We start from the raw sequence: 56322 nt of genomic DNA, 5'->3' as shown, positions 1-56322 counted from the left end.
GTCAGGAACACGAAGACGACGGGTGAGACGAACAGCACCGCAAGCACGATGAGCACGGCGTGCTCGGCGATCCAGCCGAGTACGCGCCGGGCGCGCAGCGAGCGCGGACCGCGGATCCGTCGCTGCGGCGGGGCGGAGGGGGCTGGAGCCTGCGGGGTGAGGGTGGCGGAGGTCATTGGGCGCCTTCCGGTGTGAACGCCTTGAAGCGGCGCAGGAGCAGGAGCAGGATGACCGCCGCGACGACGAACAGCAGCACGGCGAGCGCGGAGGCGTAGCCGAGCTGGTACGTACCGAACCCGCGCACGTACAGCCACTGCGTGTAGGTCAGGAGGGAGTTGTCGGGGTAGCCGAGCGTGTTGCCGATGCCCTCGCCGACCACGGCCTTGCCGCTGGCGACCGAGGAGGCGACGGCGGCCTCCGTGAAGTACTGGATCGCGGCGATGACGCCGGTCACCACGGCGAACAGCAGCACGGGCGAGATGCTCGGCAGTGTGACGTACCGCACCTTCTGCAGTCCGCCCGCCCCGTCGAGGGAGGCCGCTTCGTACTGCTCGCGCGGCACGTCGAGCAGGGCGGCCAGCAGGATGATCATGATGTCGCCCATCACCCAGATGCCGAGCAGCACGAGCGACGGCTTCGACCAGGCAGGGTCGTTGAACCACAGCGGACCCGTGATCCCGAACCAGGCGAGCACCTGGTTCACCGGTCCGGTCCCCGGGTTGAACAGGAAGACGAACGCCACGACGCTCGCCACCGGCGGCACCAGGGCGGGCAGGTAGAAGATCGTGCGCCAGATGCCCGAGGCCCGTCGTGCACGCGCCAGGAGCCCGGCGACGATGAGCGCGAACCCGGTCTTCACCGGCACCCAGATCACGACGAACCACAGGGTGTTCAGGGTGGCGGTCCAGACGTTCGGGTCCTGCGTGAACAGGTACTCGTAGTTGCGGAGGCCGATCCACTGCGGCGGCGAGATCAGGTCGAACCGGGTGAAGGAGTAGTAGATGGAGGCGATGAGCGGGTAGACGAAGAAGATCGCCAGCCCGAGCAGCGCGGGGGCGAGCAACGCGAGCGTCACCAGGTTGCGGCGCCGCCGGCCCCGGGAGGACCGCGTGGGACGGGCGGTCGCCCGCCCCACGCGCTGAGCGGTTGTCGTCACGAGCTCACGGACCCGTCGAGAGCGCGAGGGCGTCGTTGATCTGCTTGTCGACCGACTTCAGTCCGGCGTCGATGTCGCCGCCCTGGCTCTGGTACTTGTTCCACCAGTCCTGGAAGGTGTTCTGGTAGCCGGCGCCGAGCGGGCTCGCGGGGGTGGTCATCACATTCTTGTTCGACGCGATGTCGAGGAACGTCTTGAACTGCGGCGAGACCTCCAGTTCGGGGGAGTTCAGCGCGTCCTTGGTGGTCGGAACGTTCTTCAGGCCGTTGGCGAGCTTGACGACCGCACCGGTGTCGGTGGTGAGGTACTTCAGCAGGGCCCAGGCCAGCTCCGGGTGCTGGGACCCTTTGGAGATGCCGATGATGTTGCCGGTGATGTAGCCGCCGCCGTAGAGCTCGGTGTGGTCGTCGGCCGTCGGGAACGGCGCGGTGCCGTAGTCGAGATCCTTCGACTGGTCGTCGATGAACGCCGTCCGGTACTCACCGTCCATGTTCATGGCGACCTGGCCGGTCTGGAACGCGTTGTCGGCCGAGAACTCCTGACCGAGACCGGAGGTGAAGGCGTTGAGCTTGTCCCAGCCGATCTTGTCGACGAACGCCTTCTGCCACGCGATCAGCTCCTTCCAGCCGGGTGACGACGAGATGGCGCTGGTGCCGTCGGCTTTCAGCCACTCGGCGCCCGCGGCCGGCCCGTAGTGAGCGGCCGAGTTCTCGTACCAGCCCATGGTCGGGTTGAAGCCGAGGGTCTTGATCGAGCCGTCCGGGTTGAAGGTGGTGAGCTTGTCGGCCATCGACTCCAGCTCGCTGAGCGTCTTCGGCGGCTCGGTGAAGCCGGCGGCCTGCAGCAGCTTCTTGTTGTAATACAGACCGTAGACATCGGCGAGCATCGGCATCGCGCAGCGGTTGCCCTTGAACTCGGTGTACGACTTCACGGTGTCGCTGAACTGGCTCATGTCGACCTTGTCGCGCTCGATCACCTTGTTGAGCGACCGGAACGCGCCGTTCGAGCAGAAGTTGCCGACGATGTCGGTCGAGTAGGAGAGACCGACGTCGACTTTGCTGCCGGTGGCGATGGCCTTCTGCAGTTTCTCGTCGTCTTGGCCGGAGTGCACGTCGACGGTGATCTTGGGGTACTTCTTCTCGAAGTCGTCGACGACCGACTGGATGACCTTGGCCTCCCGGTCGGAGAAGAAGTGCCAGAACGAGACGGTGCCCGACAAGTCGGTCGGCGTGCTGTCCTGGAACGACGTTCCGGCCGAGCCGCCGGAGCAGCCGGCCAGGGTGAGCGCTGCCGCCGCGGCGACCGCGGCTGCTGCGATGAGCTGACGATGTTTCACAGGTGGTTCCTCACTGATCCTTCTCGTGATGCCGGGTGGACGGTGTGGTGCGGAGGTGTCGGCTGCGCCTTATCCGGCGATGCGCGACACTTCGTCGAAGAGCGCCTCGCGGACCTCGCCGAGGAGGTGCTCGCGCGCGCCGCGGAGGACGGGGTGGGTGGGGACGCCGGTGGCGACGACGGCCCGCTCGCCCCAGTCGGCTCGCAGTTCGCCGGCGACCAGCTCGGCGAGCCGCGGGCCGAATGCGGCGCCGGTGGGGCCGCCGAGCACGACGAGCTCGGGGTCCAGCAGGGCGAGCACGGGCACCACGCCGAACGCGACGCGCTGGGCCAGCTCGGACACGAGCGCCTCGGTCGCGGCTTCCGGCCCGTGGAGGTCGTCGGTCAGACCGCGCGCGGCGGCGAGTCCGGCGACGGCCGGGCCGCCGATGAGGTCCTGCAGGTCGGCTGCATCGGGGTCGAGCCGGGTGGCGGACCGGGGGATGGGGAGGTAGCCGATCTCGCCCGCTCCACCGGAGGCACCGCGGTGGACGGCGCCGGCCTGATCGACGGCGAGGCCGAGACCGTCTCCCATCCACAGCAGGGCGAAGCCGCCCGCGTCGACGCCTGCGCCCTCGCGTCGCTCGGCGACGGCCGCGAGGTTCACGTCGTTGTCGATGTGGACCGCGATCCCGAGGGCATCCTCCAATCGGCGCCGGATGCCGCGCTTGGGCCAACCGGGGAGCGTCTCGATGTAGGTGAGCTCGTCGGTGCGCGGGTCGAGTGCGCCCTGCACGCCGACGCAGACCGCGCGGACGCGTTCGGCGTCGACGTCGGCCGCGGCGCACGCCGCCTCGATCGCGAGCCGGAGGTCGGCCTCCGGGGTGCGGGCGGCCTCCGGAGGGAGCGCGAGCGGCGTCACGGCGATGGGATGCTCATCCCCGGCGGCGTCCACGACGGTCGAGCGCAGGGATACCGCGTCGATGTCGACGGCGACCCCGAGCATCCGGTCGGTGCGCACCGCGTAGCCGGCGGCGTTGGGTCCTCGGCCTGCGGAGACCTCGCCGACGACATGGATGAGACCGGCCGTCTCGAGCCGTGACACCATCTGCGCGGCGGTCGGCTTGGAGAGCCCGGAGAGCTCGCCGATGCGCGTGCGGGTGAGCACACCGTGCTCGAGCAGCAGCGCCAACGCCGTGCGGTCGTTGGTCTCGCGGAGCCACCCCGGGGTGCCCCGGACGGGTCGGTCGGCCATTGTCATCCCCTCGTCGGAACGATGTCGTGGCCAGAATGTATCAGGAAAGTTTCTTTATAGTAAAGAGTCCGAGCGAAATTATTTCGAGGGGCACGGAGGCGGGAGTGCTCAGACGACCGAGCGGGCGTGGTCCACGAGCCGGTCGAACGCCGCATCCAGATCGGGGTCGACGTTCTGCCGGGAGGCGTCGGCCAGATACCACTCGACGATCTCGCCCGCGCCGTGGGCGAACGGCACGCTCGCCTGGTATTCCGGCACGAGCGCCTTGACCTTGGCGTTGTCGAAGTGCATCGAATGGGCTTTGTCGCCCAGGAGGCCCGGTCCGAGGTCGGGGAGGGCGGCGGCGATGGTCTCGCTCGCGACGTGCACGAGCTCCGCCTCGACGCCCAGGGCCTCGGCCAGGTAGCAGTAGATCTGGTCCCAGGTCGGCGCTTCGTCTGACGTGATGTGGAACGAGTCGCCCACGGCCTCCGGGCGGCCGAGCAGCCCGACGAACGCGACGGCGAAATCGGTGTTGTGCGTGATCGTCCATCGGCTGGTGCCGTCTCCGTGCACCACGACGGGGGCGCCGCGGCGCATCCGCTCCAGGTCGGTCCAGTGGCCGCTGGTCGGGATCATCGTTCGGTCGTAGGTGTGCGACGGCCGCACGATCGTGACGGGGAAGCCGCGGTCGCGGTAGGCCTCGACCAGGAGGTCCTCGCAGGCGATCTTGTCGCGCGAGTACTGCCAGAACGGGTTGCGCAGCGGCGTGGACTCGGTCACCGGCATCCGCGCAGGCGGGGTCTGGTACGCCGAAGCCGAGGAGATGAAGACGTACTGCCCGACCCGGCCCTCGAACAGGTCGAAGTCGGTCGCGATGTGCTCCGGGGTGAACGCGAGGAATTCGGCGGCGACATCGAAGCTGCGCTCGCCCAGCACCGCGTGCACGCTCTCCGGGTCGCGGATGTCGGCGTGCAGCACCTCCACACCCTCCGGCAGCGGCCGCAGTTCGCTGTTCCCGCGATTGACGACCGTGACCTCGTGGCCCTTCTCGAGAGCCCGGGCGACGCACGCGGAGCTGATGACCCCCGTGCCGCCGATGAAGAGTGTCCGTGTCGCTGCCATGTCTCTCCTTGCGTCTTCGCCGGCTTCCGCCGGAGCCGATTCCCCCGAGCCCCAGAAGACTCACACTAACGCGGTCGGGGCTGCGAGGTTAAGGCCTGCCGCCGTCGGCGCGTACAGTGCAGGGCGTCCGCACGACCCCTGAGCGAAGGAGCAGCCCGACGTGTCCCTGCGCAGCCTGCCCGCATTGGTGATCGCGTGTGTGATCGCGATCGTCGTCGCCATCGCGGTGACCGCGATCGTCGCCCTGGCGCTGCGCGCTGCGGGGCGACGACGGCAGTGGCCCGCCCTCCTGGTGAAGCGCGCCCGGGTGCCGTTCCGGCTGTTCCTCGCGGTGGTGGTGCTGTGGATCGCCGTTGCCGTGACGCTGCCGCCGCAGGTGACGCCCGGCTGGGCGGAGATCATCCACCACACGTTCCTCATCCTGACGATCGCAGCGGGCACCTGGTTCTGCGCCGCGCTGCTCGTCTTCGTGGAGGACCTCGGGCTGGCGCGCTACCGCCTCGACGTGCCGGACAACCGCTATGCGCGGCGGGTGCACACCCAGGTGCTGGTGCTCCGGCGGCTGACCGTGGTCGCCGCGGTGGTGATCGGGCTCGCCGCGATCCTGCTGACGTTCCCCGTGCTCCAGGCCGCCGGCGCCAGCCTGCTGGCATCCGCCGGGATCATCGGCGTGATCGCCGGTGTGGCGGCGCAGTCGAGCCTGGCGAACCTGTTCGCCGGCATCCAGCTCGCCTTCAGCGACGCGCTCCGCATCGACGACGTCGTGGTCGTCGAGCAGCAGTGGGGGACGATCGAGGAGATCACGCTCACCTATGTCGTGGTCCACATCTGGGACGACCGGCGACTGGTGCTGCCCTCCACCTACTTCACGACGAAGCCCTTCGAGAATTGGACGCGCCGGCACAGCGAACTCCTCGGCTCGGTGGAGTTCGACCTGGACTGGCGGGTGTCGCCGTCGGGGATGCGCGCCGAGCTGAACCGGATCCTGTCGGCGACCGACCTGTGGGACGGCCGCACCGGGGTGCTGCAGGTCACCGACGCGACGCAGGGCTGGGTGCGTGTGCGCGTGCTGGTCACCGGCCGGGACGCCCCGACGCTGTTCGATCTGCGCTGCCACGTGCGCGAGCGCCTGGTGGACTGGATGCAACGCTACTCGCCGGCTTCGCTTCCGCGCCGCCGCGTCGAGATGGTGGAGCCTCCCGAGCAGCAACTGCCGACCTCTCGTGCGCGCAGCGCCACCGAGGCCGAGGGCCGCCTCTTCGGCGGCACCCCCGAAAAGGAGCAGCGAGCCTCCCAATTCACCGACGCCACCCCAATCGTCCCCCCACCCCCACCCTCTCCCCACCCCCCACCCCCCGAATAGGAGATTGCGCGTCGACGCACTCGCAATCTCCTCCCAGGCGCCCAACTGCAGGAGATTGTCGCGCGGGTCTCCTCTCGTGAACAGACGCCCTCCGGGGTCGCTTCTCCACAGATTTCGGGCGAAGCGCGCGCCGACGCCGGCTCCGCACCAGCATCGAGACGTGACCTGGATGAATCAGCTCCGCGCGCTGGGCGGCGCAGCGACGACCCACCAGCTTCGGATGGCCGGCGCCACGCCTCCCGAACTGCGCGACGCCGTTCGGGAGGGCGTCATCCGGCGGCTGCGCCCGGGCGTGTACGTTTCGCCCTTGCTGGGAGGCGCCGCGTTGGATGCCGTGCTCGCCGGGGGCCGGCTCTCGTGCGTGACCGCCAGCGAGAGCTATGGGCTGTGGGCGGGGACGGACCGTCGTACTCATCTCTTGCTTCCTCCGAACGGCCACGCCCCGCCTGCTGAGGTCGTGCGGCACTGGCGGCGATGCGAGCGGCACGACGAGCTCTGGCGGGTGTCGTTGGCGGATTGTCTTCGCTCGGTCGCCCGCTGCGCCGATCACGAGACGGCTGTCGCGGTTTTCGATACGGCTTTGACAGCGGGGGTGGTGACGCGCAGCGGACTCCACGACATCCTCGAGGATCAGCCGCGCGCGGCGCGCTCGCGTGCCGAGTTCGCGCGGGCGGGGTCCGACTCGGGGGTGGAGTCGCTTGTCCGTCAGCGCCTGGAGCACGCTGGTCGGCACGTCGAGCAGCAGGTGCACGTGCCCGGAGTGGGCCGCGTCGACATGCGCGTGGATGGCGAGCTCTACCTCGAGATCGACGGATTCGCGTTCCATTCCGACCGAAACGCCTTCGAGCGGGATCGCCGACGAGACGCGGTGCTGGAAGCACGCGGTGATCGCCGACTGCGCATCACAGCGAGTCAGGTCCTCCGCGAATGGGCGGCCGTCGCGTCGGTGATCGATGCCGCCCTCCCGATCCGACCACCCTCAGCGAACTCACAGCAACGCCGGGACCATCCCGGCCGCTCCCGCTGTTCTCCTTACTGACGGCGCAGCAGCCAGCGCGCCGCACTCAGGAGGAAACGTGACACAGGACTACCGCAAGAGCCAGGACGCCGTCGCTCGGCTCACCCCCGCGCAGTACGCGGTCACCCAGGAGGCGGCCACCGAGCCCGCCTTCCGCAACGAGTTCTGGAACAGCCACGAGGCAGGACTCTACGTCGACATCGTGTCGGGGGAGCCGCTCTTCGCCTCGGTGAACAAGTACGACAGCCGCTCGGGCTGGCCGAGCTTCACCGTGCCGGTGGAGCCTGCGAACATCGTGGAGAAGACCGACCGCACGTACGGGATGATCCGTACCGAGGTGCGCTCCGCCCACGGCGACAGCCATCTCGGTCACCTGTTCGACGACGGGCCCGCCGAGGCAGGCGGCCTGCGCTACTGCATCAACTCCGCCGCCCTCCGCTTCATCCCGCTCGCTGAGCTGGAGGAGCAGGGCTACGGCGACTACACCCGCCTTTTCGAGAACGAGGAGAAGCACTGATGACGACAGAGAAGGCCATTCTGGCCGGAGGATGTTTCTGGGGCATGCAGGACCTCATCCGCAAGCGTCCCGGCGTGGTGAGCACGCGCGTCGGGTACTCCGGCGGCGACGTCCCCAACGCCACCTATCGCAACCACGGCACGCACGCCGAGGCGATCGAGATCGAGTTCGACCCCGAGCGCATCAGCTACCGCGACCTCCTGGAGTTCTTCTTCCAGATCCACGATCCGTCGACGAAGAACCGCCAGGGCAACGACGTCGGCACCAGCTACCGCTCGGCGATCTTCTACGAGAACGACGAGCAGCGCCGCGTGGCAGAGGACACCATCGCCGACGTGGACGCGTCCGGTCTCTGGCCGGGCAAGGTCGTCACCGAGGTGGAGCCGGCCGGCGCGTTCTGGGAGGCCGAGCCCGAGCACCAGGATTACCTGGAGCGCATCCCGTGGGGGTACACCTGCCACTTCGCGCGTCCCGACTGGAAGCTCCCGCGCCGCGAGGCGGCGGCGAGCTGATCTCCCGTCCGATCGAAGGCCCGCGTCTCTTGAGAGGCGCGGGCCTTCTCGCGTCCCGACCGTGGGCCCGCCGCCCGCGAGCGCTCCGCCGATGAGGGCTCAGACCCGATCGAGCAGCACCGCGACCTCCACGTGCCCGGTCTGCGGGAACATGTCGAGCACCCGGCCGGTGCGGATGCGGTAGGACGGCATTCGGGCGAGGTCTTTCGCCAGGCTGGTCGGGTTGCAGCTGGAGTAGACGACGTGAGGCACTGCGGAGTCCTCGAGCCAGCCCGACAGTTCGGCCCCGATCCCGCGCCGCGGCGGGTTGACGATCACCAGCTCGGGCGCGGTCTTCGCAGCGAGGGCGAACGCGGTCGCATCGCCCGCGCGGAACGCCACGTGCGGCAGGCCTGCAGCGGCAGCCGTCGCGCGGGCACTGCGCACTGCTTCGGCGCTGGTCTCGACGCCCACGACGCGCCGTCCCGCCCCGGCGACGTTGAGCGCGAAGCCGCCGACGCCGCAGTACAGATCCCAGACGCTCGACGGCGCAACCTCGTCGACCCATTCGGTGACCTGCCGATACAGGCTCGCGGCGACCGCCGTGTTCGTCTGGAAGAAACTCTGTGGACGCAGGCGCAACGGGATTGCGCCGACCCGCATGACGAGCGACGAGTGCGGTGTCAGCACGATCTCGATGTCTCCCTCGACCACCGCCTTGTGTTCCGGCTGGAGGTTGGCCGTCACGACCACGGCCGTCGGGAGCGCCGCGAGCAGGTCGTCGATCCTCGCGCGGATGCGGTCGACGGCCGCCTCCGTCCGCACCACGAAGCGCACCATGAGCTCGTCGTCAGGGGAGTGGGTGACGAGAACGTACTTGAGTTCCCCACGTCGTTCCGGCACGTTGTACGGCTCGAGGCGCGTGCGGGTGATGAAGTCCGCGAGCACCGGCAGCGCGGCGCGCACGCCCGGCGCGCAGATCCCGCATTCGCGCAGGTCGACGCCGCGGCCCGCCTCGTCGAGAATGCCGATCGTCGGCGCGTCGACGGTTCCGGAGACGACCATCTTCGCCTTGTTGCGATAGCCGGACTCGGCGCTGGCGACCGGCGGCAGCCAGACCGCGTCGCCGTAGGGCGCCAGCAGGTCGCGTGCGTGGCCGTCTTTTCGGGCCAACTGGTCGCCGTACGGGACGCCCATCAGCGTGCACGAGCGGCACACGCCGGCGTCGAAGTACGAACAGTCCATTCCGCGAACGATTGTACGTGGCCCACCTCACGACGATGGTGGCACCATCCCACAGAGAAACACTCAAATCCATATTGCTCTGTGTTGTTTCGTGTTGTATTGTGTTGGAAGTCCAAAGGAGGCGGCAGGTGTATGCAATGGAGCGTCAGGAGCTGATCGAACGGCTCCTCCTCGAAGAGGGCCGGGTCGCCGTGGTCGATCTCGCCGAGCGCTTCGGTGTCACGACCGAGACCGTGCGCCGCGACCTCGACGCCCTCGAACTGGCCGGCGCCCTGCGCCGGGTGCACGGCGGCGCTGTCGCCATCGATCGCGCCAGCACCGCGGAGGCCTCTGTGATCGAGCGCAGCGGGCTGCGCGCCGACACCAAGCTCCGCATCGCAGCCCGGGCACTCGACGCCCTCGGCGACGGCTTCCGCGGCTCCGTCTACCTCGATGCGGGAACGACCACCGGCGCCGTCGCGCAGCTTCTTCCCGCCCGGCTCTCCGCCAGCGGGGGAGACGCGGAGGTCGTGACCCACTCGCTCACCCTCGCACCGGCCCTGGCCGCCGCCGACCGGGTGTCGCTGACCGTCGTCGGCGGCCGCATCCGCGGGGTCACGGCTGCGGCGGTCGGCGCGTCCACCGTCCGCGCGATCCAGTCGCTGCGGCCCGACATCGTCTTCGTCGGCGTCAACGGCGTCTCGGCCGGGTTCGGCCTGAGCACGCCCGATCCGGAGGAGTCCGCGGTCAAGGAGGCCATCGTCCGCGCCGCGCGCCGCGTGGTCGTCGTGGCCGACGCATCCAAGTTCCAGCAGGAGTCCCTGGTCTCGTTCGCCGCGCTCGACGCGGTAGACGTGCTGGTCACCGACCGCTCGCCGGAGGGCGAGCTGGCGGACGCTCTCGCAGCCGCGGGCGTCGAGGTGTGGTCGGCATGATCGTCACCCTGACCGCCAACCCGTCCCTGGACCGGGCCGTGACCCTGAGCGCGTCGCTGCGGCCCGGGGAGGTGCAGTCCGCCGCGTCCTCGCGCGAGGACGCCGGAGGCAAGGGAATCAACGTGGCACGCGTCGTCACTGCAGCAGGCGGCGGCGCCCTCGCCGTCCTCCCGCTGGCCGACGACGACCCGTTCGGCGTGGTGCTGCGCTCGACGGCCCTGCCCATCCGTCCGGTCGCCATCCACGGCCACGCCCGCGCGAACCTCACCATCACCGACCCGGCCGGGGTCACCACCAAGCTCAACCTGCCCGGCGTCGCCCTGGACGCCGCGGATGCCCGGGTGCTGGTGGAGGCCGTGGTTGACGCGTGCGCGGGGGCCGATTGGCTCGTCCTGGCCGGTTCGCTCCCTCCGGGCGTCGGCGACGACTTCTACGTGACCGTCATCCGCGCGGTGCGCGGCCGCTGGGGCGACGCGGCCCCGAAGGTCGCGGTCGACACCTCGGGCGAGGCCCTGCGGGCTGCCGTCTTCGAGGCGAGTCCCGAGTTGATCAAGCCCAATGAGGACGAACTCGCCGAGCTGACCGGCGCGATGCTCGACACCGACGACCTGCCTGCGGCGGTGCTGACGCTGGCCGAGGGACTCGTCCCCGACCGGGTCGGTGCCGCACTGGTGACGCTCGGCGCCCGCGGCTCCGTGCTCGTGACCCCCGAAGGCGGCTTCGTCGCCGCCGCCCCCCGCATCCGCGTGCAGAGCACGGTCGGCGCCGGAGACAGCGCGCTCGCCGGTTACCTGCTCGCCGAGCTCGCGGGTGCGACCCCGCCCGAGCGGCTGGTGCACGCGATCCGCTACGGCTCCGCCGCCGCAGCCCTGCCCGGCACGCAGGCGCCCCGACCTGCCGACCTGTTCTCCGGCGACCTGCCCGTCGCCGCGCTCCACCCCTGATCTCCCGCACCGACACACTGGAGGAAACCGTGTCATCGAAGACAATCACTCCCGAACTCGTGAGCCTCGACCTGGGGCCCGTCGACGACAAGAGCGACGTCATCCGCGAACTCGCCGCCCGCGTCGTCGCCGAAGGCCGAGCCACCGACGCCGAGGCGCTCTACGCCGACGCGTGGGCGCGCGAGCAGAAGGACGAGACCGGGCTGCCCGGCGGGATCGCGATCCCGCACGCGAAGAGCCCGTCGGTCACGATCCCGACGCTCGCGTTCGCCCGGCTCGAGCCGGGCGTCGACTTCGGCGCATCCGACGGCCCAGCCGACCTGGTGTTCCTGATCGCGGCGCCGGCCGATGCGGCGGAGGCCCACCTCGCCGTGCTGTCGAAGCTCGCGAGGAGCCTGATGACCGACGACTTCACCGCCGGTCTCCGGGCTGCGACGACACCCGAGGACGTCGTCGCGCTCGTCGACGACGCGATCGGGGAGGGCGACGGCCCGCACGGCGCTGCAGCCCCGGCTCCGGTCGAACCGGCTCCCGCCGCCGCTGCGGCCGACGGGTTCCTCATCGACGGGCGTCCCGCCCGCATCGTCGCCGTCACCTCGTGCGCGACCGGAATCGCCCACACGTTCATGGCGGCCGACGCGCTCACCGCCGCCGGTCCGAAGAACGGTGTCGAGCTGGTCGTCGAGCCTCAGGGTTCGAGCGGCTACCAGGCGCTGCCGCAGAGCGTGATCGATGCTGCGGACGCCGTGATCTTCGCGAACGACGTGGACGTGCGCGAGGAGGCGCGCTTCGCGGGCAAGCCCGTGGTGCGCTCCACCGTCAAGCGCGGCATCGAGCAACCCGACCAGCTCATCGCCGAGGCGGTCGCCGTCGCGGCCGACCCCCGGGGGGCCCGCGTGAGCGCGTCCGGTGCGTCCGCAGCGACCGCGTCCGCCGTGTCGCTCTCGTGGGGCGCCAACCTCAAGCGCATCCTGCTGACCGGCGTCAGCTACATGATCCCGTTCGTCGCCGGGGGCGGCCTGCTGATCGCGATCAGCTTCCTCCCGTTCCTGGGCGGCTACGGCATCGCCCTCGCGCACGGCGATTCGGGCATGAACAACGCCGTCTACACGCTGACCCACTACGCGATCTGGAATCTGCCGCCCGACGGGCTCGGCTACTACCTGGGCGCCATCGCCTTCCAGATCGGGAGTCTGAGCCTCGGCTTCCTGGTGCCGGCACTGGCCGGGTATATCGCCTTCGCCATCGCCGACCGTCCCGGTATCGCCCCCGGCTTCGTCGCCGGCGCGATCGCGGTCTTCATGAACGCCGGCTTCCTCGGCGGCCTGATCGGCGGCCTGCTCGCCGGCTACGCGGCGTGGCTCATCGGGCGGCCCGCGGTGCCGCGCTGGCTGCGCGGCCTGATGCCCGTCGTGATCATCCCGCTCGGAGCGTCGATCATCGCGTCGGGCCTGATGCTGCTGATCCTCGGCGCACCGATCGCGTGGCTGATGACCCAGCTGACGAACTTCCTGAACGGCCTCTCGGGTGCCGGCGCCATCTTCCTCGGGATCATCCTCGGCCTGATGATGTGCTTCGACCTGGGCGGGCCCGTCAACAAGGTGGCGTACGCGTTCGCGGTCGCGGGTCTTGCCCAGCAGACCGACGCGAGCTTCCACATCATGGCTGCGGTCATGGTCGCCGGCATGGTGCCGCCGCTCGGGATGGCACTCGCCTCCACGGTGCTCTACCGTCGTGGCTTCACGCAGGTCGAGCGTGAGAACGGTGCGGCCGCCTGGCTGCTGGGCGCCTCGTTCATCTCCGAGGGAGCGATTCCGTTCGCGGCGGCCGACCCGCTGCGCGTCATTCCCGCGAACCTGGTGGGCGGCGCCGTCGCCGGCGGGCTGGCGATGGCGTTCGAGGTGAGCTCGCGGGCCCCGCACGGCGGCATCTTCGTCTTCTTCGCCATCGACCCGGTCTGGGGCTTCCTCGTCGCTCTCGCCGCAGGAACGCTCGTCACGGCCCTGCTGGTCGTCGGTCTGAAGCGGTTCGCGGCTCCCCGCGTCGCGGCGCCCGAGACCGAAGAGGCCGGGCAGCCCGTCCCGGCGACCGTCGCCGCGTGAAGTCCACGACCCAGGAACAGGAGACCCCCATGACCGAACGAACCGCCACCGTCGCCAGCAGCTCCGGCCTCCACGCCCGCCCCGCGAAGCTCTTCGTGCAGGCCGTGCAGGAGAAGGGTGTGCCCGTGACCATCGCCGTCGGCGACGGCCCTCAGCTCAACGCCGGCAGCATCCTGTCGCTCATGGGTCTGGCGGCCGGCAAGGGGACCGTCGTGACGTTGCGTTCGGAGGCCCCGGACGCCGAGACTGCGCTCGACGAGCTGGTCGCACTGCTCGAGACGGACCTCGACGCACAGTAGCCGCGCGGCCGACACGCGAGAAGCCCCGTCCGAGTGGACGGGGCTTCTCGTGTCTGGTGCTCCAGGTGGAGTCGGAGTGCCCCCAGTAGGATTTGAACCTACGGCCTTCTGCTCCGGAGGCAGACGCTCTATCCCCTGAGCTATGGGGGCCAGGAGTGCCCGTCCAGGCTAGCAGCTTTTCGGGCGGCGACCGTTCAGCGCGACGCGGCTGCGGGCCGCGAGTCAGCTCGCCGGAAGGTTGCCCAGGACGCTCTGCATCAGCGGGGCGGGGTCGCCCGGCTCGGTGAACGTGGTCGACTCCGCGACGATCCAGTAGGGGCCGCGGAAGATCTGGACTTGACCGGAGGCTCCGGCCTTGAAGTATCCCTCGACCTGCGGCGGGGTTCCGTATGTGGGCACGGGCTGCGCGGCGGTGATGGCCTCGTTCTTCAGGTTCTCCAGCTGGTCGGCAGGGGGCTGGGCCACCGCGATCTGCACGATGTCGCCACTGGTCTCGTTCTGCCAGCCGCAGGCGACGCCCTTCCAGTCCACGATCTTGCGCTCGAGACTGCTGGACGCGGTGGTGTAGTTCGGGGCCTTCGTGAAGTTGGGGTTGTAGGCGTAGATCTGGTCGGGGGTGAGCAGCTGGTCGCAGGTGAGGGTGACCGGCGTGGGGGGCATCGTCGGTGTCGGCGTGGGCGTCGGGGTCGCGATCGGCTTGCTCGTGCTCCCGCCCCCGGCGGATGCCGACGATGTGGGGGCCGGCTTCGCCGTGGGAGTGCACCCCGCGAGCGTGACGGCGGCGGCCGCGAGTGCGAGTGCGGCGAGGGTCCTGACGGTGTGCTGCTGCATGCTGGTTCGGCGTCTTCCGTGTCGCGGGCGGGCGTGTCGCATCGCACCCTATCAAGCGACGAGACGGGTTCACTGCAAGTCACGGATAGAATCGTTAGCCATGACTCCCGCTGATCTCTCCGCCTCCCTGCTCGCCATCGTGACGACCGTGGTGGACCGGCGACGCGAGGGTCGTGACGACCTCCCGGAGCTCGCCATCACGGTCGACGACATCCCGCTCGAGCGGCCCAAGAACCGTGAGCACGGCGACTGGTCGTCGAACGTCGCGATGCGGCTCGCCAAGCGCGTCGGCGCCAACCCGCGCGAGCTCGCCGGCGAGATCGCCGAGGCCGCAGCCGGCATCGACGGCGTGGCGTCCGCCGAGGTCGCCGGCCCCGGTTTCATCAACTTCCGGCTCGACGCGGCCGCCGCCGGGCAACTGGCGAAGACGATCGTCGAGGCCGGCGACGCTTACGGCCGCACCGATCTGTACGCCGGGCTGCTCGTCAACCTGGAGTTCGTCTCCGCCAACCCGACGGGGCCGATCCACCTGGGCGGCGCGCGCTGGGCCGCCGTCGGCGACAGCCTCGCGCGCATCCTCCAGGCCGCAGGTGCCGATGTTACGCGCGAGTACTACTTCAACGATCACGGCTCGCAGATCGATCGCTTCGCACGCAGCCTCCTGGCCGCCTACCTCGGCGAGGCGACGCCCGAGGACGGCTATGGTGGCGCCTACATCGGCGAGATCGCCGGCGAGGTCGTCTCGCGGGCGGCCGCCGACCCCCGGATCGGCGACCTGGCGGTCCTGTCGCGGGAGCAGCAGCAGGAGGTGTTCCGAAGCCTCGGCACCGGCCTGATGTTCCAGGAGATCAAGGACCGCCTGCACGCCTTCGGCGTCGACTTCGACGTGTACTTCCACGAGGACTCGCTGCACGAGTCGGGCGCTGTCGAGCGGGCGATCCAGCGTCTCGACGAGGCCGGACACATCTTCGAGGCCGACGGTGCCATCTGGCTGCGCACCACGACCTTCGGCGACGACCGCGACCGCGTGATCGTGCGCTCCAACGGCGAGCCGGCCTACATCTCGGGCGACCTCGGCTACTACCTCGACAAGCGCGAGCGCGGTTTCGAGCAGAACATCATCATGCTCGGCGCCGACCATCACGGGTACATCGGCCGCATGATGGCGATGGTGGAGGCCTTCGGCGACGTCCCGAACGAGAACCTCCAGATCCTCATCGGCCAGATGGTCAACCTGGTCAGAGACGGCGAGCCGGTCAAGATGTCGAAGCGTGCCGGCACCATCGTCACGCTCGACGACCTCGTGGAGGCCGTCGGTGTGGACGCCGCCCGCTACTCGCTGGTGCGCTCGTCGACCGACTCGCAGCTCGACATCGACCTCGACCTGCTCACCAAGCGCAGCAACGAGAACCCCGTCTACTACGTGCAGTACGCGCACGCCCGCACCAGCTCGGTTGCCGCGAACGCGGCCAAGGCGGGCGTGGACCGCAGCGTCTTCAAGCCGGAACTGCTCACCCATGAGACCGAGAGCGCGCTGCTCGGAGGCCTGCAGGAGTTCCCGCGGGTGATCGCACAGGCGGCGGAACTGCGTGAGCCGCACCGGGTCGCGCGGTACATCGAGGAGGTCGCCGGCCTCTACCACGCCTGGTACGCCGTGCGCGACGGCTCGACCCGTGTGCTCCCGCACGGCGACGAGCCGGTGACGGACGCCCACCGCACGCGTCTGTGGCTCAACGACGCGACCGGCCAGGTGGTCCGCAACGGCCTCGCCCTGGTGGGGGTGTCCGCTCCGGAGCGGATGTGACGCGATGAGCGATCGACCAACCGAAGTGATCGGCGACGCGCCGGCGCCGGCCGTCGTGCCGCCGCGCCGCCGTCCGGGGTGGCTGAAGCCGCTGCTCTGGACGGTCGGCTCCATCGTGGTCGTGCTGGTGCTGCTCGTCGTCGCCGACGCGGTCACCCGTGCTGTCGCCGAGCAGCGGGTCGCCGCCGAGATCGAGAAGAACCTCCCGAGCTCGGTGCAGGCCGACGTGCAGGTGCACATCGGCGGCTTCTCGGTGCTCGGGCAGTTCCTCGGGGGCAGCTTCGAGAGCGTCGAACTGGATGCCCCGCACGCCACCGTGAACGGAGCGCCGCTCAGCGCCTCCATCCACGCGACCGGCGTTCCGGCCGACTTCAGCAAGCCGGTCCAGTCGGCCACGGGCACTTTGAGCATCTCGCAGGACTCGCTGAACAAGCTCGTGACGATCCCGGGTGCGAAGGGCGACATCACGCTGGGCGACGGCGTGATCGGCTACGACGGCACCATCGACCTGCTCGGTCTGCCTGTCGACTACACGGTCTCGGCGACGGCGAAGGCCGCCGGAGACACCGTCCTGCTCACCCCGGGCAAGGCGACCGTCTCGGCCGGTTCGGGCAACGTCAACATCACCCGGCTCATCCAGGCGCTCACCGCGAACGGCCCGTTCCCGGTGTGCGCGGCGCAGTACCTGCCCGAGGGCGTCACGGTGACCGACATCACCGTCATGCCGCGGCACGCCACGGTCACCCTGAGCGCGTCCGACTTCGTCATGAACGAGGAGTTCCTGCACAGCAAGGGCAGCTGCTCGTAACACGGCGAACGGCCGGGGGCGGCCTCGGTAGACTGCTTACACTTCTCCACCGGCTTCAGGGGCCAATCCGGGCCCGCTCGCCAGAGAGAACCCCACTCGACTGTACGTGTGTCCCTTTGTACTCGTGAGGTTGTCCCCATGGCATCGAATCCGCTCGCGCCGCCGTGGCTGCGCGTGCCCGACGACGCGAACGCGCTCGTCCCCGGTCTCTGGTCGCGCACCGTGCGCCGCACGGGCGGCGCGATCGAGGTGGGCGGGGTCGCCGTCACCGAGCTCGCCGAGCGCTACGGCACGCCGCTCTATGTCGTCGACGAGCGGGAGGCCAGGGAGCGCGCCGTCGAGGTGCGTTCAGCACTGCAGCGCGCATTCGCCGAGGTCGGCTCCGCCGCCAAGGTCTATTACGCGGGCAAGGCCTTCCTCTCGATCGAGGTCGCCAGATGGATGACCGCAGCGGGCCTCAACGTCGACGTCTGTTCCGGAGGCGAGCTCGCGGTGGCGCTCGCCGCCGGGGTTCCTGCCGAGCGGCTCGGCTTCCACGGCAACAACAAGTCGCCGGCCGAGATCGACAGGGCGGTTTCCGTCGGTGTCGGAGCCGTGATCATCGACAGCCTGCAGGAGATCGACCGCGTGGCCGAGGCGGCATCCCGTCACGGCGTGGTGCAGCGGGTGCGGCTGCGGGTGAACTCGGGAGTCCACGCGCACACGCATGCCTTCCTCGCGACCGCCCACGAAGACCAGAAGTTCGGCATCGCCCTCGATGACGCCGTGGACGCGGTCGCCCGCATCCGCTCGCACGCCGCCCTCGACTTCCTCGGGCTGCACTGCCACATCGGCTCGCAGATCTTCGGTGCGGACGGTTTCGCGGAGTCCGCCGCCCGCCTCCTCACCGTGCACAAGCAGCTCCTGGAGGGCGGCGAGGTGCCGGAGCTCAACCTCGGAGGCGGCTTCGGCATCGCCTACACGAGCGTCGACGACCCTGCGCCGATCGACGACCTGGCCCGCAGCGTCGCGCAGACCGTCGCCGCGACCTGCCAGGACCTCGACATCCCCGTGCCCGCCGTGGCGTTCGAACCCGGCCGGGCGATCATCGGAACGGCCGGTCTCACCCTCTACACCGTCGGGACCACCAAGGATGTGACGGTGTCTGCGCAGGACGACGGGGAGACCGCTGTCCGCCGCTATGTGAGCGTCGACGGAGGGATGAGCGACAACGCCCGGCCTGCGCTCTACAGCGCGGACTATTCGGCTCGCATCGCCTCCCGCGAATCCGCGGCGCAGCCCACCCTCGTGCGGGTGGCGGGCAAGCACTGCGAGAGCGGTGACATCGTGGTCGACGCCGAGTACCTGCCCGGTGACGTGACGCCGGGAGACCTCCTCGCGGTGCCGGCGACGGGCGCCTACTGCTGGTCGCTCGCCAGCAACTACAACCACCTCGGCCGCCCCGCGGTGGTCGCGGTGCGCGACGGTGCCGCCCGCGTCATCGTGCGCGGAGAGACCGAGGCCGACCTGCTGGCGCGCGATGCCGCCTACGACGACGGGAGCACCGAGCGATGATCGAGTACCGCAACCTCCGGGTGGCTCTCCTGGGAGCCGGCTCCGTCGGTTCCCAGGTGGCGCGACTCCTCCTGGAGCAGGGCGATGAGTTCGCGTCGAGGGTGGGCGCCCGGCTGGAGCTCGTCGGCATCGCCGTTCGCGACGTGGACGCGCCGCGCGACGCCGACCTCCCGCGCGAGCTGTTCACGACCGACGCCCGGTCGCTCATCCTGGGAGCCGACATCGTCGTCGAGCTCATGGGCGGTGTCGAGCCCGCTCGCGGTTACGTCCTGGAGGCCCTCAACTCGGGAGCGGACGTGATCACGGCGAACAAGGCTCTGCTGGCGACGCACGGCCCTGAGCTGTTCGACGCGGCCGAGCAGGTGGGTGCGCAGCTCTACTACGAGGCCGCCGTCGCCGGGGCGATCCCGATCATCCGGCCGCTGCGCGACAGCCTCGCCGGCGACACGGTGACCCGCATCCTCGGCATCGTCAACGGCACCACGAACTTCATCCTCGATCGCATGGACTCCACCGGCGAGACCCTTGCCGACGCACTCGCGACCGCGACTGCGCGCGGCTATGCCGAGGCCGATCCGACCGCGGACATCGGCGGCTACGACGCGGCGCAGAAGGCGGCCATCCTGGCGAGCCTTGCGTTCCACACGACGGTCCCGCTGGAGCGCGTCTACCGCGAGGGCATCACCTCGGTCACGCGCGAGCAGGTCGACGCGGCCCGGGATGCCGGGGCGGTCATCAAGCTGCTCGCGATCTGCGAGCGGCTCACCGACCCGGAGACGGGGGAGGAGGGCGTGTCCGCTCGCGTCTACCCGGCCCTGATCAGCCGGGAGCACCCTCTCGCCGCGGTGCGCGGCGCCCACAACGCGGTCTTCGTGCAGGCCGCCGCGGCCGGCGACCTCATGTTCTACGGCGCGGGTGCCGGCGGCGTCGAGACGGCGTCCGCGGTGCTCGGTGATGTCGTTTCCGCGGCGCGCCGGCACGTCGTGGGCGGGCCCGGTGTCGCGGAGTCGACGCACGCCGGCCTGCCGGTGCTCGACATCGGCCGCGTGGTCACCCGCTACCAGATCACCCTCTCCGTCGAGGACCAGCCCGGCGTGCTGGCGACGGTCGCCCGGATCCTGAGCGACGGCGGGGTGAGCGTCGAGACGATGCAGCAGTCGGTGCCGGCCACGACGAGCGCCGTCGTCCTCCCCGGGCTCTCCCCATTGCAGAATGCGGCGTCGATTCACGGCCCGGGCGCCCCCACCGCTACCCTGGTGATCGGCACCCACGAAGCCGAGGAGGCCGCGCTCGCGGCCACCGTGGAGGCGCTCGCGGCCAGCGATGTGGTCACCGCCGTCTCTTCCGTTCTCCGAGTCGAAGGATCTTAATGCCCGAGAAGTCCTACAGCCGTCAGTGGCGTGGCGTCCTGCGCGAGTACGCGGACCGTCTGAACATCTCCGAGGCGACCCCGATCGTGACGCTCGGCGAAGGCGGCACCCCGCTCCTCCCCGCTCCCGCCCTTTCCGCGCGCACCGGTGCGAACGTCTTCGTCAAGTTCGAGGGCATGAACCCTACGGGGTCGTTCAAAGACCGCGGCATGACGATGGCGATCTCGAAGGCCGTCGAGCACGGAGCGAAGGCCGTCATCTGCGCCTCGACCGGCAACACCTCCGCGTCGGCTGCGGCGTACGCCACCCACGCCGGTATCCAGGCCGTGGTGCTGGTTCCCGAGGGCAAGATCGCGATGGGCAAGCTCAGCCAGGCGATCGCCCACAACGCGCAGCTGCTGCAGGTGCAGGGCAACTTCGACGACTGTCTCGACATCGCCCGCGACCTCGCGACGAACTACCCGGTGCACCTGGTCAACTCGGTCAACCCCGACCGCATCGAGGGTCAGAAGACCGCGGCCTTCGAGGTGGTCGAGGTGCTGGGCGACGCCCCCGACTTCCACATCGTGCCGGTCGGCAACGCCGGCAACTACACCGCGTACCACCGCGGCTACACCGAGGAGCTGCAGCGCGGCGAGTCCACGAAGCTCCCGCGCATGTTCGGCTTCCAGGCGGCGGGCAGTGCGCCTATCGTGCTCGGCCACGCCGTCAAGGAGCCCGACACGATCGCCACCGCCATCCGCATCGGCAACCCCGCGTCGTGGGAGCTGGCTCTCAACGCCCGCGACGACAGCGAAGGCTACTTCGGGGCCATCGACGATGCGGGCATCCTCGAGGCGCACCGCATCCTGTCGGCCGAGGTCGGCATCTTCGTCGAACCGGCCAGTGCGATCAGCGTCGCCGGCCTGCTGGAGCGTTCCGCCGCCGGCGCCATCCCCGCCGGTTCGACCGTGGTGCTCACCGTCACCGGTCACGGCCTGAAAGACCCGCAGTGGGCGCTTCGGACCGCCGACGGTTCCGACGTGCAGCCGACCAGCGTGCCCGTGGACGCCGCCGCGATCGCCGACGTGCTGGGGCTCGCCGCGAACGCCGGAGCATCGGCGTGAGCCCTCGCACCGTCGACCTGCGCGGCCGCGCGGTGGCGGTGAAGGTCCCGGCGACCAGCGCCAACCTCGGCCCTGGTTTCGACACGCTCGGCCTGTCGCTCGCGCTCTACGACGAGCTCCGGGTGTCGGTCCGCGAGGAGCCGGGTGCGACCGTCGAGGTGTCCGGGGTCGGAGCCGGCGAGGTCCCGACCGACGAGAGCAACCTCGTGGTGCGCGCGATCGCGCACACTTTCGAGTCGGTGGGGATCGCGATGCCCGGACTCGACCTGTTCGCGCGCAACAGCATCCCGCACGGCAGGGGTCTCGGCTCGTCCGGCGCGGCCATCGTGTCCGGCATCATGGCGGCCAAGGGACTCCTGGAGGGCGTGGTCGAGTTCGACGCGCAGGCCCTGCTCGCGCTGGCGAACGACATGGAAGGCCACCCCGACAATGTGGCGCCTGCCCTGTTCGGCGGCCTGACCATCGCCTGGGTCACCCCGGACGGCCCGCGCTTCAAGAAGCTGATCGTGCACCGCGGCGTCTCGCCCCTGGTCCTCGTGCCGGAGCACGTCATGTCCACCGCTCTCGCGCGCAGCCTGCAGCCGCAGTCCGTGCCGCATGAGGACGCGGTGTTCAACGTCTCGCGGTCGGCGCTGCTGGTCGCGGCTCTCATCCAGAGCCCCGAGCTGCTGCACGCCGCCACCGAGGACAAGCTCCACCAGAGCTACCGTGCCTCTGCCATGCCGGAGACCGACCGGCTGATCACCCTCCTGCGGTCGAGCGGGTTCGCCGCTGTGGTCTCGGGGGCGGGGCCGTCCATCCTCGTGCTCTGCAGCGACCCGGGTCAGCGTCTGGCCGCTGCCGAGCTGGTCGCCCGCGAGGCGCAGACGGCCTGGCAGCCGCTCATGCTCGCGGTCGACTTCAAGGGCGCGACGGTGACCGCCGCACCCGTGGACGAGGCGGACACACCGGCCGCGTAGCGTCAGAAACGCCCGGTACGAAGTGGTAAACTGTTCGGGCACCCGTGAAGTACCGCGTCACGAGCGATTCACGCTTTCGGGTGATCTCTTAGCAATCATGCCGTCACTCCTGCCTGCGCTTTTCGGATATCCGGAGCATCCGGGTATCCCGAGCGCACCGTAGCGCGGATCCGAACGCAGCGCGGCAAGGCAGGTTCACGTGACGAGTGCTCCACAGCGGCGCGCAGAGTGCGCGTCGGGGGAAAGGAATCCTCTTCAGTGACTGATGTCGAACTCCACGCCGGGGGCGTGGACAACAGCGACCTGACCTCGCTCAAGGTGGCAGAGCTCCAGGCTCTCGCCGCAGAGCTCGGCCTCCAGGGCGCGACCCGGCTCCGCAAGGGCGAGCTGGTCCAGGCGATCGCGACGGCCCGTGCCGCAGCGACGGGGGCTGCGGATGCCGCGCCCGAGTCCGCCGAGCCGGAGAGCGCCGCTCCCGTCTCCGCGGAGCCTGTCGTTGCCGAGCCTGTCGTGGCCGAGCCTGTCGTTGCCGAGCCCGTCGCTCTCGGACAGGAGGGGGCCGACCACGCGACGGCCGCCTCACAGGTTCTCGTCGAGCCGCTCATCGCCGAGCCGGCCGCCACCGCCGAGCCGCTCGTCGGCGACGCGCTCCTCGCCGGAGTCGAGGCGCCGGCCGAGCCGCGCCGCCGCGGCTCCCGCCGGGCCTCCAGCCCGGACGGCACCACTCTCCCGGCCGCGACGAGCGTCTCTGCCGGGACCCACGTCAACACCGGTGAGACCGGTGTCGAGTCCCTCATCCCGGACGTCGACGCGCTGCTCGACTCCGCGCTCGCCTCGCGCGAGCAGGCTCAGCGCGACGGCCAGGGCGGTCGTCGTCGCCGCGGTCGCGGCGGCCAGAACGGCCAGGGCCAGCAGGGCGGCACGGCGCAGGACTCCGACGAGCCGTCGGCCGAAGCGACCGCCGAGACCGAGACCGCACAGGGCGAGCCGACCGATCAGGGCGGCGAGCAGCAGCAGACCGGACGCAACCGCCGCAACCGCAACCGCAACAAGGGCAACGGCCAGAACGGCGACCAGAACCAGCAGGGCGGCCAGAACCAGGGCGGCCAGCAGAGCCAGCAGGGTCAGCCCAAGGACCTGCAGGGCGACGGCGAAAAGCAGGGCGGCCAGCAGAACCGCGGCCCGCAGCAGCAGCAGCAGCAGGCCGACGGTGACCGCAACGGCCGTTACCGCGACCGCAACCGCAAGCGCCGCGGCGGTGCCGCCGGTGACGACCTCGAGCCGGAGATCGCCGACGACGACGTGCTGATCCCGGTCGCGGGCATCCTCGACGTGCTCGACAACTACGCGTTCGTCCGCACCACGGGCTACCTGCCCGGCGCCAGCGACGTCTACGTGTCGCTGGGCCAGGTCAAGAAGTACAACCTGCGCAAGGGTGACGCCGTCGTCGGCGCCATCCGCCAGCCGCGCGAGGGCGAGAACAACAGCCGCCAGAAGTACAACGCCCTGGTGAAGGTCGACTCGATCAACGGCCAGACCGTCGAGGAGGCCGCCAACCGCGTCGAGTTCGGCAAGCTGACGCCGCTCTACCCGCAGGAGCGCCTGCGTCTCGAGACCGAGCCCACCAAGGTGACCCAGCGGATCATCGACCTGGTCGCCCCGATCGGCAAGGGCCAGCGCGGTCTCATCGTCGCGCCCCCGAAGGCCGGCAAGACCATCGTGATGCAGCAGATCGCCAACGCGATCACCACCAACAACCCCGAGGTGCACCTCATGGTGGTGCTGGTGGACGAGCGTCCGGAAGAAGTCACCGACATGCAGCGCACGGTGAAGGGCGAGGTCATCGCCTCCACCTTCGACCGCCCGGCGGAAGACCACACCACGGTCGCCGAGCTCGCGATCGAGCGCGCCAAGCGCCTGGTGGAGCTGGGCCACGACGTGGTCGTGCTGCTCGACTCGATCACCCGCCTCGGCCGCGCGTACAACCTGACGGCGCCGGCTTCCGGCCGCATCCTGTCCGGTGGTGTCGACGCGTCTGCGCTGTACCCGCCCAAGCGGTTCTTCGGCGCCGCGCGCAACATCGAGCACGGCGGCTCCCTCACGATCCTCGCGTCGGCGCTGGTGGAGACCGGCTCCAAGATGGACGAGGTGATCTTCGAGGAGTTCAAGGGCACCGGCAACATGGAGCTCCGGCTGTCGCGCCAGCTGGCCGACAAGCGCATCTTCCCGGCCGTCGACGTCAACGCTTCCGGCACCCGCCGCGAAGAGATGCTCATGGGCCAGGACGAGGTCAAGATCACCTGGAAGCTGCGCCGCGCGCTCGCGGGCGTCGACCAGCAGCAGGCGCTCGAGATCGTGCTCGGCCGCCTCAAGGAGACCTCGAGCAACGTCGAGTTCCTGATGCAGGTGCAGAAGTCGATGCCGCAGCCGGCAGGCGGTCACGGCAACGCGCACTCGCACGGTCACGAGAACGACCACCGCTAGCTGACGGGGTGCCCGTCCGGCGTGCCTGCGGGCGCGCCGGGCGGGCACTTCTCCGTTTCCGCCAGCGCTCTTCAGAAAGAAGCTCCCCATGTTCGAGTCGGTCACCGGCCTCATCGCCGAGCACGACGACCTCCAACAGCAGCTCTCCGATCCCGAGCTGCACAGCGACCCGGTCCGCTCCAAGAAAGTGAACCGGCGCTACGCGGAGCTGTCGCGCATCGTCGCGATGTACAACCAGTGGCGGCAGCTCTCGGACGACCTGGAGGCGGCCCGTGAGCTTGCAGCCGAGGACGAGGCGTTCGCCGACGAGATCCCGGGCCTCGAGCAGAGTCTCGACGAGACCGGGGAGAAGCTGCGACGACTGCTGATCCCACGCGACCCCAACGACAGCCGCGACGTGATCATGGAGATCAAGATGGGGGAGGGCGGCGCCGAGTCCGCTCTCTTCGCGGGCGACCTCCTGCGCATGTACCTGCACTATGCCGATTCCAAGCGCTGGAAGGCCGAGATCATCGAGCAGACCTCCAGCGACCTGGGCGGCATCAAGGACGTGCAGGTGGCGTTCAAGGGCAGCTCGAGCGATCCGGCGGAGGGCGTCTGGGCGCACCTCAAGTACGAGGGCGGCGTGCACCGCGTGCAGCGCGTGCCGGCGACCGAGTCGCAGGGCCGCATCCACACGTCCGCTGCCGGCGTGCTCGTGTTCCCGGAGGTCGACGAGCCAGAAGAAGTCGAGATCAATCCCAACGACCTCAAGATCGACGTGTTCCGGTCATCCGGACCGGGTGGTCAGTCGGTCAACACGACCGACTCCGCCGTGCGCATCACGCACGTCCCCACCGGGATCGTCGTCTCGATGCAGAACGAGAAGAGCCAGCTGCAGAACCGCGAGGCCGCGATGCGCGTGCTGCGCGCGCGCCTGCTCGCCAAGCAGCAGGAAGAGGCGGACGCCGAGGCCGCCGAGTTCCGCAAGGGCCAGATCCGCACGATGGACCGTTCGGAGCGCATCCGCACCTACAACTTCCCCGAGAACCGGATCGCCGACCACCGCACCGGCTACAAGGCCTACAACCTCGACTCCGTGATGAACGGCGCCCTCGATCCGGTCATCGAGTCGAACATCCTCGCCGACGAGGAGGCCCGCCTGGCCGACCTCGCCCAGGACTGAGTCCCGCGCCGTCGAGGCGGCGCAGTTTCCGCCGTTTCGACGGATTGAGCCCCACTGTGCGCCGCTTCGGCGCTCAGATGTAGAGGGCCGGGTCGAGCCAGTCGTCTCCGGCGATCTGCTCGTGGCCCGAGCGCGGGCGCGCGCGGGCCGGAACGCCCGTGAGCACCGAGTCCGGCGGTGCGTCGTGCACGACGACGGCGTTCGCGCCGATGACCGTGCGCTGGCCGATCTCGATCGCGCCGAGCACCTTGGCGCCGGCGCCGACCGTGACGTGGTCGTGGATGGTGGGATGCCGCTTGCCATGCCCGCTGCCGCGCCCGCCCAGCGTGACCCCGTGGTAGAGCATCACGTCGTCGCCGATCCAGGTGGTCTCGCCGATGACGACGCCCATCCCGTGGTCGATGAAGAAGCGCCGCCCGATGCGCGCACCCGGGTGGATCTCGATGCCGGTGAGGAACCGCGTGAGTTGCGACAGGATGCGCGCGGGCATGCGGAACCCGGCACGCCAGAGCCGGTGGGCCACTCGGTACGACCAGACGGCGTGCAGGCCGGAGTAGACGATCGCCACCTCGGCGCTTCCGCGTGCGGCAGGGTCGTGCGTTCGCGCGTTGCGGATGTCCTCACGCGCGCGGAAGAGGGGCACGCGGCTCAGTCCAGCAGGTCCGCCCAGAGCGCCGTCGAGATGTAGCGCTCCCCGGTGTCGCAGACGACGGCGACGATCGTCTTTCCGGCGTTCTCCGGCCGCTTGGCGAGTTGGAGCGCCGCCCAGACGATCGCTCCGGAGGAGATCCCGGCCAGGATGCCCTCCTCGGACGCAAGCTTCTTGGCGGTCGCGATCGAGTCCTCGAAGGAGACGTCGACGACCTCGTCGTACACGGTGGTGTCGAGGATCTCCGGCACGAAGTTCGCGCCGATGCCTTGGATCTTGTGCGGGCCCGGCTTGCCGCCGTTGAGGATGGGGGAGTCCAGCGGCTCGACCGCCACCACCTTCACCTCGGGCTTGCGCTCCTTCAGAACCTGTCCGACGCCGGTGACGGTGCCGCCGGTGCCGACGCCGGCGACGAAGATGTCCACGCCGCCGTCGGTGTCCGCCCAGATCTCCTCGGCGGTGGTGGCGCGGTGGATGGCGGGGTTGGCCTCGTTGGCGAACTGGCGTGCCCAGATGGCGTTGTCGTTCTCGGCGACGATCTTCTGGGCGGCCTCCACGGCGCCGCGCATGCCGTCGGGGCCGGGCGTGAGGACGATCTCGGCCCCGAACGCGCGCAGCAGCACCCGCCGCTCCTTCGACATCGTCTCCGGCATGGTGAGGATGACCTTGTAGCCGCGAGCGGCGCCGACCATCGCCAGGGCGATGCCGGTGTTGCCGCTGGTGCCTTCCACGATGGTGCCGCCCGGGCGCAACTCCCCGGACTTCTCGGCGGCGTCGACGATGGCGACGCCGATTCGGTCCTTGACGCTCCCGGCCGGGTTGTAGAACTCCAGCTTCGCCAGCACGGTAGCGCCGGTGTCTGCGGCGATCCGGTTGAGCTTGACGAGGGGGGTGCGTCCGACGGCTTCGGTGATGTTCTCGTACACGTGTGCGGGCATGGTTCACACTCTAATCGGCGCGGGCGGCCCGGTGCGGCTTGTGACGGTAAGCTCATCGGGCCATGTCCGACACCGCAGCCCCCGACACCGTCCGATCCGTCCGCGATGAGGCGGTCGCTGTACTCGCTCAAGCGGGGGTCCCCGACCCTGAGGTGGACACCGAACTCCTGGTCGGGTTCGTGCTCGGCGTCGGTCGTGGGCGGGTGCAGGCGCTCGTGGTGATGGATGCAGCGATCGACACGTCGGATGCGGAGCGTGTACGGCAGCTCACCCTGCGCCGCGCGGCGCGGGAGCCGCTGCAGCACATCACCGGCACAGCGCCGTTCCGCTCGCTGGAGCTCGCGGTCGGTCCGGGAGTGTTCGTGCCGCGACCGGAGACCGAGCAGGTGGTCCAGTTCGCCATCGACGCGCTCCGGGCTGTGCCGTCTCCTGCTCCGATCGCCGTCGACCTGGGGACCGGAAGCGGAGCGATCGCGCTGGCGATGGCGACGGAGGTGCCGCACGCGCGTGTCTTCGCCGTCGAGAAGTCGCCGGAGGCGATCGCGTGGACGCGGCGCAACGTCGAATCGTCCGGCGCGCCGAACGTGCGGTTGGCGCAGGGCGACCTCGCGGACGCGTTCCCCGAGCTCGACGGCACGGTCGACGTCGTCATCTCGAACCCGCCGTACGTTCCCGACGCCGCCGTCCCGCGCGACCCCGAGGTGCGGCTGTACGACCCGCCGGTCGCCCTCTACGGCGGTGAGGACGGCCTGGACGTCGTGCGCGTGATCTCGTCGGTCGCCCGCCGTCTGCTGCACCCGGGAGGCACGCTCGTGCTCGAGCACGGCGAGCTGCAGGGTGCACAGATCCGCGACCTCCTGACCGCCGACGGCTGGCGGGCCGCAGCGACGCATCGCGACCTGACCACCCGCGACCGCGCCACCACGGCGCTGCGCTGACGCATCCGTCGCGCCGAGGGGCCGTGGACGAGCGACCGGCCTCAGCGGTGCTCCCGCTCCTCGCGCTCCTTCTCCCGTGCCGTCCGCTCGCGGGCCCGGGCGATGGCCTCGCGCTCGCGCTTGCGCGCCTCCCGCAGCGCCTTCTCCGCCTCGCGGCGCAGCTTGGCGGCCTCCCGCACCGCCTTGTCCCGCGGGATCGGCTCCGGGCGCGGCTCGGCGGCCACGATCGGTTCGCCGGAGGCTCGCGCCGCGATGTAGCGCTCTATTCCGTCGAGGATGCGTTCCAGGCCGAACGCGAAGTCGTCTTGGTCATCCTCCAAGTCGGTGTAGCCCCCTGATGCGACCAGCGGAGCGAGGTCGGGGAACCGTTCGGGCGTGACCAGCTCCGCGAGTGCGGCGGCAAGGGCCTCCCCGCTCTGCGGCGGGGTCGCGCCCTTCTCGCGCGACTGGCGCACATCGCGTTCCACGATGCCCGCGGCCCTGGCGTACGACGACAGCAGCAGGGCGGTGCCCATCTTCTCGCCGTCGGTCAGGGGCAGGTCGCGCATCTCGCGCAGCCCCCAGTCGAGCACCGCGAGGTTGTTCGGCATGAGGGGGATGCCGGAGATCGGGATGTCGGGGAACCAGGGGTGGGCCTGGATCACCTCGATGCTCGCCATCGACCAGCGCCGTAGTCCGCTGCGCCAGTCGGCTCCCCGGTCGTCTTCGGGAGGGATGGGCACGTCGCACACGGCGTCCTGCATGAGGGCGAGTACGTCGTCCTTGCTCGTCACGTAGCGGTAGAGCGACATCGTGGTGAAGCCGAGTTCGGTTGCGATGCGACTCATCGAGACGGCGCCGAGGCCCTCCTGGTCGGCGATCGCGACGGCGGTGTCGATGATCCGCTCGATGCTGAGCTCGCGCTTCGGCCCGCGCTGGGGCCGCTCCGCGACGCCCCAGCTGAGCGCGACGGCGCGCGGGAGCGCCTCTTCGACTTCGTCCGCCATTCGGTGCGACCTTTCCGGTTCGGTGTTGACACCCATCCTAGAACTGTGTATCACTTAAACGAAAGCGTATGCGCCATAAACAGTTTGCTACATACACAGAACTCGAAAGGATCCGGACCATGACAGCACCAGCGATCGCGGTCGCGGGACTGCGCAAGGCCTTCGGCACGCAGACCGTCCTCGACGGGGTCGACCTGACCGTCGAGCGGGGGAGCGTGTTCGCGCTCCTCGGCCCGAACGGGGCGGGCAAGACGACCGTCATCAACATCCTCAGCACGCTCGTCTCGCCCGATGCGGGCACGGCGGTCGTGTGCGGTCACGACGTCGTGGTGGACCCGGCCGGCGTGAAGGAGTCGATCAGCCTCACCGGGCAATACGCAGCCGTCGATGAAGTGCTCACGGCCGAGGAGAACCTGCGCATGATGGCCAGGCTCTCCGGCTTCGACCGCGCCGGCGCCGCCGAACGTGCCAGCGAGCTGATCGACCGTTTCGACCTGCGAGACGCCGCTCGCAAACGGGTCAAGACGTACTCGGGCGGGATGCGGCGCCGACTCGACCTCGCGCTCAGCCTGGTCGCGACGCCGCCCGTCATCTTCCTGGACGAGCCGACCACCGGGCTCGACACCCGCAGCAGGCAGGCGCTCTGGGCGATCATCCGCGACCTGGCGGACCGCGGCACCACCATCCTGCTCACCACTCAGTACCTCGAAGAGGCCGACCAACTCGCCGACCGGATCGCCGTGCTCGATCGCGGCCGCGTCGTGGCGGAGGGTACGGCGCCCGAATTGAAGGCGCGGGTCGGCGGGGAGGTCGTGGAGTTGCGCGACGCAGCTGATGAAGTCGTGCGCGAGCTCCCGACCGACGGCACGGTCGACGGTCTCCGCGCGGCGATCGACCGGCTCGACGCGCTCGGTGTGCCCGACGCCTCCATCTCCATCCGCAAGCCGAGCCTCGACGACGCGTTCCTTGTCCTCACCGGGAGAGCAACCGTGCCCGATGTCGATAGCAGCACCGAAAACCAGAAGGAGGTCGTCCGATGACGACGTTCGGCGTCACCGCCCCGTCCCGCCGCGTCAGCGGTACCGCCGCCGCTGCCGTGTTCATCGGCCGCAGCGTGCGGCATTCCCTCCGGAACGTCGAAGCCCTCACCATGGCCATCGCCCTTCCGGTCATGCTGATGCTTCTCTTCACGTTCGTGTTCGGGGGCGCGATCGACTCCGGAGGCGACTACGTCGACTACGTGGTCCCCGGCATCATCCTGCTCTGCGCCGGCTTCGGCGCATCCAGCACGGCGGTCGATGTCGCCGAGGACTTGAGCAACGGCATCGTGGACCGGTTCCGCACCATGCCGCTGCGCGCCGCGGGCGTCGTCACCGGCCATGTCGTCGCCAGCCTGCTGCGCAACCTGCTCGCGACGGGCGTCGTGATCGGGGTCGCACTCGCGGTGGGGTTCCGGCCGAGCGCGAAGGTGCTGGAGTGGTCGGGTGCACTCGCGGTGGTCGCCCTCTTCATCCTGGCGATCACGTGGCTGTACGCCGCGATCGGGATCGCGGCGGCCAACCCCACTGCGGCGAGCGGTTACGGTTTCGCTCTGCTGTTCCTGCCGTACCTGTCCAGTGCCTTCGTCCCGACGGACACCATGCCGACCTGGCTGCAGTGGATCGCCGAGAATCAGCCGATCACACCGATCATCGAGACGATCAGGGCCTTCCCGTTCGGGCGGGATCCGGGTACCGACCTCTGGTGGGCGTCGGGGTGGTGCGCGTTGATCATCGTCGGCGCATACATCTGGGCAGCGTGGCTGTTCCGGCGCAAAGCAGGACGGCGCTGACCGGCGGTCGGCGGGGGCACTGAAGTCTCCACAACTGCAGCCGCCGTCGTCTTCTCCACAGAAGACGACGGTGGCTGCTTTCCGTGGGCTACGGGCCGATACCGTCGCTGCAAGCGGCCGCGGACAAAAGCAACTGCAAAGATTTCGCTTCGGCCTGACATGCCATATGTTGAATCTCTGACCGATGTTCGGTCAGTCGATCGAGGGGGTAATCCATGACCAACATCAACGTCTCTTTCCAGGAGTTGCACGGCAGCGCCGAACGGCTCAGCGCCGGCCGCGAGGAGATCGGCGCCACGCTCGCCCGGCTCCAGGCGCAGATCGACGGGCTCGTCTCGGCCGGGTTCACGACCGACCGCTCGTCGTCGGCATTCGCCGACGCCTACACCCGTTTCACGAACGGAGCGCAGAACGCTGTGGCCGGCCTCGACGACCTCGCGCGGTTCCTGCGCTCGACGGCTCAGACGCTCGGCGACGTCGACGCGCAGCTGGCAGCTCGCCTGAGCCGCTGACCGGGGGACCGATGTACGGCGGAACCGAAACGATCCGAGCGCACGGCCCCGCGCTGCGGACGGCTGCGGGTGACCTGCGGGCACGTGCTGCGGCCGTGTCCGCTCGCGCCGAGTCATGCTGCTGGACGTCGAGCGCGGCGCTCGTGCTGCGCTCCCAAGTGGAGTCGCTGGCCGATGAGTTGGCACGCCGAGCGCACGCCCTCGACGCCGCCGCCGACACGCTCGAGGCGCACGCGCGTGCTGCTGACGTTGCCATCGAGCTGATCGCGACGGCGCGGAGCGCGGCGTTCGGCGATGCGCGGGCGGCGGTGACCCGGTGAACGCGCGGCCAGCGCGATTCGCGCTCTCGAGGGCCGAACTGCTCGCGATCGTGCGCCACACCCCGGGATTGACCCTCCCGTCGTTCGTGGACGGCGGGTCGGGCTCCGGCTCGTCTTCGACGTCGCCGGCGGCCGACCCGGCCGCAACCGGGGCGCGTCCCGATCCGCGGTTGCTCCTGGCTCTGGGGCTGCACGCCGTCGGCGACGGGGTCATCCACGCGGTGTCCTGGTCGCCCGGCGTCATGGTACGTCGCAGCATCGCGGTCGGCGGGGCCGTCGCCGCCGCCGTCAGCCGATCCGACGCCGTCACCGACGGCGAGCGTACGAGCCCGTCGTCGAGGTTCGCCGTGGCGCTCTTCCCGGCTCGGCAGGCAGCTGCGCAGCTCGCGTCCTCCACCCCGATGGTCGCCACCGCTCACCCGCGCGACTCCACCGCGCGGCGCGTCGGGGTCATCGCCTCGCGCGCGATCGTGGAGGCGGCTCGGTACGGAGACCCCGCGCTGGTCGACGACGTGGCGGGTGATCACGGGGTGGACTGCGACACGGTCGGCGTCCTGAACGCGCTCGCGGCCCGCCAGGCGAGCGGGCTGCGCGTGCGTTCCTTCGACGGACGTACCGGGCGGTGCGTCGGTGGAGGCGACTGGTTCGGGTCCGCGAGCGGCTGGCTCCGCGTGGGCCTGGGCTTCCCCGCGCCTGCGGGTGCCTGGTCGGCCGACGACCTGTTGCGCGACGCGACCGTTTCTGTGGCGTTCACGACGGGCACGGAGATCCGGCGATCACTGACCTGGCTGACCGCCGACCTCCTCCGGACGGTCTCGCGATGAGCGGGACGAGTGCCGCGGGGGATGAATCGGCCGGGGTGACCGTTCCGGGCGCGCGCCTCCCGATGCACCGCGCGGGGGCCGACTCCCTCGCGCATCGCGCGGTGGCCGCTGCCGAGGCCGCCCATTCGACGGCCGAAGCGGGCGCCGAGCTCGTCCGCGATGCCGGCACGGCTTTCACGCACGCCGGGGCGGGGATCACCGGATCCTTCGCGGTGGGCGGTGACCGGCTCCGGGTGCAGTTCCATGAGATCGAAGCCCTGACCGGTGACATCGCCGCCGTGAGCCGCGACGCGAGTGAGCTCGCGGCGAGCACGGCGCGGATCGCGATCGACGGAGGGCTGCTCGCGTCGTTCTCGGTCTCACCCGCGACGGGGACGGCCGCAGAAGCAGCCATCGGCGCGGCGGCGACAGGGCTCGCACGTACCGCCCTCCAGGCGAGCGCGCTCGCCGTGTCGACCGGTGCCGTTGCCACGTCGTACGCCGCGGCCGACGCGTGGCTGACCGCCGCGGCGGGTTCGCTGCGCACGACCGCCCAGGCCGTGTCGTCGCTGACCCGGGCGGGAGCGGACTTCGCCGGCGCCCTGGCCGGTGCAGCGGCCACGTCAGCGCAGTCCGCGGTCGGCGCCGAGTTCGGTGTGGCGATCGCAACCTCCGATGCCGTCGCCGACCTGGCGGCCGCGGCCGCGGCGATCCCCGTGCTGGCGGTGGGAACGGCTGCAGCCGTGGCGAACGGATTCGGCGCCGAGACGGCCCGAGCGCTCGCGACCGCATTCGCCGACGCGAACCGCGCTTTCAGCGGCGCCGACGACGCCGTCAACCCGTTCGTGACGGCGGACGTGATCCGCTACGGGTCCGTCCTGGCCGCCGGATTCGACCGCGCGTTCTCCCTCGATGACGCCGTCGCCGGCTCGACCGGCGGCGTCCAGGCGATCCTCGGCGCGACGGGGCCGCTCTACGACGACATCCTCGCCGGCCTCGTGACAGCGGGTGTCGCCGTGGGCTTCTTCCACGACGGCGAAGTGACGGTCAGGCCGGCGGAGGACGTCGATCAGACTCTCCTCGGCGATAGCGCAGCCGTTACATGGAGCGCGTTGGGATACGACGGTGACACGCGATTCGACACGATCGAAGGCCGGGTTCTGCCGACGGATTGGGCATCGATGATGGCGGGACTCGTCCAGATCGACGAACTCGGCGGTGAAGAACGCGCCATCATCCGGGTGTTCACTGTCCACGACTCGAACGGCACCCCCGTGAGCCATCGCGTCCAGATACCGTCGACCGCCAGCTGGAACCCCATTGCCAACGCCAGCGGGAGCCCGGGAGACCTCACGTCCGACATGCACTCGATGTCGTACGGCGCCGACGCGGCCTTGGCCAGTTCCGTCTTCGAAGCGATGCGACAGGCGGGGATCGCGACGGGGTCGGAAGCGCCTCCCGTGACTCTGGACGGCTTCAGCCTCGGCGGCATCACCGCAGCCGCTATCGCGGCCGACTCCCGCGGCTTCAACGTCAGTGAAATTCACACCGCCGGTGCCCCGATCGGCCGCATGAACGTGGATCCTGCGATCGGAGTGTTCGCGCTCGAAGCCGACCAGGATCTCGTGGCAGCGTTGGACGGCCGACCGAATCCGGCACGAGCCGGGTGGCTGACGGTCACTGGACCAGGCGTGCCGCTGGCTGGTGAGAAAGCAACACCGCAGATGCTTCCCGGTACGGTTCACTCCGCCCGCCGTTATGCGGCAATGGGGGCGGTCTCCGTCGACCTGCAGCACGTGGGTGCCCTCGACGTACCGTCGGGGGGCTCCGTCACGGTCGCTGACTTCGAGTCGAGGAGAGAGCCGAATTGAGAGTGCGTGTCCTGATGCTCATGTTCGCACTACTGCTCGCGATGGTGGGCTGCCGGGCGGAGCCGTCGACACCGGGTACCACGCTAGAGGACGCGGAGGAACTGCTGCGGTCCCTGCGCGGGGTGCGGAGTGCTCAGCTGGTGGCGCGATCCACCCTCGACGGTTTCACCCGCCACACTCCAGTCACAGTCGAACTGGAAATCACGGAAGGATTCGATGTCGTGGCGGCTCCTGCCCTGGCCGACTACCTCGTCCGGATGCTGTGGTCGGTCGGCGGCGCTCGACCGACCCGTCTTGTGGTGTCCGTGACATCAGCGACCGGCGACGGTGTGGATCTGTCGGCCGGAGCGAGAGCGCGTGGGTGGACTCCGATCGTCGGTTCGCCCGATCGACCGCTCTTCGCGATAGAGCACCTCGACGTCGAACCCGCCAGATCGAAGCTCGGACCGTGGCCCGGTCCCGTGCCCGCGCCGCCGACCGACGCGATCGTCCCGCTCCCCGGTCCCGCGTCCGCTCAGCGTTCGCGTTCCGCGAAGGCGTGGATGGCCGCCACCATGCCGTCCGTGTCGAAGGAGCCGTCGGCGTTGCGGGTGAAGTGATGGGCGTGCATTCCGGCTTCGCGGGCGCCCTCCACGTTCGCGAGCGAGTCGTCGAAGAGGATGGCGTCATCGGGTCGCAAGCCGAATCGTCCGAGGGCGCGGGTGTAGATGCGGCGCTCGGGCTTACGTGCACCCAGCACCGCGGAGACCAGGTCGTTGTCCCGCAGCACGCCCATGACCTCCGGCGCGAGCACAGGCAGCGAGTCCTTGAACGGGATCGGGTTGTTCGACAGCAGTGAGACCGTGCCCAGCGTCGCCGCGGTGCGCAGCGCCGCGATAGAGCCGTCGATCGGCGTCATCGCGGCCTTGCGGGCGTCCTGCCACTGCGCCAGCGTGAGGCGGGCGCCCGTCACCTCGGCGAACGCTTCCAGATACTCCTCGCTGGTCGAGTACTCGCCGATCTCGGCCGCGCGCTCGTGGCCGCCCGCCCACCAGGTCGACGCCAGCCGGTACTGGCTGACACCGCCGAGTTCGGCCAGGCGGGGGAGGCGCTTGTGGAAGTCGTAGTCGTAGAGGGTCTTGTCGCAGTCGAAGAAGTAGACGTCCATCGAGACCAGTATCGTCCCGTCACGTCCCGTCACCGCGCTGTCGCAGAGAACCTTGCAGCCGCTCAACTATCATGGGTGCCGTCATGGCTCCCATCTACGACTGCTCCGTCGATTCCGAACTGCTCACCGGCATGCGCCTCGCCCGCGGGGCCATCGGCCGCGGCGAGCTCGTCGTCATCCCCACCGACACCGTCTACGGTGTCGCCGCCGACGCCTTCAGCCCTGCAGCGGTGCAGCGGCTCCTCGACGCGAAGGGGCGCGGCCGGCAGTCGCCGCCCCCGGTGCTGGTGCCGGGCATCCCGACCCTGGCAGCGCTCGCCGAACACGTCCCCACCGAGGTGGACGCCCTCGTCGCCGCGTTCTGGCCCGGAGGATTGACCATCGTCCTGCCGGCCGCGCCTTCCCTGGTGTGGGATCTCGGTGAGACCCGCGGAACCGTTGCCCTTCGGATGCCGCAGGACCGCATCGCCCTCGAAATCCTGTCCGAGACGGGGCCGCTCGCCGTGTCCTCCGCCAACCTGACCGGCCGTCCGGCCGCCCGCACCGCCGCGGAGGCCGAGGCGATGCTCGGCGATTCCGTCGCCGTCTACCTCGATGGAGGAGAGGCAGGCACGGCCTACGAGCGTGTGGAAGGCAAAGACTCCTCTTCGACCATCGTCGACGCCACGGCGCTCGCCTCCGGGGCAGGCAAGCTGCGCATCCTCCGTCACGGCGTGATCACCGCAGAACAGCTGCGCGCCGTGGTCGGCGACGCGCTCGCCGACGAGACCGACTCCGTCGAGCCCGACGGCGTCGGCACCCCCGCGGACACCTGAGCCGTGACCCTCTTCCTCGCACTAGCGCTCATCTCGGCCGTGATCACGTTCGGGATGTCGCTGGTCGTCTACAAGCTCGCGATGCGATTCCGGCTGTATCCGAAGATCCGCGAACGCGACGTGCACACGCGCCCGACGCCGAGGCTGGGCGGCGTGGCCATGTTCCTCGGCATCCTGGTCGCCTTCGGGGTGTCCTGGCTGCTGTCCAGCCAGTTCGGCGTGCTGTCGCTGATCTTCTCCGACGCCGGCCCGATCGTGGCCGTCCTCGGCGCCTCGCTGTTGATCGTCGTGCTCGGAGTCGCGGACGACCTCTGGGACCTCGACTGGATGACGAAGCTCGCGGGCCAGTTCGTGGCAGCCGGTCTGGTCGCCTGGCTCGGGGTGCAGATCTACTCGCTCCCGATCGGCGGCCTCACAGTGGGATCGCCGGTGATGAGCATCGTGATCACCTTGTTCGCGATCGTGCTCGTCATGAATGCGATCAACTTCATCGACGGTCTTGATGGCCTCGTCGCGGGCGTCGCCCTGATCGCGAACGGCACCTTCCTCGTCTACACCTACCTCCTGCAGCGGGAGATCAGCCCGCAGAACTACTTCAGCCTCGCCGGCGTCATCGCCGCGATCCTGGTCGGGGCGTGCGCGGGCTTCCTCCCGCTCAACTGGCATCCGGCCAAGATGTTCATGGGCGACGCCGGCGCCCTCCTGATCGGCCTGCTCATGGCCACGTCCGCGATCTCGGTCACGGGCACGATCAACCCGGAGGCCCTGCAGACACTCGGCAAGTCGTCGCTGGTTCCTGCCTTCATCCCGGTCACCATCCCGTTCGCCGTTCTCGTCATCCCGCTGCTCGACTTCGGCCTCGCCGTCATCCGCCGGCTCCGGGCCGGCAAGTCGCCGTTCAGCGCCGACCGAAAGCACCTGCACCACCGGCTGCTCGACATGGGCCACTCGCATCTGCACGCCGTGCTGATCTTCTACGCCTGGACCGCCGTCCTCTCGATCGGGTGCCTGCTGTTCTTCTTCGACCCGTACTGGATGGCGATCGTGTTCGTCGCGATCGGGCTGGTGATCTGCACGGCGATCACGCTGGCGCCGCTCAGCAGGCGGAAGGCGAACGAGGCCGCCGCCGAGCTCGCTCCGGCCGGAAGCAGGGAAGCCGCAGAGACAGCCCGCTACGACCAGCTCGACATCGCCAGCGAGCGTGTAAGCGTCCCGTCGGCGCGCTCGAATCCGACCGACACCACCACTGAGGAGAACCGATGACCGACCACCAGGACGGCGCGGCCGCGCCGCGGCCGGAACAGCCCGATCGGCGGCCCGCTCCGCAGCAGCCCACGTCGACGCCGGTGCTGAAGGACGTGCTCAAGTACGGGCTCATCCTCGCCGGGGCGATCGCGATCGTCGGCATGGTGCTCGGCGGGATCTTCGCCGGTTGGATCGGAGTGACCAGCGCGCTGATCGGCACGCTCATGGCGGCGGTGTTCCTCGGCATCACCGCGTTGAGCATCCTGATCGCCAATCGGTTCATCGGCTCCGACCTCTTCGTCGGTCTCTTCTTCGGCATCGTCCTCGGCGGCTGGATCGTCAAGTTCGTGTTGTTCATCGTGCTCGCGATCCTGCTGCGCGATCAGCCGTGGATCAACCCGGTGGTGCTCTTCCTGAGCCTCATCGCCGGGGTGATCGGCTCGCTCGTCGTCGACATGATCGTGGTCTTCCGATCGCGGATCCCGTACGCCAGCGACGTCACTCTGCCGGGCCAGAAGCGCTGACCTGTATCCGATTCGTTACCGCTTGAAAACTCTTGTAGAGTTGTCAGTGATCCCCCACCCGTACGCGCCCGAAGCACCACCGGCGCGCGAGCGCGGGTGTCCACCATTCGTCGTCGCGAGAGCACCTGCTCGACGCCCCGAAACAGGAGATAGCGCTGTTAGCTAACGCTGTGAACCTGCTGGTCCAGGCCGCAAGCTCCAATGATGGTAGCTTCCAAGGCCCGTCGATCAACGAGTTCTTCCCCCCGACCCTGTTCACCATCGGTGGCCTCGAGTTCAACCGCATCGTCATCGTCCGGGGCGTCGCCCTGATCGCGCTGATCCTGATCTTCTGGCTCGGCACCCGCAAGATGAAAATCGTTCCGGGCCGCTTCCAGTCGGTCGTCGAGATGGGGCTCGACTTCGTCCGCGTCAACATCGGGGAGGACCTCCTCGGACGCAAGGACGGGCGTCGCTTCCTGCCGCTGCTGACCACCATCTTCTTCATGGTGCTGTTCTTCAACCTCACCGGCGCCATCCCGTTCCTCAACATCGCGGGCACGTCGGTGATCGCGCTCCCGATGCTGCTGGCGATCGTCGCGTACATCGCCTTCATCTACGCGGGCGTCAAGAAGAGCCCGGCGAACTTCTTCAAGAACGCGCTGTTCCCGCCCGGCGTGCCCTGGTTCCTCTACATCATCGTCACGCCGATCGAGTTCATTTCGACCTTCATCCTGCGGCCGATCACGCTGACGCTCCGACTGCTGATGAACATGGTGGTCGGGCACCTGCTGCTCGTGCTGTTCTTCACCGCCACCTCGTGGTTCATCTTCGAGGCGGGCGGCTGGTGGTCGCTCTTCGGTATCGGCACCTTCGCCTTCGGCTTCGTCTTCACCTTGTTCGAGATCCTGGTGGCCGTCCTCCAGGCTTACGTCTTCGCGCTGCTCACCGCTGTCTACATCCAGCTCGCAGTCGCCGAGGAGCACTAATTACGGTTCGCGCAACCGCACGAACCGACATCACGGAAGGAAATACATAACGTGGACATCGCTGCTATCAACGGCAACATCGCCACCGTCGGATACGGCCTCGCCGCCATCGGCCCGGCCATCGGCGTGGGCATCGTCGTCGGCAAGACCATCGAGGGCGTCGCCCGTCAGCCTGAGCTGGCCGGCCGCCTCCAGGTCCTGATGTACATCGGTATCGCGTTCACCGAGGCGCTCGCCTTCATCGGTATCGCTACCTACTTCATCTTCGTCTGATCCTCTTTAGCCCATCCCGTAAGGAGGAACGATGCTCAAGAGTGTCGTGATCGCCGCGACGGAGGAGACGCACAACCCGCTGATCCCCCAGTGGCCGGACATCATCGTCTCGCTCATCTGCTTCATCATCATCTTCGTGCTGTTCTGGAAGCTCGTGCTTCCGCGCATGAAGAAGCTGCTTGACGAGCGCGCGGAGGCGATCGAGGGCAACATCGCGAAGGCCGACGAGGCCCAGCACAAGGCTGAAGCGCTGCTCGAGGAGTACACCGCCCAGCTCGCCGACGCGCGCGCCGAGGCGGCCAAGATCCGCGAGACGGCCCGCACCGACGGCCAGAAGATCGTCGCGGAGGCCAAGGAGAACGCCACGGCCGAGGCTGCACGCGTGACCGCCGCCGCCCAGGCGCAGATCGAGGCAGAGCGCCAGGGCGCGCTCGTCTCGCTCCGCGGCGAGGTGGGCTCGCTCGCGATCGACCTCGCCTCCGGCGTCGTCGGCGAGGTGCTCACGGACGACAAGAAGGCTCAGGCGATCGTCGATCGATTCCTGGCCGACCTCGAGTCCAGCGAGAAGGCCGAGAAGGCAGGGTCGAGCAACTGATGGGAAGCGCCTCCAGAGAAGCACTGGCCCGATCCGTCTCGGCTCTCGCCGGGCTCGGGTCCAAGGCCGATCTGGCGACGGCTGAAGACCTGTTCGCCGCAGGACGAGTCGTCGCCGACTCCGCCCAGCTCCGTTCGGTCCTCAGCGACCCTTCGGCTTCGGCAGAGGGCAAGGCCGCGCTGGTCCAGCGCGTCTTCGCCTCGCTCTCCGCGCCGGCGGTCGAGCTGCTGAGCGTCGTGTCGAGCGAGCGCTGGTCGAACCAGGACGACATGCTGGCGGCCATCGAGGAGCTCGGCATCCGGTCGATCGCCGCGTCGTCGCCGCGCAATGTGGACATCCCGGGCGAGCTCTTCGCGTTCGGAGGCGCCGTGACCTCCGACGCAGAGCTCGAGCTCGCGCTCCGCAGCAAGCTCGCGGCTCCCGAGGCGAAGGCCGACCTGGCCGAGCGTCTGCTCGCGGGCAAGGCCTCGAAGCAGACCGTCGCGATCGTGCGCCAGCTGGTACTCCAGCCGCGCGGCCGCAGCATCCGCGAATCGCTGCGCGACGCCGCGCGCGTCGTGGCGGCCCAGTACGGCCAGACGATCGCCACGGTCGTCACGGCCATGCCCCTCCCGGCCGAGCAGGCCGAGCGCCTGCGCGCGAGCCTCGCCGCGAAGTACGGCGACCTCAAGCTCAACGAGGTCGTCGACCCGTCGATCCTCGGCGGACTGCGTGTGCAGATCGGCGACGACGTCATCGACGGCAGCGTCGCGTCGCGCCTCACCGAACTTCGACTTCAGCTGGCGGGCTGACCGCCCTCTATACAGAGAAACCAGGGAATTACGATGGCAGACATTCAGATCAGCCCCGATGAGATCCGGGACGCGCTCAAGGACTTCGTCTCGAAGTACGAGCCGACCGGGGCCGAGACCACCGAGGTCGGTCACGTCCTCGACGCCTCCGACGGCATCGCGCACGTCGAGGGGCTCCCCGGCGTGATGGCCAACGAGCTCATCCGCTTCGCGGACGGCACGCTGGGCCTGGCGCAGAACCTCGACGAGAACGAGGTCGGCGTCGTGGTGCTCGGCGAGTTCGACGAGATCGTCGAGGGCATGGAGGTGACCCGCACCGGCGAGGTCCTCTCCGTCCCGGTCGGCGACGGCTACCTCGGCCGTGTCGTCGATCCGCTCGGCAACCCGATCGACGGTCTCGGCGAGATCGCCACCGAGGGCCGCCGCGCGCTCGAGCTCCAGGCGCCCGGCGTCATGCAGCGCAAGTCGGTGCACGAACCGCTCCAGACCGGCATCAAGGCGATCGACGCCATGATCCCCGTCGGCCGCGGCCAGCGTCAGCTGATCATCGGCGACCGCCAGACCGGCAAGACGGCGATCGCGATCGACACGATCATCAACCAGAAGGCCAACTGGGAGTCGGGCGACGTCAACAAGCAGGTCCGCTGCATCTACGTCGCCATCGGCCAGAAGGGCTCGACCATCGCTTCGGTGAAGGGTGCGCTCGAGGACGCCGGTGCGATGGAGTACACCACCATCGTCGCTGCCCCGGCCTCTGACCCGGCGGGCTTCAAGTACCTTGCGCCCTACACCGGTTCGGCGATCGGCCAGCACTGGATGTACGGCGGCAAGCACGTGCTCATCATCTTCGACGACCTGTCGAAGCAGGCCGAGGCCTACCGCGCCGTGTCGCTCCTCCTGCGTCGTCCGCCGGGACGCGAGGCCTATCCGGGCGACGTCTTCTACCTGCACTCCCGCCTCCTGGAGCGTTGCGCCAAGCTCTCCGACGAGCTGGGCGCCGGCTCGATGACCGGTCTGCCGATCATCGAGACCAAGGCGAACGACGTCTCGGCCTACATCCCGACCAACGTGATCTCGATCACCGACGGCCAGATCTTCCTGCAGTCCGACCTCTTCAACGCCAACCAGCGTCCCGCGGTCGACGTCGGAATCTCGGTCTCCCGAGTCGGCGGCGACGCGCAGGTTAAGTCGATCAAGAAGGTCTCCGGCACGCTCAAGCTCGAGCTCGCTCAGTACCGCTCGCTCGAGGCGTTCGCGATGTTCGCCTCCGATCTGGATGCGGCCAGCCGTCGCCAGCTCGCCCGCGGTGCGCGCCTGACCGAGCTGCTCAAGCAGCCGCAGTACTCGCCGTTCCCCGTCGAGGAGCAGGTCGTCTCGATCTGGGCCGGCACCAACGGCAAGCTCGACGAGGTCGCGGTGGAGGACATCCTCCGCTTCGAGGCCGAGCTGCTCGACCACCTGCGTCGCAACACCGACATCCTCACCACGCTGCGCGAGACGAACGTCCTCGACGACGAGACGGTTGAGAAGCTGGGTGCCGAGGTCGACAAGTTCAAGCTCGAGTTCCAGACGGGCGAGGGCAAGCCGCTCGCCTCGGTCGGGCGCGAGGAGTTCGAGGCCAGCGCCGAAGAGGACGTCAACCAGGAGCGCATCGTCAAGGCGAAGCGCTGAGCACGGATAGGTACTGAGGAAGACACATGGGAGCACAGCTTCGGGTCTACCGGCAGAAGATCAGGTCTGCCCAGACGACCAAGAAGATCACCCGTGCCATGGAGCTGATCTCCGCCTCACGCATCCAGAAGGCGCAGGCTCGGGTGGCCGCATCCTCGCCGTACGCCCGCGCGATCACGCGCGCGGTGTCGGCGGTGGCGACCTACTCGAACGTCGAGCACGTCCTCACCACCGAGCCTGAGAAGATCGAGCGCGCTGCGATCGTCATCTTCTCGTCCGACCGCGGTCTCGCCGGTGCGTTCAACTCGAACGTGCTCAAGGAGTCCGAGAAGCTCGCCGAGCTGCTGCGCAGCCAGGGCAAGGAGGTCGTCTACTTCTTGGTCGGGCGCAAGGCGCAGGGCTACTTCAGCTTCCGTCGCCGCGCGTTCGAGCGGGTGTGGACCGGCAACACGGACAACCCCGAGTTCGAGCAGGCGAAGGAGGTCGCGGACGCGATCCTCGAGTCGTTCCTGCGTGACGCCTCGGACGGCGGCGTGGACGAGATCCACATCATCTACAACCGCTTCGTGAGCATGCTGACGCAGGAGCCGCAGATCGTGCGCCTGCTGCCGCTGGAGGTCGTGGAGGGCGTCGAGGAGCCGGACCGCACTCAGGTGCTTCCGCTCTACGAGTTCGAGCCGGATGTCAACACCGTGCTCGACTCGCTCCTGCCGGTCTACATCGAGAGCCGCATCTTCAACGCGATGCTGCAGTCGGCCGCTTCCAAGCACGCGGCGACGCAGAAGGCGATGAAGGCCGCGAGCGACAACGCCGACAAGCTCATCACCGACTACACGCGACTGGCCAACAACGCCCGCCAGGCGGAGATCACCCAGCAGATCTCCGAGATCGTGGGCGGCGCGGACGCGCTGAGTTCGGCAAAATAATCGTCCAAACGAGAGAGAACGAATCATGACTACCGCTACCGCCGAGGCCCAGGCTTCGACCGCGCAGCCGGCCGGCGTGGGACGCATCGCCCGCGTCACCGGTCCGGTCGTCGACATCGAGTTCCCGCACGACTCGATCCCGGGCATCTACAACGCCCTCAAGACCACCATCACCATCGGCGAGCAGTCGACCGAGATCACGCTCGAGGTCGCTCAGCACCTCGGTGACGACCTCGTCCGTGCCATCGCGCTGAAGCCCACCGACGGCCTGGTCCGCGGTGGCGAGGTCCGCGACACCGGCGCTCCGATCTCGGTGCCCGTCGGCGATGTGACCAAGGGCAAAGTCTTCAACGTGACCGGAGAGGTGCTCAACGCCGAGCCGGGCGAGACGATCGAGATCACCGAGCGCTGGCCGATCCACCGCCAGCCGCCGTCGTTCGACCAGCTGGAGTCCAAGACCCAGCTCTTCGAGACCGGCATCAAGGTGATCGACCTGCTCACCCCGTACGTGCAGGGTGGCAAGATCGGCCTGTTCGGCGGCGCGGGCGTCGGCAAGACCGTCCTCATCCAGGAGATGATCCAGCGCGTCGCGCAGGACCACGGTGGTGTGTCGGTGTTCGCCGGTGTCGGCGAGCGCACCCGTGAGGGCAACGACCTCATCCACGAGATGGAGGAGGCGGGCGTCTTCGACAAGACCGCCCTCGTCTTCGGCCAGATGGACGAGCCGCCGGGGACGCGTCTGCGCGTCGCCCTGTCGGCCCTGACCATGGCGGAGTACTTCCGTGATGTGCAGAAGCAGGACGTGCTGCTCTTCATCGACAACATCTTCCGCTTCACGCAGGCCGGTTCCGAGGTCTCCACGCTGCTCGGCCGCATGCCGTCCGCGGTGGGCTACCAGCCGAACCTCGCCGACGAGATGGGTGTGCTCCAGGAGCGCATCACCTCGACCCGCGGTCACTCGATCACCTCGCTGCAGGCGATCTACGTGCCGGCCGACGACTACACCGACCCGGCGCCGGCGACCACGTTCGCGCACCTCGACGCCACGACGGAGCTCTCGCGTGAAATCGCGTCGAAGGGTCTGTACCCGGCCGTCGACCCGCTGACCTCGACGTCGCGCATCCTCGACCCCCGTTACCTGGGTGCCGACCACTACCGCGTGGCGATCACCGTCAAGCAGATCCTCCAGAAGAACAAGGAACTGCAGGAGATCATCGCGATCCTCGGTGTCGACGAGCTGTCCGAAGAGGACAAGATCACCGTCTCGCGGGCGCGTCGCATCCAGCAGTTCCTCTCGCAGAACACCTACATGGCGAAGAAGTTCACGGGTGTCGAGGGCTCGACCGTCCCGCTGAAGGACACCATCGAGTCGTTCGACGCCATCGCCAAGGGCGAGTTCGACCACGTGGCCGAGCAGGCGTTCTTCAACGTCGGTGCGATCTCCGACGTCGAGGAGAAGTGGGCGCAGATCCAGAAGGAGAACGGCTGAGCATGGCTGTCCCCGGTGGTTCATCTCTCCGTGTCAGCGTCGTCGCCGCCGACCACGAAGTGTGGTCGGGAGAGGCGAGCATGGTCGTCGCACGGACGGTGGAGGGGCAGATCGGCATCCTGCCCGGACACGAACCGTTGCTCGCCATCCTCGCCCAGGGCGAGGTGCGTGTGACCCTGAACGGAGGCGAGTCGATCACGGCCCAGGCCGATGACGGTTTCCTCTCCGTCGAGAACAACACGGTCACCATCGTGGCCCGTCAGGCGGAGCTCGTCTGAGATGTTTGGCTACACGGCATGACCGACAAGGCAGCCCCGCTCGATCGCCAGTTCGGAGACGTCCGCGTCCCCGTGCTCGTCGTGACGGCGGGGCTTCCTGGTTCGGGCAAGTCCACCATCGCCGAGATCATCGCGGGCCGGCTCGGCGCGACGGCGATCTCGGTCGACCCGATCGAGGGCGCCATCCTGCAGGCCGGCATCGACGCCGATCAGCCGACGGGACTCGCGGCCTACCTGGTGGCCGAACGGATGGCCGAGCAGGTGCTGCTGAGTGGCCATTCGGTGATCGTCGACGCCGTGAACGCCGTCGAGCCGGCACGTCTGCAGTGGCGCGACCTGGCCGAGCGCTGCGGCGTGACGCTGCGCGTGATCGAAACGGTGTGCACCGACGAACAACTCCACCAGGAGCGCCTCTCGAAGCGCACGAGCCTGATCGCCGCCTATGCGGTGGAACAGAGCATCGAAGACTACGCCGAGTGGAAGGGCGCAGCTGCGTCGCTTCCCCGGATCACGCTCGACACCTCACGCCCGCTCGGTGAGAACGTCGACGCGGCCTTCGGGTTCCTGGAGCGCTGAGTGCTCGTTCTCCTGCCTCCGTCGGAAACCAAGCGCGACGGGGGAGCGGGGGTCCCGCTCGCCTTCGAGTCGCTGGGCTTTCCTGGACTGACGTCCACTCGCGCCGCGCTCGTCGATGACACCGTGGCGATGACCGCATCGCCGGACGACGCAGCACGTGCCCTGAAACTGGGCCCGAAACACGCGGCCTCCGAGGTGGGGCGCAACCGCGTCCTGCGTTCGTCTCCTACGATGCCGGCATTGCTGCGCTACACCGGCGTGCTGTACGACGCCCTGGATGCCGTTTCGCTTTCCGATGAGCAGTGGCGCTTCGCGGCCGAGAGTGTGGTGGTGCAGTCCGCGCTGCTGGGACTGGTGCGGGCCGATGATCCCATCCCGGCCTACCGGCTTTCCTTCGACTCACGGCTCTCGCCGTCGCTCAAGAAGCGGTGGAGCGGGGTGTGCGCCGATGTGCTCGCCTCGGTTGACGGCGTCATTCTCGACCTGCGGTCGGAAGGCTACGCCGCGCTCGGTCCGCTGCCGACGCGCGCGGACGCGCACTATCTCCGCGTTCTCGCGCGCGACGAACACGGGACGCTTCGCGCGCTCAACCACTTCAACAAGCAAGCCAAAGGTCTGTTCACACGCGCGCTGATCGAGCGGGGCGAGGACTTCGCGTCGACCATGGAGCTGCTGAGCTGGGCGGCGGACGAAGGCTACGACCTGACTCCGTCTGCCGATCGTCCAGGGGAGTTGAACCTGGTGGTGCCCGAAGTGACCGGGACGCCGGGCAAGCTCACCGCCGTTCTCCGCCTTGCGCACTGAGCCCGTCTCGCGCACTGGGACCGTCGCGCTCGAAGGGTCAGGGTGCTGACTCTCAGCAGGCTGAGAATACGCTGCGGCCGCGGACTCGGGGTGGAGTTTCGCGCGTAAGTGAGATAAACTCAACTCACGAGAAAGGGGACATCCCGCACGGGTCGCCCGCCGCGCAGCGGATCGACCCCCACCAGCCAGTCGGGTCGGCGCGTCGATCGCGGGCACGTTCTTCGAGCGTGCCGAGTCCGGACCGGTGTGGCGGCAGCACAGTGATTCCGCCTGCGGTCGGGCACGAGCGGACGCGCCGTCACCAGCGAGAACGGTTCCGATGATCGCGAACGCCGACCCGACTCCTCTCGTGTCGTGCGGCGGTCGGGCCGGCCGCGGTCGACTCCCGGTCGAGTTGCCGAGCACCATCACCGACCCGCGCGGAAGCAGCCCTCGAAGTGGTCGTCGACCATGCCCGTCGCCTGCATGAGCGCATACATGGTGGTGGGTCCGACGAAGCGGAAGCCGCGGCGGCGCAACTCCTTGCTGAGGGCCGTCGACTCGGGCGTCACCGCCGGCACATCTCCCCATTCGCGAGGCCTCTCGCGAGGCCCGGCGGGAGCGAAGCCCCACATCAGCACCTCGAGGGGCACGTCGAGCGCGAGGGTCGCCCTGGCGTTCGAGATGGTCGCCTCGATCTTGCCACGGTGGCGGATGATCCGCTCGTCGCCCAGAAGGCGCTGCACGTCGTCTTCCGTCATCGTTGCGACGCGCGTGGGGTCGAAGCCGTGGAAGACCTCGCGGAAGGCGGGCCGGCGCCGCAGGATCGTGATCCAGGACAGCCCTGCCTGAAACCCTTCGAGGCAGAGCTTCTCGTAGAGGGCGCGCGCATCGTGCTGGGGTGTGCCCCATTCCTCGTCGTGGTACCGGCGGTATTCGGCGTCGCTCGCCGACCACGAGCATCGGGCGACCCCGTCGTCGCCCACGACGAGCGCCGCTCGGCGTGTGGCTGAGGCCGTGGTCGACGCTGCAGTCGACGCGGTGGTCGCGGTGGCAGGTGTCTGTTCGTCGCGCTGATCGGTCGTCGTCATGCGGCCAGGGTGATCCCCTCGTGCTCCAGCAGCCACAGCTTGGTGGGGATGCCGTCGCCGCCGCTGTAGCCGGTGATCTTGCCGGTCGACGAGAGCACCCGATGGCAGCCGATTATGATCGGCACCGGATTCGCGCCCACGGCGCCTCCGATCGCCCGGCCGTACCCCGGCCGTCCGATCGCGAGACCGAGTTCGCCGTAGGTCGTGAGGGCTCCGTATTCGAGATCGGCCAGGCGTTCCCACACGGCTGTGCGGAAGGGGGTGCCCGTCAGGTGCACGGGGACGTCGAAGGATCGGCGGTCGCCCGCGAAGTACTCCGCGAGCTGCGCGGCGGCATCGTCGAGGACGGCGGAGCTGCGCTCCGCGTGGTCATCGAGCGGAAGAACGCCGTCGCGGGCGATCGAGAGCGACGTGACGGCCTCGCCGTCGCCGGTCAGCTCGATGCGCCCGATCGGGCTCGGGATGCGGAGGAGGTGCGTGAGGGAACTGCTCATGGCTCGACTCTAGAGCCAGCGTCCGACACCGACTCGCGGAAATCGGACATGGGGGAGAAGTCCTCGAAGCGCGCTCCTGTGGAGGGATTTCCGATTCGATCGCCGGCGTGCAGCTGCCTAGACTCGACGCCATGGCGAGCATCGAATACCGCACCCTCGGACCGTCCGGGCTGATCGTGTCCACGATCGGCCTAGGCTGCAACAATTTCGGACGCGCCGGCACGGCGACCGAGACGCAGGAGGGCACAGATGCCGTCATCGGCGCGGCGATCGACGCCGGTGTGACCTTCTTCGACACGGCCGACATCTACGGCAAGGAGCGCGGGCTCTCCGAGACGTTGATGGGCGCATCGCTGGTGGGCAAGCGCGACAAGATCGTCCTCGCGACCAAGTTCGGCATGGACATGGCGGGCGCCAACGGCCCCGACTGGGGTGTGCGCGGCTCCCGACGCTACATCAGGCTCGCTGTGGAGGCCTCGCTGCGTCGGCTGCGCACCGACTGGATCGACCTGTACCAGTTGCACCGTCCCGACCCGGCGACGCCGATCGAGGAGACTCTCGCGACGCTCGACGATCTGATCACCGAGGGCAAGATCCGCTACATCGGCCACTCCAATCTCTCCGGGTGGCAGATCGCCGAGGCGGAGTTCACGGCCCGGCTCGCCGGGCATCCCCGCTTCATCTCGTCGCAGAACGAGTACAGCCTGCTGGAGCGCGATGCCGAGCGCGAGGTGCTTCCCGCCGTCAACGCCTACGGCCTCGGCTTCCTGCCGTTCTTCCCGCTGTACAACGGCCTGCTCACCGGCAAGTTCAGCCGATCGGGCGGCCCGGCCGACAGCCGCATCATGATGATCCGCAAGCACCTGCTCGACGAAGCGCCGTGGGATGCCATCGAGCAGTACCAGGCGTTCTGCGATGAGCGTGGCGTGACGATGCTGGCGGCGACGTTCGCCTGGCTGCTGGCGCAACCCGGGCTCACGAGCGTGATCGCGGGTGCCACCCGGCCCGAGCAGATCGTGGCCAACGCGGAGGCGGCCACCGCCTGGTCACCCACTCCCGACGACCTGGAGCGCATCTCCGGCTTCTTCCCACCGCGCGGCTGAGTGGTGTTCGCCCAGGGCGAACGCCATCCCAGTTGTGAGTGAGCACTCACTCCGTTTACGCTCTCCTTCGTGGAAACCGGTGTGACGACGGATGCGCGCGCTGCGGCGGCGGTCGACCAGGAGGTCGGCCAGCCGGGGCGGACGCGGGCCCAGCCGCTGGCACCCGAAGACCGCAAGGCGATGATCATCGATGCGGTCATCCCCCTCCTCATCGAGCACGGACGCGGGGTGACCTCCCGCCAGATCGCGGACGCGGCCGGAATCGCCGAAGGCACGATCTTCCGCGCGTTCGGCGATAAGGAGACGCTCGTCCAGGCGGCCGTCGAGAAGTACCTCGACCCCGAACCGCTCCGGCAGGCGCTGCGCTCCATCGACCCCGCCCTTCCACTCGAGCACAAAGTGCGCGCGATCGTCTTCCTCCTGCGCGAGCGCTTCCGGAACGTGATGCGCATCATGGCCGTCGTCGGGCACGAGCGGCCTCCGGTCCCGCAGGAGCGCAGCGAGTTCGCGGCCATCATCGCGCGGGTTCTCGCGCCGGAGGCGGACGACCTCAATTGGCCGCCGGAGCGCGTTGCGCACATCCTCCGCCTCATCAGCTTCTCGTCCGCGTTCCCCGCACTGAACGACGGAATCGAGTTCAGCGTCGACGACCTGGCCCGGATCGCCCTGGTGGGCGTCGCAGGCCGGCCGTTCGCGATCCACACCCCTACGACCGCCGCGGACGCGGCACACGGAGAACCACGATGCTCCTGAAACTCCTCGGCCGGTTCCTCCGGCCGCACTGGCCGCTCCTCGTCGGGGTGGTGGTCTTCCAGCTCGCCCAGTCGCTGCTCTCACTCTGGCTGCCCACGCTGAACGCCGACATCGTCGACAACGGCATCGCGAAAGGCGACACCGGTTACATCCTCTCGACCGGCGCGGAGATGCTCGGCGTCACCATCGTGCAGATCGCCTGCGCGATCACAGCCGTCTACTTCGGGGCGAAAGTCGCGATGCTGGTCGGTCGCGACCTGCGCGGCGCCATCTTCCACCGCGTCAGCGAGTTCTCCGAGCGGGAGGTCACCCATTTCGGTGCTCCGTCGCTGATCACGCGCAACACCAACGACGTGCAGCAGGTGCAGATGCTCGTGCTGATGACGTGCACGCTGCTGGTATCGGCTCCGATCCTGGCGATCGGCGGAATCATCCTGGCCATGCGCCAAGACATCCAGCTGTCGTGGCTCATCGCGGTGAGCGTTCCGGTCCTGCTGATCGCGGTGAGCGTCATCATCGTCAGGATGGTCCCGCTGTTCCGCATGATGCAGGAGCGGATCGACAGGGTCAACCGCGTGCTGCGCGAGCAGCTCACCGGCATCCGCGTGGTCCGGGCGTTCGTGCGCGAGAAGGTCGAGACCGATCGCTTCACCGTCGCCAACGACGAGGTGACCGACACCGCGATCCGCGCCGGGCGCCTGTTCGCGCTGATGTTCCCGATCGTGATGCTGGTGCTCAACGTGTCCAGCGTCGCGGTGATCTGGTTCGGCGCGTTCCGGGTGGCAGACGGGTCGATGCAGATCGGGACCCTGACGGCCTTCCTGCAGTACCTCATGCAGATCCTCATGGGCGTCATGATGTCCACGATGATGGCGGTGCTCGTGCCGCGTGCGGCGGTCTGCGCCGACCGGATCGGCCAGGTTCTGGGAACGGAGCCGTCGGTCGCGGTCCCCACCGCACCCGTGACCGAGGTGTCCGCGAAGGGCACCGTCGAGTTCGTCGGCGTGGGCTTCTCGTATCCGGGAGCCGAGCAGCCGGTGCTCAGCGACGTGACGTTCTTCGCCGATGCCGGCAAGACGACGGCGATCATCGGCAGCACCGGCGCGGGCAAGACCACGCTGATCAATCTCATCCCGCGGCTGTTCGACGCCACGAGCGGCATCGTGCTGGTCGACGGTGTGGACGTCGCCGAGCTGGATCCCGAGCTGCTCTGGTCGCGCATCGGCCTGGTGCCGCAGAAGCCGTACCTGTTCTCCGGGACGGTGGCGAGCAATCTCCGGTACGGCAACCCGGACGCCGACGACGAGGAGCTCTGGCGCGCGCTCGAGATCGCCCAGGCCAAGGGATTCGTCGAGGAGATGCCCGAGAAGCTGGAGGCGCCCATCGCCCAGGGCGGCACGAACGTCTCCGGCGGCCAGCGTCAGCGGCTCGCGATAGCCCGTGCGCTCGTCAGCCGCCCGGAGATCTTCATCTTCGACGACTCGTTCTCGGCCCTCGACACCGCGACGGACGCGCGCCTGCGGCAGGCGCTGGGGCGGAACGTGTCCGACGCCACCATGATCGTGGTGGCCCAGCGTGTGTCCACGATCGTCGACGCCGACCAGATCATCGTTCTCGACGACGGCAGGGTGGTCGGCCGCGGCACGCACGCCGAACTCGTCGAGAACAACCCGACCTACGCCGAGATCGTCTCGTCGCAGCTGACCGCGGAGGAGGCGGCATGAGCCGCGCTGACGGCGCCCGGGGCGGCGCGACGACACCGACACCGGTCCGCACTCCGGTCCGGCGCGGTCCGGGCGGCGGTCCCTTCGGCGGAATGACCATGCCGGGCGACAAGTCGATGAACTTCGGTCCGTCGGCGAAGCGACTGGCCGGCCGCCTGCGCCCCGAGCGGGTCGGGATCGTCTTCGTGACTCTCCTGGCCGTGGTGAGCGTGTTCTTCGCGGTGCTCGGCCCCAAGCTGCTCGGGAACGCGATCAACCTGGTGTTCGCCGGAGCGATCTCCGCGCAGCTGCCGAAGGGCATCACCCAGGCGCAGGCGATCGCGGGCCTGCGCGCCCGCGGCCAGGGTCAGCTCGCCGATCTGATCTCGGGGATGACGCTCACGCCCGGTCAGGGAATCGACTTCGCTGCTGTCGGTCACGTGCTGATGTGGGTTCTCGCCCTCTATATCGCGTCGTCGGTGTTCAGCTACCTGCAGGGCTATGTGCTCAACGGGATCACGCAGCGCACCGTGTACCGGTTGCGCCAGGACGTGGAGGCGAAGATCCACCGCCTCCCGCTGACGTACTTCGACCGGATGCAGCGCGGCGAGCTCTTGAGCCGCGTCACGAACGACATCGACAACATCTCGCAGACCCTGCAGCAGACGTTGAGCCAGCTGCTCACCTCCTTGCTGACGGTGATCGGCGTCACGGTGATGATGTTCGTGGTGTCGCCGCTGCTGGCCGTGATCGCGCTGATCACCATTCCACTCACGCTGTTGGTGACCACGCTGATCGCGAAACGATCGCAGAAGCTGTTCGTGGCGCAGTGGCGCAACACCGGCGAGCTCAACGGGCAGATCGAGGAAGCCTTCACCGGGCACTCGCTGGTGAAGGTGTTCGGCCGGCACCGCGAGGTGGAGGAGCGGTTCCGTCAGAAGAACCAGGAGATGTACCAGGCCAGCTTCGGAGCACAGTTCATCTCCGGCTTGATCATGCCGTCGATGATGTTCGTCGGCAACCTGATGTACGTCGCGATCGCCGTCGTCGGCGGCCTCCAAGTGGCGAGCGGGGCGATGCAGCTGGGCGACGTGACGGCGTTCATCCAGTACTCCCGTCAGTTCACCCAGCCGCTGACGCAGCTCGGCTCGATGGCCAATCTGCTGCAGTCCGGCGTCGCCAGCGCCGAGAGGGTGTTCGAACTCCTCGACGCGGACGAGCAGACCCCTGACCCGGCTGAGCCGGCGAGCCCCGAGGGCACGCGCGGTCGGCTGGCCTTCGAGGACGTGTCCTTCCGCTACGCGCCGGACACTCCGCTCATCGAGGACCTCTCGCTGGTGGCCGAACCCGGCCAGACCGTCGCGATCGTCGGACCGACCGGGGCCGGCAAGACGACCCTGGTCAACCTGATGATGCGCTTCTACGACCTCGACTCGGGGCGGATCACCCTCGACGGTGTCGACATCGCGTCGATGACGCGTCACGATCTGCGGGCGCGGATGGGCATGGTGCTCCAGGACACCTGGCTGTTCAAGGGCACCATCCGCGAGAACATCGCGTACGGGCGCCCGGATGCCACCGACGAGGAGATACTCGATGCCGCCCGCGCGACGTACGTCGATCGGTTTGTGCGCACGCTCCCCGACGGCTACGACACCGTGCTCGATGACGAAGGCTCGAACGTCTCGGCGGGCGAGAAGCAGCTGCTCACCATCGCGCGCGCGTTCCTCGCGCGCCCGAGCGTCCTGATCCTGGACGAGGCGACATCGTCCGTCGACACCCGCACGGAGCTCCTGGTGCAGAAGGCCATGAGCGTGTTGCGCACCGACCGCACGTCGTTCGTGATCGCGCACCGGTTGTCGACCATCCGCGACGCCGACCTGATCCTGGTGATGGAGGCCGGCCGGATCGTCGAGCAGGGCACCCACACGGAGCTGCTCGCGCGCGGCGGGGCCTATTACACGCTCTACAACGCGCAGTTCGCGGCGCCGGCGGAGGAAGGGGCTTAGAGCCGACGGGCTCAGACCCGACGGGGCTCAGAGCCGTGCCTTGACCGCTCGCACGCACCAGAAGAGGCCGTACGCGAGCAGCCCGATGGCGATCGCGATGAGCAGGAACACCCCGAACGGCACGCTCACCAGCGCCTTCAGGCTGCCGTCGAGGCCGGCCGCCTTCGACGGGTCGAACGTGATCGCCCCGGCGACGACCAGGCCTCCGACCAGCACCAGGGCGACACCCTTGGCGACGTAGCCGACGCGACCGAGGACGGTGATGGCTCCGGCCCACCGGTCGGGCGGCAGCTTGAGGTCGCGCTCGAAACGGTGCGTGACACCGTTGCGGATGAAGCCGACGCCGACCACCACGATGATCAGTCCGATCAGCGCCAGCAGGAAGACTCCGCCCGGCAGCGCCAGAAGGCGCGCGCTCGCCGTCTTCTCGCTCGAGGAGGCGTTGTGGTGGCCTCCGCTCGCGATGGAGACCGTGACAACGGCCAGCGCGGCGTAGACGACGGCCTTCACGACCTCCAGCAGCGTGGTCCCCGCGCCGTGCGCCGTGAACGCCACCAGCAACTGCCACACTGCGAGCACGATCAGGCCGACGACGATCGCCCAGAGCACGAAGACACCGCCGGGCACCGCCGCCACCGCCTGCAGCGCGCCGGACTGGTCGGCCTGGCCGCCCGCGCCCGCGGCGACGGCCAGCGCGATGAGGCCGATGAGGATGTGCAGGAGGCCGATGGAGGCCAGCCCGACGCGGGCGAGGATCCGTACGGTCGTACTGTGCTCGAGGCGAGATGCGGCTCGGGTGGGTGCGCTCATGGCATGCAGGGTACGCGGGGTCCCGGCCCACCGGAATCTCGGGTACCGTAGAGAGCTGAGTCCGTCGTGCCATCGCGCGGCGGCGAAGATCTGAATAGAGGAGGCCGGCATGGACATCGACCTCAGCGTCTTGCGTCTCATGGAGCGCGAGAAGGAGATCCCGTTCGACGAGCTTGTGCAGATCATCGAGCAGGCCATCCTGACCGCGTATCTCAAGCACACCAACCAGGCCGACCACCGTCACGGGCACAGCGACCAGCCGCCCGCCGCGCGCGTGCACCTGGATCGCAAGACCGGGCATGTCACCGTCTACGTTCCCGAACGCGACGACGAGGGCAACATCATCGGCGAGGCCGAGGACAGCCCGAGCGACTTCGGGCGCATCGCGGCTTTCGCGGCCAAGCAGGTGATCAACCAGCGGTTGCGCGACATCGCGGACGACGCGGTGCTCGGCGAGTTCCGCGGCCGCGAGGGCGACATCGTCGCCGGCGTCATCCAGCAGGGCCCCAACCCGCGCATGATCCACATCGACCTGGGCAGCGTGGAGGCCATCCTGCCTCCCGAGGAGCAGGTGCCGGGGGAGGAGTACACCCACGGTTCGCGCATCCGTGTCTATGTGACCAGCGTCGCCAAGGGTGCGAAGGGGCCGTCGATCACGGTCTCGCGCACGCATCCGGCTCTCGTCCGCAAGCTGTTCGCCCTCGAAGTGCCCGAGATCGCCAGCGGCGTCGTCGAGATCGTCTCGTTGGCGCGGGAGGCCGGCCACCGCACCAAGATCGCCGTGCGTGCGACGGAGCCCGGAGTGAACGCCAAGGGCGCCTGCATCGGCGAGCTCGGTCAGCGCGTGCGTGCGGTGACGGCGGAGCTCAACAACGAGAAGATCGACATCGTCGACTACTCGCCCGACCTCGCCACGTTCGTCTCGAGCGCGCTCTCGCCGGCCAAGGTGACCAGTGCCTTCGTGATCGACGAGTCGCTCAAGGCGGTGCGCGCGCTCGTCCCCGACTACCAGCTGTCGCTGGCGATCGGCAAGGAGGGGCAGAACGCGCGGCTCGCGGCGAAGCTCACGGGCGCGAAGATCGACATCCAGCCCGATTCGATCCTCGACGACAAGTAAGCGAGGGCTGGATGTCGATCTTCGCGCCGTGCCGACGCGGCGAAGCCGTGGCGACACGGTTGCCGAAGGCATACGAGCACGACATCCAGCCCGATTCGATCCTCGACGACGAATAAGGCAGCCGAAGGAATGCGCAGCGTGTGCCCGGTGTTGCATCAGACGGCGGAGTCCGTCCTGATTCGGCGCAGAGATGCGTGAGGGGTAAGATGGAAGCCGTCAGAACGTGCGTCGGATGCCGTTCTCGCGCTCCCCGGTCCTCACTTCTGAGGGTCGTTCTCCGGAATTCGGAAATCGTGGCGGACCCGTCCGCCACTCTCCCCGGACGGGGCGCGTGGCTGCATCCGGTCGACGAGTGTCTCGATCTCGCACTCACGCGCAAGGCCTTCGGTCGTGCGCTGAGAGCGCAGGGGAGCCTCGACCCGACGGCCATCCGGGCCGCACTGCGATCCCGCCAGGGGCCGCACTGAGAGAACAGGCTGAAGAAGCAGTGACTTCACATGAGTGACAACC

56 protein-coding genes and 1 tRNA gene (1 of these 57 only partly in view) are annotated in these 56322 nt (G+C 69.1%); 42 read left to right on the top strand and 15 right to left on the bottom strand.

Annotation, left to right across the window (positions count from 1 at the left end; genetic code table 11):
- From Q0Q23_RS12080 to Q0Q23_RS12060, 5 genes are all read right to left on the bottom strand, one after another.
- Positions 1-176: part of a carbohydrate ABC transporter permease coding region (locus Q0Q23_RS12080; protein ID WP_295123862.1), annotated on the bottom strand (this coding region is incomplete at its 3' end). Its footprint begins 512 nt before the window's first position; the window shows 176 of its 688 annotated nt.
- The gene (locus Q0Q23_RS12075; protein WP_295123859.1) at positions 173-1156 is read right to left on the bottom strand and encodes a carbohydrate ABC transporter permease; all 984 of its coding nucleotides are present in this window, start codon (positions 1154-1156) and stop codon (positions 173-175) included. The genes Q0Q23_RS12080 and Q0Q23_RS12075, both read right to left, overlap by 4 nt.
- A 4-nt stretch (positions 1157-1160) precedes the next feature.
- Positions 1161-2492 (bottom strand): ABC transporter substrate-binding protein, encoded by a 1332-nt coding sequence (locus Q0Q23_RS12070; RefSeq protein ID WP_295123856.1) that lies wholly within the window; start codon positions 2490-2492, stop codon positions 1161-1163.
- A gap of 69 nt (positions 2493-2561) precedes the next feature.
- On the bottom strand, positions 2562-3725 hold the full coding sequence (locus tag Q0Q23_RS12065) for an ROK family transcriptional regulator (protein ID WP_295123853.1): 1164 nt from the start codon (positions 3723-3725) through the stop codon (positions 2562-2564).
- A 108-nt stretch (positions 3726-3833) separates the two neighbouring features.
- Complete coding sequence (locus Q0Q23_RS12060; protein WP_295123849.1) at positions 3834-4829, bottom strand: SDR family oxidoreductase; 996 nt, start codon at positions 4827-4829, stop codon at positions 3834-3836.
- Between the two features lie 160 nt (positions 4830-4989).
- On the opposite strand from Q0Q23_RS12060, the gene Q0Q23_RS12055 reads away from it, so the two are divergent.
- The 4 genes from Q0Q23_RS12055 to msrA all read left to right on the top strand — a co-directional run bounded on the left by Q0Q23_RS12055 (position 4990) and on the right by msrA (position 8239).
- On the top strand, positions 4990-6192 hold the full coding sequence (locus Q0Q23_RS12055; protein WP_295123846.1) for a mechanosensitive ion channel family protein: 1203 nt from the start codon (positions 4990-4992) through the stop codon (positions 6190-6192).
- A gap of 169 nt (positions 6193-6361) precedes the next feature.
- Positions 6362-7231: a type IV toxin-antitoxin system AbiEi family antitoxin domain-containing protein gene (locus tag Q0Q23_RS12050; RefSeq protein ID WP_295123865.1), complete on the top strand. Its 870-nt coding sequence runs from the start codon at positions 6362-6364 to the stop codon at positions 7229-7231.
- Positions 7232-7268: 37 nt separating this feature from the next.
- Positions 7269-7727 carry a peptide-methionine (R)-S-oxide reductase MsrB gene (gene msrB, locus Q0Q23_RS12045; protein ID WP_295123843.1) on the top strand — a complete coding sequence of 153 codons (459 nt, stop codon included), beginning with the start codon at positions 7269-7271 and terminating at the stop codon, positions 7725-7727.
- Positions 7727-8239, top strand: coding sequence for a peptide-methionine (S)-S-oxide reductase MsrA (gene msrA / locus Q0Q23_RS12040; protein WP_295123840.1), 513 nt, complete (start codon positions 7727-7729; stop codon positions 8237-8239). The genes msrB and msrA overlap by 1 nt, the downstream gene beginning before the upstream one ends.
- 99 nt (positions 8240-8338) lie before the next feature.
- Here the strand turns inward: msrA and rlmC are convergent, their stop codons facing one another.
- Complete coding sequence (rlmC, locus tag Q0Q23_RS12035; protein ID WP_295123837.1) at positions 8339-9463, bottom strand: 23S rRNA (uracil(747)-C(5))-methyltransferase RlmC; 1125 nt, start codon at positions 9461-9463, stop codon at positions 8339-8341.
- Between the two features lie 128 nt (positions 9464-9591).
- On the opposite strand from rlmC, the gene Q0Q23_RS12030 reads away from it, so the two are divergent.
- Genes Q0Q23_RS12030 through Q0Q23_RS12015 form a run of 4 tightly spaced genes read left to right on the top strand, consistent with a single transcriptional unit; the run spans position 9592 to position 13722 of the window.
- Positions 9592-10377, top strand: a complete 786-nt coding sequence (locus tag Q0Q23_RS12030) for a DeoR/GlpR family DNA-binding transcription regulator (protein ID WP_295123834.1) — start codon at positions 9592-9594, stop codon at positions 10375-10377.
- Positions 10374-11321, top strand: a complete 948-nt coding sequence (locus Q0Q23_RS12025; RefSeq protein WP_295123831.1) for a 1-phosphofructokinase — start codon at positions 10374-10376, stop codon at positions 11319-11321. The genes Q0Q23_RS12030 and Q0Q23_RS12025 overlap by 4 nt, the downstream gene beginning before the upstream one ends.
- Positions 11322-11350: 29 nt before the next feature.
- A complete protein-coding gene (locus Q0Q23_RS12020) occupies positions 11351-13423 on the top strand; it encodes a PTS fructose transporter subunit IIABC (RefSeq protein WP_295123828.1) in 2073 nt (690 codons plus the stop codon).
- Positions 13424-13452: 29 nt separating this feature from the next.
- Positions 13453-13722: an HPr family phosphocarrier protein gene (locus Q0Q23_RS12015; protein WP_295123825.1), complete on the top strand. Its 270-nt coding sequence runs from the start codon at positions 13453-13455 to the stop codon at positions 13720-13722.
- 77 nt (positions 13723-13799) lie between these two features.
- On the opposite strand, the gene Q0Q23_RS12010 is transcribed toward Q0Q23_RS12015, so the two are convergent.
- Both Q0Q23_RS12010 and Q0Q23_RS12005 read right to left on the bottom strand, forming a co-directional pair.
- Positions 13800-13872 (bottom strand) — tRNA-Arg (locus Q0Q23_RS12010).
- A 72-nt stretch (positions 13873-13944) separates the two neighbouring features.
- A complete protein-coding gene (locus tag Q0Q23_RS12005; RefSeq protein WP_295123822.1) occupies positions 13945-14553 on the bottom strand; it encodes an iron ABC transporter ATP-binding protein in 609 nt (202 codons plus the stop codon).
- Between the two features lie 100 nt (positions 14554-14653).
- Here Q0Q23_RS12005 and argS point away from each other — a divergent pair, with 100 nt between their 5' ends.
- The 8 genes from argS to prfA all read left to right on the top strand — a co-directional run bounded on the left by argS (position 14654) and on the right by prfA (position 25803).
- Complete coding sequence (argS, locus tag Q0Q23_RS12000) at positions 14654-16357, top strand: arginine--tRNA ligase (protein WP_295123819.1); 1704 nt, start codon at positions 14654-14656, stop codon at positions 16355-16357.
- A gap of 4 nt (positions 16358-16361) precedes the next feature.
- Complete coding sequence (locus tag Q0Q23_RS11995) at positions 16362-17165, top strand: DUF2993 domain-containing protein (RefSeq protein ID WP_295123816.1); 804 nt, start codon at positions 16362-16364, stop codon at positions 17163-17165.
- 138 nt (positions 17166-17303) lie between these two features.
- Positions 17304-18719, top strand: a complete 1416-nt coding sequence (gene lysA / locus Q0Q23_RS11990) for a diaminopimelate decarboxylase (protein WP_295123813.1) — start codon at positions 17304-17306, stop codon at positions 18717-18719.
- On the top strand, positions 18716-20089 hold the full coding sequence (locus tag Q0Q23_RS11985; protein ID WP_295123810.1) for a homoserine dehydrogenase: 1374 nt from the start codon (positions 18716-18718) through the stop codon (positions 20087-20089). The genes lysA and Q0Q23_RS11985 overlap by 4 nt, the downstream gene beginning before the upstream one ends.
- Positions 20089-21195 (top strand): threonine synthase, encoded by a 1107-nt coding sequence (gene thrC, locus Q0Q23_RS11980; protein WP_295123807.1) that lies wholly within the window; start codon positions 20089-20091, stop codon positions 21193-21195. The genes Q0Q23_RS11985 and thrC overlap by 1 nt, the downstream gene beginning before the upstream one ends.
- Entirely contained in the window at positions 21192-22154 is a 963-nt protein-coding gene (gene thrB, locus Q0Q23_RS11975) for a homoserine kinase (RefSeq protein WP_295123803.1), read from the top strand. The genes thrC and thrB overlap by 4 nt, the downstream gene beginning before the upstream one ends.
- A 258-nt stretch (positions 22155-22412) precedes the next feature.
- Entirely contained in the window at positions 22413-24638 is a 2226-nt protein-coding gene (gene rho / locus Q0Q23_RS11970) for a transcription termination factor Rho (RefSeq protein ID WP_295123800.1), read from the top strand.
- An 88-nt stretch (positions 24639-24726) separates the two neighbouring features.
- Entirely contained in the window at positions 24727-25803 is a 1077-nt protein-coding gene (prfA, locus tag Q0Q23_RS11965) for a peptide chain release factor 1 (RefSeq protein WP_295123798.1), read from the top strand.
- A gap of 73 nt (positions 25804-25876) precedes the next feature.
- On the opposite strand, the gene epsC is transcribed toward prfA, so the two are convergent.
- Together epsC and cysK are read right to left on the bottom strand one after the other, a co-directional pair.
- Entirely contained in the window at positions 25877-26446 is a 570-nt protein-coding gene (epsC, locus tag Q0Q23_RS11960; protein ID WP_295123796.1) for a serine O-acetyltransferase EpsC, read from the bottom strand.
- Positions 26447-26451: 5 nt separating this feature from the next.
- Positions 26452-27390: a cysteine synthase A gene (gene cysK / locus Q0Q23_RS11955; protein ID WP_295123794.1), complete on the bottom strand. Its 939-nt coding sequence runs from the start codon at positions 27388-27390 to the stop codon at positions 26452-26454.
- Positions 27391-27452: 62 nt separating this feature from the next.
- Between cysK and prmC the strand changes: the two genes are divergently transcribed.
- Positions 27453-28328 (top strand): peptide chain release factor N(5)-glutamine methyltransferase, encoded by an 876-nt coding sequence (gene prmC / locus Q0Q23_RS11950; protein WP_295123792.1) that lies wholly within the window; start codon positions 27453-27455, stop codon positions 28326-28328.
- Between the two features lie 41 nt (positions 28329-28369).
- On the opposite strand, the gene Q0Q23_RS11945 is transcribed toward prmC, so the two are convergent.
- On the bottom strand, positions 28370-29314 hold the full coding sequence (locus tag Q0Q23_RS11945) for a TetR/AcrR family transcriptional regulator (RefSeq protein WP_295123790.1): 945 nt from the start codon (positions 29312-29314) through the stop codon (positions 28370-28372).
- A 119-nt stretch (positions 29315-29433) separates the two neighbouring features.
- Here Q0Q23_RS11945 and Q0Q23_RS11940 point away from each other — a divergent pair, with 119 nt between their 5' ends.
- From Q0Q23_RS11940 to Q0Q23_RS11915, 6 genes are all read left to right on the top strand, one after another.
- The gene (locus Q0Q23_RS11940) at positions 29434-30354 is read left to right on the top strand and encodes an ATP-binding cassette domain-containing protein (protein ID WP_295123788.1); all 921 of its coding nucleotides are present in this window, start codon (positions 29434-29436) and stop codon (positions 30352-30354) included.
- Positions 30351-31145, top strand: a complete 795-nt coding sequence (locus tag Q0Q23_RS11935; protein WP_295123786.1) for an ABC transporter permease — start codon at positions 30351-30353, stop codon at positions 31143-31145. Before Q0Q23_RS11940 ends, Q0Q23_RS11935 begins: the two co-directional genes overlap by 4 nt.
- A 215-nt stretch (positions 31146-31360) precedes the next feature.
- Entirely contained in the window at positions 31361-31657 is a 297-nt protein-coding gene (locus Q0Q23_RS11930; protein WP_295123784.1) for a WXG100 family type VII secretion target, read from the top strand.
- A 95-nt stretch (positions 31658-31752) separates the two neighbouring features.
- On the top strand, positions 31753-31977 hold the full coding sequence (locus tag Q0Q23_RS11925) for a hypothetical protein (RefSeq protein ID WP_295123782.1): 225 nt from the start codon (positions 31753-31755) through the stop codon (positions 31975-31977).
- Positions 31974-32801, top strand: a complete 828-nt coding sequence (locus Q0Q23_RS11920; RefSeq protein WP_295123780.1) for a hypothetical protein — start codon at positions 31974-31976, stop codon at positions 32799-32801. The genes Q0Q23_RS11925 and Q0Q23_RS11920 overlap by 4 nt, the downstream gene beginning before the upstream one ends.
- A complete protein-coding gene (locus tag Q0Q23_RS11915; RefSeq protein ID WP_295123779.1) occupies positions 32798-34651 on the top strand; it encodes a hypothetical protein in 1854 nt (617 codons plus the stop codon). Before Q0Q23_RS11920 ends, Q0Q23_RS11915 begins: the two co-directional genes overlap by 4 nt.
- A gap of 514 nt (positions 34652-35165) precedes the next feature.
- Here Q0Q23_RS11915 and Q0Q23_RS11910 read toward each other — a convergent pair.
- The gene (locus Q0Q23_RS11910) at positions 35166-35798 is read right to left on the bottom strand and encodes an HAD family phosphatase (protein ID WP_295123778.1); all 633 of its coding nucleotides are present in this window, start codon (positions 35796-35798) and stop codon (positions 35166-35168) included.
- An 83-nt stretch (positions 35799-35881) separates the two neighbouring features.
- Between Q0Q23_RS11910 and Q0Q23_RS11905 the strand changes: the two genes are divergently transcribed.
- The 13 genes from Q0Q23_RS11905 to Q0Q23_RS11845 all read left to right on the top strand — a co-directional run bounded on the left by Q0Q23_RS11905 (position 35882) and on the right by Q0Q23_RS11845 (position 46753).
- A complete protein-coding gene (locus Q0Q23_RS11905; protein ID WP_295123777.1) occupies positions 35882-36613 on the top strand; it encodes an L-threonylcarbamoyladenylate synthase in 732 nt (243 codons plus the stop codon).
- Between the two features lie 3 nt (positions 36614-36616).
- Positions 36617-37876 (top strand): MraY family glycosyltransferase, encoded by a 1260-nt coding sequence (locus tag Q0Q23_RS11900; protein WP_295123776.1) that lies wholly within the window; start codon positions 36617-36619, stop codon positions 37874-37876.
- Entirely contained in the window at positions 37873-38382 is a 510-nt protein-coding gene (locus tag Q0Q23_RS11895) for a hypothetical protein (protein ID WP_295123775.1), read from the top strand. Before Q0Q23_RS11900 ends, Q0Q23_RS11895 begins: the two co-directional genes overlap by 4 nt.
- 170 nt (positions 38383-38552) lie before the next feature.
- A complete protein-coding gene (gene atpB / locus Q0Q23_RS11890; protein WP_295123774.1) occupies positions 38553-39350 on the top strand; it encodes a F0F1 ATP synthase subunit A in 798 nt (265 codons plus the stop codon).
- 51 nt (positions 39351-39401) lie between these two features.
- Positions 39402-39623 (top strand): ATP synthase F0 subunit C, encoded by a 222-nt coding sequence (gene atpE, locus Q0Q23_RS11885; RefSeq protein WP_064111451.1) that lies wholly within the window; start codon positions 39402-39404, stop codon positions 39621-39623.
- A gap of 31 nt (positions 39624-39654) precedes the next feature.
- Positions 39655-40218, top strand: coding sequence for a F0F1 ATP synthase subunit B (locus Q0Q23_RS11880; RefSeq protein WP_295123770.1), 564 nt, complete (start codon positions 39655-39657; stop codon positions 40216-40218).
- Positions 40218-41009, top strand: a complete 792-nt coding sequence (locus Q0Q23_RS11875; protein ID WP_295123767.1) for a F0F1 ATP synthase subunit delta — start codon at positions 40218-40220, stop codon at positions 41007-41009. Before Q0Q23_RS11880 ends, Q0Q23_RS11875 begins: the two co-directional genes overlap by 1 nt.
- Positions 41010-41042: 33 nt before the next feature.
- On the top strand, positions 41043-42680 hold the full coding sequence (gene atpA, locus Q0Q23_RS11870) for a F0F1 ATP synthase subunit alpha (protein ID WP_295123764.1): 1638 nt from the start codon (positions 41043-41045) through the stop codon (positions 42678-42680).
- A gap of 26 nt (positions 42681-42706) precedes the next feature.
- Entirely contained in the window at positions 42707-43606 is a 900-nt protein-coding gene (locus Q0Q23_RS11865; protein WP_295123762.1) for a F0F1 ATP synthase subunit gamma, read from the top strand.
- A 25-nt stretch (positions 43607-43631) separates the two neighbouring features.
- The gene (gene atpD / locus Q0Q23_RS11860; RefSeq protein WP_295123759.1) at positions 43632-45095 is read left to right on the top strand and encodes a F0F1 ATP synthase subunit beta; all 1464 of its coding nucleotides are present in this window, start codon (positions 43632-43634) and stop codon (positions 45093-45095) included.
- A gap of 2 nt (positions 45096-45097) precedes the next feature.
- Positions 45098-45373: a F0F1 ATP synthase subunit epsilon gene (locus tag Q0Q23_RS11855; RefSeq protein ID WP_295123756.1), complete on the top strand. Its 276-nt coding sequence runs from the start codon at positions 45098-45100 to the stop codon at positions 45371-45373.
- 18 nt (positions 45374-45391) lie between these two features.
- Positions 45392-45949, top strand: coding sequence for an ATP-binding protein (locus tag Q0Q23_RS11850; protein ID WP_295123753.1), 558 nt, complete (start codon positions 45392-45394; stop codon positions 45947-45949).
- Positions 45950-46753 carry a YaaA family protein gene (locus Q0Q23_RS11845; protein ID WP_295123750.1) on the top strand — a complete coding sequence of 268 codons (804 nt, stop codon included), beginning with the start codon at positions 45950-45952 and terminating at the stop codon, positions 46751-46753.
- A 407-nt stretch (positions 46754-47160) separates the two neighbouring features.
- Here the strand turns inward: Q0Q23_RS11845 and Q0Q23_RS11840 are convergent, their stop codons facing one another.
- Together Q0Q23_RS11840 and Q0Q23_RS11835 are read right to left on the bottom strand one after the other, a co-directional pair.
- Positions 47161-47823, bottom strand: a complete 663-nt coding sequence (locus tag Q0Q23_RS11840) for a DNA-3-methyladenine glycosylase I (protein WP_295123747.1) — start codon at positions 47821-47823, stop codon at positions 47161-47163.
- On the bottom strand, positions 47820-48317 hold the full coding sequence (locus Q0Q23_RS11835; RefSeq protein WP_295123744.1) for a methylated-DNA--[protein]-cysteine S-methyltransferase: 498 nt from the start codon (positions 48315-48317) through the stop codon (positions 47820-47822). Before Q0Q23_RS11835 ends, Q0Q23_RS11840 begins: the two co-directional genes overlap by 4 nt.
- 131 nt (positions 48318-48448) lie before the next feature.
- Between Q0Q23_RS11835 and Q0Q23_RS11830 the strand changes: the two genes are divergently transcribed.
- The 4 genes from Q0Q23_RS11830 (at position 48449) to Q0Q23_RS11815 (ending at position 53885) form a co-directional block, all read left to right on the top strand.
- Positions 48449-49420: an aldo/keto reductase gene (locus Q0Q23_RS11830; protein WP_295123741.1), complete on the top strand. Its 972-nt coding sequence runs from the start codon at positions 48449-48451 to the stop codon at positions 49418-49420.
- Between the two features lie 69 nt (positions 49421-49489).
- Positions 49490-50173 (top strand): TetR/AcrR family transcriptional regulator, encoded by a 684-nt coding sequence (locus tag Q0Q23_RS11825; protein ID WP_295123738.1) that lies wholly within the window; start codon positions 49490-49492, stop codon positions 50171-50173.
- Complete coding sequence (locus tag Q0Q23_RS11820) at positions 50164-51897, top strand: ABC transporter ATP-binding protein (RefSeq protein ID WP_295123735.1); 1734 nt, start codon at positions 50164-50166, stop codon at positions 51895-51897. Before Q0Q23_RS11825 ends, Q0Q23_RS11820 begins: the two co-directional genes overlap by 10 nt.
- Complete coding sequence (locus Q0Q23_RS11815; RefSeq protein WP_295123732.1) at positions 51894-53885, top strand: ABC transporter ATP-binding protein; 1992 nt, start codon at positions 51894-51896, stop codon at positions 53883-53885. Before Q0Q23_RS11820 ends, Q0Q23_RS11815 begins: the two co-directional genes overlap by 4 nt.
- A gap of 27 nt (positions 53886-53912) precedes the next feature.
- Here Q0Q23_RS11815 and Q0Q23_RS11810 read toward each other — a convergent pair whose 3' ends face one another.
- Positions 53913-54695, bottom strand: a complete 783-nt coding sequence (locus Q0Q23_RS11810) for a DUF1206 domain-containing protein (protein WP_295123729.1) — start codon at positions 54693-54695, stop codon at positions 53913-53915.
- A gap of 109 nt (positions 54696-54804) precedes the next feature.
- On the opposite strand from Q0Q23_RS11810, the gene nusA reads away from it, so the two are divergent.
- Entirely contained in the window at positions 54805-55812 is a 1008-nt protein-coding gene (gene nusA, locus Q0Q23_RS11805; RefSeq protein WP_295123726.1) for a transcription termination factor NusA, read from the top strand.
- Positions 55813-56018: 206 nt separating this feature from the next.
- The gene (locus Q0Q23_RS11800; protein ID WP_295123722.1) at positions 56019-56279 is read left to right on the top strand and encodes a YlxR family protein; all 261 of its coding nucleotides are present in this window, start codon (positions 56019-56021) and stop codon (positions 56277-56279) included.
- Positions 56280-56322: the final 43 nt, after the last annotated feature.

Source organism: uncultured Leifsonia sp., from assembly GCF_945957465.1.
Lineage (GTDB): Bacteria > Actinomycetota > Actinomycetes > Actinomycetales > Microbacteriaceae > Leifsonia.
The sequence above is the reverse complement of the archived record's forward strand: the minus strand, read 5'-3'. Positions and strand labels throughout refer to the sequence as shown.

Bases quoted from the DNA above. Each gene is read 5' to 3' on its own strand.
- Q0Q23_RS12065 (WP_295123853.1), bottom strand. From the start codon at position 3,725: ATGGCCGACCGACCCGTCCGGGGCACCCCGGGGTGGCTCCGCGAGACC.
- Q0Q23_RS12060 (WP_295123849.1), bottom strand. From the start codon at position 4,829: ATGGCAGCGACACGGACACTCTTCATCGGCGGCACGGGGGTCATCAGC.
- Q0Q23_RS12050 (WP_295123865.1), top strand. From the start codon at position 6,362: ATGAATCAGCTCCGCGCGCTGGGCGGCGCAGCGACGACCCACCAGCTT.
- msrA (WP_295123840.1), top strand. From the start codon at position 7,727: ATGACGACAGAGAAGGCCATTCTGGCCGGAGGATGTTTCTGGGGCATG.
- rlmC (WP_295123837.1), bottom strand. From the start codon at position 9,463: ATGGACTGTTCGTACTTCGACGCCGGCGTGTGCCGCTCGTGCACGCTG.
- Q0Q23_RS12025 (WP_295123831.1), top strand. From the start codon at position 10,374: ATGATCGTCACCCTGACCGCCAACCCGTCCCTGGACCGGGCCGTGACC.
- Q0Q23_RS12015 (WP_295123825.1), top strand. From the start codon at position 13,453: ATGACCGAACGAACCGCCACCGTCGCCAGCAGCTCCGGCCTCCACGCC.
- Q0Q23_RS12005 (WP_295123822.1), bottom strand. From the start codon at position 14,553: ATGCAGCAGCACACCGTCAGGACCCTCGCCGCACTCGCACTCGCGGCC.
- argS (WP_295123819.1), top strand. From the start codon at position 14,654: ATGACTCCCGCTGATCTCTCCGCCTCCCTGCTCGCCATCGTGACGACC.
- Q0Q23_RS11995 (WP_295123816.1), top strand. From the start codon at position 16,362: ATGAGCGATCGACCAACCGAAGTGATCGGCGACGCGCCGGCGCCGGCC.
- lysA (WP_295123813.1), top strand. From the start codon at position 17,304: ATGGCATCGAATCCGCTCGCGCCGCCGTGGCTGCGCGTGCCCGACGAC.
- Q0Q23_RS11985 (WP_295123810.1), top strand. From the start codon at position 18,716: ATGATCGAGTACCGCAACCTCCGGGTGGCTCTCCTGGGAGCCGGCTCC.
- thrC (WP_295123807.1), top strand. From the start codon at position 20,089: ATGCCCGAGAAGTCCTACAGCCGTCAGTGGCGTGGCGTCCTGCGCGAG.
- prfA (WP_295123798.1), top strand. From the start codon at position 24,727: ATGTTCGAGTCGGTCACCGGCCTCATCGCCGAGCACGACGACCTCCAA.
- cysK (WP_295123794.1), bottom strand. From the start codon at position 27,390: ATGCCCGCACACGTGTACGAGAACATCACCGAAGCCGTCGGACGCACC.
- prmC (WP_295123792.1), top strand. From the start codon at position 27,453: ATGTCCGACACCGCAGCCCCCGACACCGTCCGATCCGTCCGCGATGAG.
- Q0Q23_RS11945 (WP_295123790.1), bottom strand. From the start codon at position 29,314: ATGGCGGACGAAGTCGAAGAGGCGCTCCCGCGCGCCGTCGCGCTCAGC.
- Q0Q23_RS11940 (WP_295123788.1), top strand. From the start codon at position 29,434: ATGACAGCACCAGCGATCGCGGTCGCGGGACTGCGCAAGGCCTTCGGC.
- Q0Q23_RS11935 (WP_295123786.1), top strand. From the start codon at position 30,351: ATGACGACGTTCGGCGTCACCGCCCCGTCCCGCCGCGTCAGCGGTACC.
- Q0Q23_RS11930 (WP_295123784.1), top strand. From the start codon at position 31,361: ATGACCAACATCAACGTCTCTTTCCAGGAGTTGCACGGCAGCGCCGAA.
- Q0Q23_RS11915 (WP_295123779.1), top strand. From the start codon at position 32,798: ATGAGCGGGACGAGTGCCGCGGGGGATGAATCGGCCGGGGTGACCGTT.
- Q0Q23_RS11910 (WP_295123778.1), bottom strand. From the start codon at position 35,798: ATGGACGTCTACTTCTTCGACTGCGACAAGACCCTCTACGACTACGAC.
- Q0Q23_RS11905 (WP_295123777.1), top strand. From the start codon at position 35,882: ATGGCTCCCATCTACGACTGCTCCGTCGATTCCGAACTGCTCACCGGC.
- Q0Q23_RS11895 (WP_295123775.1), top strand. From the start codon at position 37,873: ATGACCGACCACCAGGACGGCGCGGCCGCGCCGCGGCCGGAACAGCCC.
- Q0Q23_RS11880 (WP_295123770.1), top strand. From the start codon at position 39,655: ATGCTCAAGAGTGTCGTGATCGCCGCGACGGAGGAGACGCACAACCCG.
- Q0Q23_RS11875 (WP_295123767.1), top strand. From the start codon at position 40,218: ATGGGAAGCGCCTCCAGAGAAGCACTGGCCCGATCCGTCTCGGCTCTC.
- atpA (WP_295123764.1), top strand. From the start codon at position 41,043: ATGGCAGACATTCAGATCAGCCCCGATGAGATCCGGGACGCGCTCAAG.
- Q0Q23_RS11865 (WP_295123762.1), top strand. From the start codon at position 42,707: ATGGGAGCACAGCTTCGGGTCTACCGGCAGAAGATCAGGTCTGCCCAG.
- atpD (WP_295123759.1), top strand. From the start codon at position 43,632: ATGACTACCGCTACCGCCGAGGCCCAGGCTTCGACCGCGCAGCCGGCC.
- Q0Q23_RS11855 (WP_295123756.1), top strand. From the start codon at position 45,098: ATGGCTGTCCCCGGTGGTTCATCTCTCCGTGTCAGCGTCGTCGCCGCC.
- Q0Q23_RS11850 (WP_295123753.1), top strand. From the start codon at position 45,392: ATGACCGACAAGGCAGCCCCGCTCGATCGCCAGTTCGGAGACGTCCGC.
- Q0Q23_RS11840 (WP_295123747.1), bottom strand. From the start codon at position 47,823: ATGACGACGACCGATCAGCGCGACGAACAGACACCTGCCACCGCGACC.
- Q0Q23_RS11835 (WP_295123744.1), bottom strand. From the start codon at position 48,317: ATGAGCAGTTCCCTCACGCACCTCCTCCGCATCCCGAGCCCGATCGGG.
- Q0Q23_RS11830 (WP_295123741.1), top strand. From the start codon at position 48,449: ATGGCGAGCATCGAATACCGCACCCTCGGACCGTCCGGGCTGATCGTG.
- Q0Q23_RS11820 (WP_295123735.1), top strand. From the start codon at position 50,164: ATGCTCCTGAAACTCCTCGGCCGGTTCCTCCGGCCGCACTGGCCGCTC.
- Q0Q23_RS11815 (WP_295123732.1), top strand. From the start codon at position 51,894: ATGAGCCGCGCTGACGGCGCCCGGGGCGGCGCGACGACACCGACACCG.
- Q0Q23_RS11810 (WP_295123729.1), bottom strand. From the start codon at position 54,695: ATGAGCGCACCCACCCGAGCCGCATCTCGCCTCGAGCACAGTACGACC.
- nusA (WP_295123726.1), top strand. From the start codon at position 54,805: ATGGACATCGACCTCAGCGTCTTGCGTCTCATGGAGCGCGAGAAGGAG.
- Q0Q23_RS11800 (WP_295123722.1), top strand. From the start codon at position 56,019: ATGGAAGCCGTCAGAACGTGCGTCGGATGCCGTTCTCGCGCTCCCCGG.